Annotated in this window: 49 protein-coding genes and 1 pseudogene (1 of these 50 cut by a window edge); 22 read left to right on the forward strand and 28 right to left on the reverse strand. The window is 70.1% G+C overall.

Annotated features, from left to right (window positions below; all coding sequences use genetic code 11):
- Positions 1-423: 423 nt before the first annotated feature.
- Together ACFWIA_RS19750 and ACFWIA_RS19755 are read left to right on the forward strand one after the other, a co-directional pair.
- Positions 424-1,023 carry a hypothetical protein gene (locus ACFWIA_RS19750; RefSeq protein WP_387006731.1) on the forward strand — a complete coding sequence of 200 codons (600 nt, stop codon included), beginning with the start codon at positions 424-426 and terminating at the stop codon, positions 1,021-1,023.
- Positions 1,024-1,039: 16 nt separating this feature from the next.
- Positions 1,040-3,733, forward strand: coding sequence for a Helicase associated domain protein (locus ACFWIA_RS19755; protein WP_387006733.1), 2,694 nt, complete (start codon positions 1,040-1,042; stop codon positions 3,731-3,733).
- Positions 3,734-3,792: 59 nt separating this feature from the next.
- On the opposite strand, the gene ACFWIA_RS19760 is transcribed toward ACFWIA_RS19755, so the two are convergent.
- Genes ACFWIA_RS19760 through ACFWIA_RS19770 form a run of 3 tightly spaced genes read right to left on the reverse strand, consistent with a single transcriptional unit; the run spans position 3,793 to position 7,383 of the window.
- Positions 3,793-5,730, reverse strand: a complete 1,938-nt coding sequence (locus ACFWIA_RS19760; protein ID WP_387006736.1) for a hypothetical protein — start codon at positions 5,728-5,730, stop codon at positions 3,793-3,795.
- Complete coding sequence (locus tag ACFWIA_RS19765; RefSeq protein WP_387006739.1) at positions 5,727-6,308, reverse strand: hypothetical protein; 582 nt, start codon at positions 6,306-6,308, stop codon at positions 5,727-5,729. Before ACFWIA_RS19765 ends, ACFWIA_RS19760 begins: the two co-directional genes overlap by 4 nt.
- Entirely contained in the window at positions 6,298-7,383 is a 1,086-nt protein-coding gene (locus tag ACFWIA_RS19770; RefSeq protein ID WP_387006742.1) for a dsDNA nuclease domain-containing protein, read from the reverse strand. The genes ACFWIA_RS19765 and ACFWIA_RS19770 overlap by 11 nt, the downstream gene beginning before the upstream one ends.
- Positions 7,384-8,025: 642 nt before the next feature.
- Between ACFWIA_RS19770 and tpg the strand changes: the two genes are divergently transcribed.
- A complete protein-coding gene (gene tpg, locus ACFWIA_RS19775; protein WP_387006745.1) occupies positions 8,026-8,583 on the forward strand; it encodes a telomere-protecting terminal protein Tpg in 558 nt (185 codons plus the stop codon).
- Positions 8,584-8,614: 31 nt separating this feature from the next.
- Here the strand turns inward: tpg and ACFWIA_RS19780 are convergent, their stop codons facing one another.
- The 4 genes from ACFWIA_RS19780 to ACFWIA_RS19795 form a co-directional block, all read right to left on the reverse strand.
- The gene (locus tag ACFWIA_RS19780) at positions 8,615-9,724 is read right to left on the reverse strand and encodes a hypothetical protein (RefSeq protein ID WP_387006748.1); all 1,110 of its coding nucleotides are present in this window, start codon (positions 9,722-9,724) and stop codon (positions 8,615-8,617) included.
- Between the two features lie 11 nt (positions 9,725-9,735).
- Positions 9,736-10,479: an AAA family ATPase gene (locus ACFWIA_RS19785; RefSeq protein WP_387006751.1), complete on the reverse strand. Its 744-nt coding sequence runs from the start codon at positions 10,477-10,479 to the stop codon at positions 9,736-9,738.
- Positions 10,476-12,092, reverse strand: coding sequence for a Mu transposase C-terminal domain-containing protein (locus tag ACFWIA_RS19790; protein ID WP_387006954.1), 1,617 nt, complete (start codon positions 12,090-12,092; stop codon positions 10,476-10,478). The genes ACFWIA_RS19785 and ACFWIA_RS19790 overlap by 4 nt, the downstream gene beginning before the upstream one ends.
- 161 nt (positions 12,093-12,253) lie before the next feature.
- Positions 12,254-13,492, reverse strand: coding sequence for an AAA family ATPase (locus tag ACFWIA_RS19795; RefSeq protein WP_387006754.1), 1,239 nt, complete (start codon positions 13,490-13,492; stop codon positions 12,254-12,256).
- 1,893 nt (positions 13,493-15,385) lie between these two features.
- On the opposite strand from ACFWIA_RS19795, the gene ACFWIA_RS19800 reads away from it, so the two are divergent.
- The 5 genes from ACFWIA_RS19800 (at position 15,386) to ACFWIA_RS19820 (ending at position 20,834) form a co-directional block, all read left to right on the forward strand.
- Positions 15,386-15,805 (forward strand): peptidase inhibitor family I36 protein, encoded by a 420-nt coding sequence (locus tag ACFWIA_RS19800; protein ID WP_387006757.1) that lies wholly within the window; start codon positions 15,386-15,388, stop codon positions 15,803-15,805.
- Between the two features lie 183 nt (positions 15,806-15,988).
- Entirely contained in the window at positions 15,989-16,942 is a 954-nt protein-coding gene (locus ACFWIA_RS19805) for a hypothetical protein (protein ID WP_387006760.1), read from the forward strand.
- 315 nt (positions 16,943-17,257) lie between these two features.
- Positions 17,258-18,802, forward strand: coding sequence for a peptidoglycan-binding protein (locus tag ACFWIA_RS19810; RefSeq protein ID WP_387006763.1), 1,545 nt, complete (start codon positions 17,258-17,260; stop codon positions 18,800-18,802).
- A complete protein-coding gene (locus ACFWIA_RS19815; RefSeq protein WP_387006766.1) occupies positions 18,799-19,515 on the forward strand; it encodes an ABC transporter ATP-binding protein in 717 nt (238 codons plus the stop codon). Before ACFWIA_RS19810 ends, ACFWIA_RS19815 begins: the two co-directional genes overlap by 4 nt.
- Positions 19,512-20,834 (forward strand): ABC transporter permease, encoded by a 1,323-nt coding sequence (locus ACFWIA_RS19820; protein WP_387006769.1) that lies wholly within the window; start codon positions 19,512-19,514, stop codon positions 20,832-20,834. The genes ACFWIA_RS19815 and ACFWIA_RS19820 overlap by 4 nt, the downstream gene beginning before the upstream one ends.
- Before the next feature lie 423 nt (positions 20,835-21,257).
- On the opposite strand, the gene ACFWIA_RS19825 is transcribed toward ACFWIA_RS19820, so the two are convergent.
- Positions 21,258-22,007 (reverse strand): substrate-binding domain-containing protein, encoded by a 750-nt coding sequence (locus tag ACFWIA_RS19825; protein ID WP_387006957.1) that lies wholly within the window; start codon positions 22,005-22,007, stop codon positions 21,258-21,260.
- Between the two features lie 262 nt (positions 22,008-22,269).
- On the opposite strand from ACFWIA_RS19825, the gene ACFWIA_RS19830 reads away from it, so the two are divergent.
- Positions 22,270-22,401 (forward strand): hypothetical protein, encoded by a 132-nt coding sequence (locus tag ACFWIA_RS19830; RefSeq protein ID WP_387006772.1) that lies wholly within the window; start codon positions 22,270-22,272, stop codon positions 22,399-22,401.
- A gap of 1,113 nt (positions 22,402-23,514) precedes the next feature.
- Here ACFWIA_RS19830 and ACFWIA_RS19835 read toward each other — a convergent pair.
- Entirely contained in the window at positions 23,515-23,916 is a 402-nt protein-coding gene (locus tag ACFWIA_RS19835; RefSeq protein ID WP_387006775.1) for a hypothetical protein, read from the reverse strand.
- Positions 23,917-24,097: 181 nt separating this feature from the next.
- On the opposite strand from ACFWIA_RS19835, the gene ACFWIA_RS19840 reads away from it, so the two are divergent.
- Both ACFWIA_RS19840 and ACFWIA_RS19845 read left to right on the forward strand, forming a co-directional pair.
- A complete protein-coding gene (locus ACFWIA_RS19840; RefSeq protein WP_387006778.1) occupies positions 24,098-24,712 on the forward strand; it encodes a YdeI family protein in 615 nt (204 codons plus the stop codon).
- A 284-nt stretch (positions 24,713-24,996) separates the two neighbouring features.
- On the forward strand, positions 24,997-25,464 hold the full coding sequence (locus ACFWIA_RS19845) for a hypothetical protein (RefSeq protein ID WP_387006781.1): 468 nt from the start codon (positions 24,997-24,999) through the stop codon (positions 25,462-25,464).
- 448 nt (positions 25,465-25,912) lie between these two features.
- Here ACFWIA_RS19845 and ACFWIA_RS19850 read toward each other — a convergent pair whose 3' ends face one another.
- Positions 25,913-26,083: a hypothetical protein gene (locus ACFWIA_RS19850; RefSeq protein WP_387006784.1), complete on the reverse strand. Its 171-nt coding sequence runs from the start codon at positions 26,081-26,083 to the stop codon at positions 25,913-25,915.
- A 482-nt stretch (positions 26,084-26,565) separates the two neighbouring features.
- Complete coding sequence (locus ACFWIA_RS19855; RefSeq protein WP_387006787.1) at positions 26,566-26,991, reverse strand: winged helix-turn-helix transcriptional regulator; 426 nt, start codon at positions 26,989-26,991, stop codon at positions 26,566-26,568.
- A gap of 75 nt (positions 26,992-27,066) precedes the next feature.
- Here ACFWIA_RS19855 and ACFWIA_RS19860 point away from each other — a divergent pair, with 75 nt between their 5' ends.
- Positions 27,067-27,987 carry an NADP-dependent oxidoreductase gene (locus ACFWIA_RS19860; protein WP_387006790.1) on the forward strand — a complete coding sequence of 307 codons (921 nt, stop codon included), beginning with the start codon at positions 27,067-27,069 and terminating at the stop codon, positions 27,985-27,987.
- A 534-nt stretch (positions 27,988-28,521) separates the two neighbouring features.
- Here ACFWIA_RS19860 and ACFWIA_RS19865 read toward each other — a convergent pair.
- Entirely contained in the window at positions 28,522-29,067 is a 546-nt protein-coding gene (locus ACFWIA_RS19865; RefSeq protein ID WP_387006793.1) for a TetR/AcrR family transcriptional regulator, read from the reverse strand.
- A gap of 56 nt (positions 29,068-29,123) precedes the next feature.
- On the opposite strand from ACFWIA_RS19865, the gene ACFWIA_RS19870 reads away from it, so the two are divergent.
- Entirely contained in the window at positions 29,124-29,552 is a 429-nt protein-coding gene (locus ACFWIA_RS19870; RefSeq protein ID WP_387006795.1) for a hypothetical protein, read from the forward strand.
- Between the two features lie 576 nt (positions 29,553-30,128).
- A complete protein-coding gene (locus ACFWIA_RS19875; protein WP_387006797.1) occupies positions 30,129-31,289 on the forward strand; it encodes a M20 family metallopeptidase in 1,161 nt (386 codons plus the stop codon).
- Positions 31,290-31,806: 517 nt separating this feature from the next.
- Here the strand turns inward: ACFWIA_RS19875 and ACFWIA_RS19880 are convergent.
- Positions 31,807-32,103, reverse strand: coding sequence for a winged helix-turn-helix transcriptional regulator (locus tag ACFWIA_RS19880; protein WP_387006800.1), 297 nt, complete (start codon positions 32,101-32,103; stop codon positions 31,807-31,809).
- A gap of 139 nt (positions 32,104-32,242) precedes the next feature.
- Here ACFWIA_RS19880 and ACFWIA_RS19885 point away from each other — a divergent pair, with 139 nt between their 5' ends.
- Both ACFWIA_RS19885 and ACFWIA_RS19890 read left to right on the forward strand, forming a co-directional pair.
- Entirely contained in the window at positions 32,243-32,377 is a 135-nt protein-coding gene (locus ACFWIA_RS19885) for a hypothetical protein (protein ID WP_387006803.1), read from the forward strand.
- The gene (locus ACFWIA_RS19890; protein WP_387006806.1) at positions 32,370-32,681 is read left to right on the forward strand and encodes an EthD family reductase; all 312 of its coding nucleotides are present in this window, start codon (positions 32,370-32,372) and stop codon (positions 32,679-32,681) included. The genes ACFWIA_RS19885 and ACFWIA_RS19890 overlap by 8 nt, the downstream gene beginning before the upstream one ends.
- Before the next feature lie 181 nt (positions 32,682-32,862).
- Here the strand turns inward: ACFWIA_RS19890 and ACFWIA_RS19895 are convergent, their stop codons facing one another.
- The 5 genes from ACFWIA_RS19895 to ACFWIA_RS19915 all read right to left on the reverse strand — a co-directional run bounded on the left by ACFWIA_RS19895 (position 32,863) and on the right by ACFWIA_RS19915 (position 40,840).
- Entirely contained in the window at positions 32,863-35,676 is a 2,814-nt protein-coding gene (locus ACFWIA_RS19895) for an ABC transporter substrate-binding protein (RefSeq protein WP_387006809.1), read from the reverse strand.
- Between the two features lie 213 nt (positions 35,677-35,889).
- The gene (locus ACFWIA_RS19900; protein WP_387006812.1) at positions 35,890-37,206 is read right to left on the reverse strand and encodes a cytochrome P450; all 1,317 of its coding nucleotides are present in this window, start codon (positions 37,204-37,206) and stop codon (positions 35,890-35,892) included.
- A gap of 97 nt (positions 37,207-37,303) precedes the next feature.
- Positions 37,304-37,663, reverse strand: coding sequence for a hypothetical protein (locus ACFWIA_RS19905; RefSeq protein WP_387006815.1), 360 nt, complete (start codon positions 37,661-37,663; stop codon positions 37,304-37,306).
- Positions 37,664-37,821: 158 nt separating this feature from the next.
- Positions 37,822-39,264, reverse strand: coding sequence for a polysaccharide lyase 6 family protein (locus ACFWIA_RS19910; protein WP_387006818.1), 1,443 nt, complete (start codon positions 39,262-39,264; stop codon positions 37,822-37,824).
- A gap of 352 nt (positions 39,265-39,616) precedes the next feature.
- The gene (locus ACFWIA_RS19915) at positions 39,617-40,840 is read right to left on the reverse strand and encodes an MFS transporter (protein WP_387006821.1); all 1,224 of its coding nucleotides are present in this window, start codon (positions 40,838-40,840) and stop codon (positions 39,617-39,619) included.
- 101 nt (positions 40,841-40,941) lie between these two features.
- On the opposite strand from ACFWIA_RS19915, the gene ACFWIA_RS19920 reads away from it, so the two are divergent.
- Complete coding sequence (locus ACFWIA_RS19920; RefSeq protein WP_387006824.1) at positions 40,942-41,292, forward strand: zinc ribbon domain-containing protein YjdM; 351 nt, start codon at positions 40,942-40,944, stop codon at positions 41,290-41,292.
- Between the two features lie 130 nt (positions 41,293-41,422).
- Here ACFWIA_RS19920 and ACFWIA_RS19925 read toward each other — a convergent pair whose 3' ends face one another.
- Positions 41,423-41,839 (reverse strand): ATP-binding protein, encoded by a 417-nt coding sequence (locus tag ACFWIA_RS19925; RefSeq protein ID WP_387006827.1) that lies wholly within the window; start codon positions 41,837-41,839, stop codon positions 41,423-41,425.
- A 56-nt stretch (positions 41,840-41,895) separates the two neighbouring features.
- A pseudogene (locus ACFWIA_RS19930) lies at positions 41,896-42,015 on the reverse strand (transcriptional regulator); the annotation flags it as partial.
- Between the two features lie 459 nt (positions 42,016-42,474).
- Between ACFWIA_RS19930 and ACFWIA_RS19935 the strand changes: the two are divergent.
- Both ACFWIA_RS19935 and ACFWIA_RS19940 read left to right on the forward strand, forming a co-directional pair.
- The gene (locus ACFWIA_RS19935) at positions 42,475-42,915 is read left to right on the forward strand and encodes a DUF4259 domain-containing protein (protein ID WP_387006830.1); all 441 of its coding nucleotides are present in this window, start codon (positions 42,475-42,477) and stop codon (positions 42,913-42,915) included.
- A 52-nt stretch (positions 42,916-42,967) separates the two neighbouring features.
- Complete coding sequence (locus ACFWIA_RS19940; protein ID WP_387006833.1) at positions 42,968-44,911, forward strand: SMI1/KNR4 family protein; 1,944 nt, start codon at positions 42,968-42,970, stop codon at positions 44,909-44,911.
- Positions 44,912-45,139: 228 nt separating this feature from the next.
- Here ACFWIA_RS19940 and ACFWIA_RS19945 read toward each other — a convergent pair whose 3' ends face one another.
- The 3 genes from ACFWIA_RS19945 to ACFWIA_RS19955 all read right to left on the reverse strand — a co-directional run bounded on the left by ACFWIA_RS19945 (position 45,140) and on the right by ACFWIA_RS19955 (position 47,449).
- Positions 45,140-45,478, reverse strand: coding sequence for a hypothetical protein (locus tag ACFWIA_RS19945; RefSeq protein ID WP_385495078.1), 339 nt, complete (start codon positions 45,476-45,478; stop codon positions 45,140-45,142).
- Between the two features lie 333 nt (positions 45,479-45,811).
- Positions 45,812-46,411: a choice-of-anchor C family protein gene (locus ACFWIA_RS19950; protein WP_387006836.1), complete on the reverse strand. Its 600-nt coding sequence runs from the start codon at positions 46,409-46,411 to the stop codon at positions 45,812-45,814.
- 216 nt (positions 46,412-46,627) lie between these two features.
- A complete protein-coding gene (locus tag ACFWIA_RS19955; RefSeq protein ID WP_387006839.1) occupies positions 46,628-47,449 on the reverse strand; it encodes an SDR family NAD(P)-dependent oxidoreductase in 822 nt (273 codons plus the stop codon).
- Between the two features lie 88 nt (positions 47,450-47,537).
- On the opposite strand from ACFWIA_RS19955, the gene ACFWIA_RS19960 reads away from it, so the two are divergent.
- On the forward strand, positions 47,538-48,098 hold the full coding sequence (locus tag ACFWIA_RS19960; protein ID WP_387006841.1) for a TetR/AcrR family transcriptional regulator: 561 nt from the start codon (positions 47,538-47,540) through the stop codon (positions 48,096-48,098).
- Between the two features lie 76 nt (positions 48,099-48,174).
- On the opposite strand, the gene ACFWIA_RS19965 is transcribed toward ACFWIA_RS19960, so the two are convergent.
- The 3 genes from ACFWIA_RS19965 to ACFWIA_RS19975 all read right to left on the reverse strand — a co-directional run bounded on the left by ACFWIA_RS19965 (position 48,175) and on the right by ACFWIA_RS19975 (position 52,186).
- The gene (locus ACFWIA_RS19965; protein WP_387006844.1) at positions 48,175-49,371 is read right to left on the reverse strand and encodes an acyl-CoA dehydrogenase family protein; all 1,197 of its coding nucleotides are present in this window, start codon (positions 49,369-49,371) and stop codon (positions 48,175-48,177) included.
- Between the two features lie 80 nt (positions 49,372-49,451).
- Positions 49,452-50,615 (reverse strand): CaiB/BaiF CoA transferase family protein, encoded by a 1,164-nt coding sequence (locus ACFWIA_RS19970; RefSeq protein ID WP_387006847.1) that lies wholly within the window; start codon positions 50,613-50,615, stop codon positions 49,452-49,454.
- Positions 50,612-52,186, reverse strand: a complete 1,575-nt coding sequence (locus tag ACFWIA_RS19975) for an aldehyde dehydrogenase family protein (protein WP_387006849.1) — start codon at positions 52,184-52,186, stop codon at positions 50,612-50,614. Before ACFWIA_RS19975 ends, ACFWIA_RS19970 begins: the two co-directional genes overlap by 4 nt.
- 136 nt (positions 52,187-52,322) lie before the next feature.
- Here ACFWIA_RS19975 and ACFWIA_RS19980 point away from each other — a divergent pair, with 136 nt between their 5' ends.
- Both ACFWIA_RS19980 and ACFWIA_RS19985 read left to right on the forward strand, forming a co-directional pair.
- Positions 52,323-53,786, forward strand: a complete 1,464-nt coding sequence (locus tag ACFWIA_RS19980) for a PucR family transcriptional regulator (protein ID WP_387006852.1) — start codon at positions 52,323-52,325, stop codon at positions 53,784-53,786.
- Between the two features lie 721 nt (positions 53,787-54,507).
- On the forward strand, positions 54,508-54,744 hold the full coding sequence (locus ACFWIA_RS19985; protein ID WP_387006855.1) for a hypothetical protein: 237 nt from the start codon (positions 54,508-54,510) through the stop codon (positions 54,742-54,744).
- Positions 54,745-54,771: 27 nt separating this feature from the next.
- On the opposite strand, the gene ACFWIA_RS19990 is transcribed toward ACFWIA_RS19985, so the two are convergent.
- Positions 54,772-56,628, reverse strand: a complete 1,857-nt coding sequence (locus ACFWIA_RS19990; protein ID WP_387006858.1) for an MOSC domain-containing protein — start codon at positions 56,626-56,628, stop codon at positions 54,772-54,774.
- On the reverse strand, positions 56,625-56,728 hold the 3' end of the coding sequence (locus ACFWIA_RS19995; RefSeq protein ID WP_387006861.1) for a C45 family autoproteolytic acyltransferase/hydolase. It continues 1,039 nt past the right edge of the window; 104 of the gene's 1,143 nt are visible here — the last part of the coding sequence; its start codon lies off the right edge, out of view — the gene reads right to left on this strand; its stop codon occupies positions 56,625-56,627. Before ACFWIA_RS19995 ends, ACFWIA_RS19990 begins: the two co-directional genes overlap by 4 nt.

A 56,728-nucleotide genomic window follows, 5' to 3' on the forward strand; every position in this document is an offset into this window, starting at 1 on the left:
CCAACCCCCCCAACCGCGCCGGCCGCTACTTTTTTTTAAACCCCCCCGGCCCCGGGTGGTGGCCCCCCCGCCCGGGGGGCGGGCGGGCTGCCCGCGGCGCGAGCACCACCACCCTGACGCAGTCAGGGTGGTGACGGCCCGTCCGCTGCGCTCCCGGGCCGGATTTGGGTTCCGCCTTGGTTTTGGGCGGGCTTACGCTTCGCTTTCAGCCCGAGGGACGGGTCCGCTGCGCTCCCCCGCCCAACGGTCCTTCCGGCTGCGCCTCCAGAACCCTTGAGGCCCGCTGACGCGGGCCAGGCTGGCTGCGAGGGGGAGGGGTTGCTCATTCGTGTCGGGTTCTTGTGTAGCGGTGCATCGGGTTGATGCACCATGTACCGTTGGCGGAAACACAGGACACCCCGAACGATCCTGAAGGAGGACTGAGTGCCCGTGGATGAAAAAGGTTCCATTTCGTCCTGCCACCCAGCATGGGACATGCTCATCCCGGCTCACACAGAATATCTGTCGGCTATCTCGCCTCACTATGACGAGGTCTTCTGGGACGTCGCGCAGCGCGTCGAGCGTGCGGGGTGTCTCGGCAAGACAGACATCGCTGCCTTGGTCGTGTGGAAACGCATGTCTGCACGAACGTCTTGGGCAGCGGCACTCATGTCTCTGTCGGACAGTCACGTTCGAGCTATCACCGAGCGGGCCGTCACATCGGTTCAGGACCAAAATCTCTCTCGTTCCAAAGCGGCTCGGGCAGGACGCGGCGCCATCTCGAAGCTGCCAGGTTTCGTCAAGGGTGACGCTCTCGCGTCGGCCATTCTGACGGCGGCCGCCCCCAAGCGAATGGGCGTCTACGACGCACGCGTCCAGCGGGCCCTCGAACGTCTCGGACTCACCCTCACGGACGATTCGGGCCGCTATGGCCGCTACATGGAAATAATCGACATGCTCCTCGCACACAGAGGAGGGCGCGCGAGTGGTTGGACCGCGCGCGATGTCGACACTGCCTTGTATTGGTTCGGGAAGAAGAGCTAGAGGGGGATCTCGGCAAATGTTGATTAATCTCAAGGAACATCAGGTAGACCAGCGGTCCGCGTTTCGTAGGTGGGTCGGATTCCCTGCAAGGTCATCTGTGCCCCCGCAGGGTGCCCGGGGCACCATCGTGTCAGCGACCGGCTCGGGCAAGACGATCACCGCTGCCGCGTGCGCGCTGGAGTCCTTCGCGGACGGCCGGATCCTCGTCACCGTGCCCACCCTGGACCTGCTCGCCCAGACCGCCCAGGCGTGGCGCCTGGTGGGCCACCGAGCCCCGATGATCGCCGTGTGCTCGCTGGAGAACGACCCGGTGCTTAAGGAGCTGGGCGTGCGGACCACCACGAACCCGATCCAGCTCGCCCTGTGGGCCGAGGCCGGGCCGGTCGTCGTGTTCGCCACGTACGCCTCCCTGGTGGACCGCGAGGACCCGGAGGACCCGACGGGCCAGCGGAAGGTTCGCGGACCGCTGGAGGCCGCTCTGGCGGGCGGGGAGCGCCTCTATGGGCAGCAGATGGCGGGCTTCGACCTCGCGATCGTCGACGAGGCGCACGGAACCGCCGGCGACCTCGGCCGCCCGTGGGCGGCGATCCACGACAACACCCGGATCCCGGCCGACTTCCGTCTCTACCTCACCGCCACCCCGCGGATCCTGGCCGCGGCCCGGCCGCAGAAGGGGGCCGGGGGCGAGGAGGCGGAGATCGCGAGCATGGCCGACGACCCGAACGGCACCTACGGCGCCTGGCTCGCCGAGCTGGGCCTGAGCGAAAGCATCGAGCGGGGGATCCTCGCCGGGTTCGAGATCGACGTCCTCGAGATCCGCGACCCCTCCCCCGTCCTCGGCGAGTCCGAAGAGGCGCAGCGGGGCCGGCGTCTGGCGCTGCTGCAGGCTGCCCTCCTAGAGCACGCCGCGGCGTACAACCTGCGTACGGTCATGACCTTCCACCAGAAGGTGGAGGAGGCCGCCGCGTTCGCGGAGAAGCTGCCCGAGACCGCCGCCGAGTTGTACGTCACCGACGCCTCCGACGCCGATCTGACAGCCGCGGAGAAGCTGCCGAAGTCCTCGATCGACGCCGAGTTCTACGAGCTGGAGGCAGGCCGCCACGTCCCGCCGGACCGCGTCTGGTCGGCCTGGCTGTGCGGGGACCACCTCGTCACCGAGCGCCGGGAGGTCCTGCGGCAGTTCGCCAACGGCATCGACGCCACCGGACACCGCGTGCACCGGGCGTTCCTCGCCTCCGTACGCGTCCTCGGCGAAGGCGTCGATATCACCGGCGAGCGCGGCGTCGAGGCGATCTGCTTCGCCGACACCCGCGGCTCCCAGGTCGAGATCGTCCAGAACATCGGCCGGGCGCTCCGCCTCAACAAGGACGGGTCCACGAAGATCGCCCGCATCATCGTGCCGGTCTTCCTGGAGCCAGGCGAGGACCCCACCGACATGGTCGCCTCCGCGAGCTTCCGCCCTCTTGTGGCCGTCCTCCAAGGCCTGCGCTCGCATGACGACCGTCTCGTCGAGCAGCTCGCTTCCTGCGCCCTCACCAGTGGCAAGCGCAAGACCCACCTGCGCCGCGACGAGGACGGGCAGATCGTCGGCACCGGCGGCGAGGGTGACGAGGACCAGGAGGACGGTGCCGACGCGGCGGCCGAGTCGGCGCTGCTGCACTTCTCCAGCCCGCGCGACGCGGCCACGATCGCGGCGTTCCTGCGGACCCGGGTCTACCGGCCCGAGTCCCTGGTGTGGCTGGAGGGCTACCAGGCCCTCATCCGCTGGCGGACGGAGAACGGCATCACCGGCGTCCACGCCGTCCCGTACGACACCGAGACCGAGGTCGGCGTCACCAAGGCGTTCCCCCTCGGACGGTGGGTGCACCAGCAGCGCAAGGCGCTGCGGGCCGGGGAGCTGGAAGACCGGCGCAAGGCGCTGCGGGCCGGGGAGCTGGAAGACCGGCGCAAGGCCCTCCTGGACGCTCCGGAGGCCGGGATGGTCTGGGAGCCGGGCGAGGAGGCATGGGAGGCCAAGCTCGCCGCCCTGCGGTCGTACCGGAGGGCCACCGGGCACCTCGCGCCCCGGCAGGACGCCATGTGGGGCGAGGACGACGAGATGGTGCCCATCGGGCAGCACATGGCCAACCTCCGCAGGAAGAACGGCCTGGGCAAGGACCCGGAACGGGCCGCCGCACGCGCGGCGCAGCTCACCGCGGTCGACCCCGACTGGAACTGCGAGTGGCCGCTGAACTGGCAGCGCCACTACCGGGTGCTCGCCGACCTGGTCGACGCCGACGGTCACCTCCCCCACATCGCCGCCGGCGTCATGTTCGACGGCGACGACATCGGCACCTGGCGCTGGCGTCACCAGAACCCCGGCACCTGGGCCCAACTCCTCCCCGAACAGCAGGAACGCCTGACCGCGCTGGGCGTGCAGCCCGACCAGGCGCCCGCTCCCGCCCCTGCGGAAAGCCGCGGGGCGAAGGGACCGAGCAAGGCGCAGCAGGCATTCCAGCGGGGCCTGGAAGCCCTCACACAGTGGGTAGAGCGGGAAGGCACCCACCGGCCGGTCCCCCGCGCCCACGGCGAGGAGATCGCGGTCGAGGGCGAGACGGAGCCGGTGGTCGTGAAGCTGGGCGTATGGGTCTCCAACACCCGGGTCAGACGCGACAAGCTCACCGAAGAGCAGTTGGACGCGCTCCGGACGCTGGGCATTGAATGGGTGTAAGACCACTGGCAGGTCGTGGAGCGTCAGGCGGCCTGCCCCTCCCTGCCCAGGTGTGGCCGTCAGCTCTCGGGTTCGCCGATGTAGGTGTTCGGCATAGTGATCTGTTCGATGCCAGGGGAGAGACGTGGTACTGGTACGGCCTGCGTGGAGATCACCTGTGCGCCGACGGCTTGGGCGGCATCGGCAATGTCACGGAGAACTTCGTGAACGACGTCACTTGCGATTCCCTGCTGGAAGGGGTTGTCGAGCATGAGGAGTCCCGGGTACGGGCAGTCGTCTCCTAGGTCCCTGGCCAGGAATAGTAGGGCCCTGCTATAGGCGAGGAAGAACAACACTCGGGCCTCGGCTCCGAGAACTTGGCTCCAGGGGCGGGTCCCGACGTAGAAGGTCAGGTCGTCCGCGCTGATCGCCACATTCCCTGCCACCCAGACATCATCGCGGTGGCGGTTGAGGAATTCGTTCATCCGGTCAGCGAACAGGGCGCAGCGGTCGATGGGCGTTCTCCCTGTGGTGGGGGTTTCATCATGTTGCTGCTTCAGTCGGTTCAGTCTGTCTTGGGCCGCTTGACTCGTCTGCGTGGCGGCAGTCTTGCGGGTGAGCATCTGCTCGATGGCGGGCAGCGCCATGAGTTTTTGTTCCAGGGCGGCGGTCTGGGCGGCCATCTCTTCGAGTCTGGCCATGAACGGGGCGAGGCGGGCGGCCCGGTCGACGTTCAGCTGCCTGGCGATGTCTTGATGGGTGCTCTGGGCGTGCCGGTGGTCGGTTTTTGCTTGGTCGAGGTCGTGGCTGGTTCGTGCGATGACTTCCTGGAGGTCGTCGGCCTCTGCGGTCAGGGACCGCTTCTCTAGTTCTCCGCGTCGTCTGCGCTGGTCCTCGGTCACTGACTGGGTGCAGACGTAGCAGGTACCTTCGGGGTGATCGCGATGGATGTCGATCTTCTGCTCGCAGGCAGGACACAGGCGCACCGGCAGGCTGTCGAAGATGTCGACGGAGGCGAGAAGGCGTTCCATGCGGGCGATCTCTGCCCGGACCGTGTTGTGAGACTGCATGTGGGCAGTCAGGACCTGCTCGAGGCCGGCGACGGTCTCGGCGGTACTCGTGAGGTCTTGGGTCGCCTCCTCGTACTGCTGCGACAGGGTGGCGTCGTAGCCATGGCTCACTGCCCCGGCATCGCCTTCTTGGCGTCGTTCGGCAACAAGCTGCTCCACTTCGCGGGTTAGCTGGGAACGTTGCCTGACAACCGCGTCGAGCTCGGCCCGCAAGTCGGTTCTGATGGAGTTGACCTGCTGCTCGCTCCTGGGTGTTGGCAAATGCAGGTTCTCGCAGACAGCTGCGACGGCTCGGTCTGTGCTGTCATGTACCTCTCGTTCGGCCGCCTGCGCCTGCGCGAGTCGGCGCTGTGCTGCCGCAAGCTCGAAGTCGTGGTTACTGTACCTGGCCGGGGCGAAACCCAAGAGGTAGCTGATGACGGCTCGCCTCAGGAACTCTTGTTCCTTGTCAGCGAACTGAGTCCACGAGTCCTCGTTGCGGTAGATGTGGCGCAGCAAGCTGCGGAACGTCAGAGGTGTGAGCTCGGTGGCAGTGGCGGCCTGGATGCCTTTGGGAATGCTAAGGATCGGCCAGCCAAGCTTGTGCAGGATCCGGTCGGAGAACTCGCTGACAGGGAATTCGTCGCCGTTCAGTACGACCTTGCTCTGGCGCCCGTACTGGAGGCTGCGCCGGATTTCCGTTGGAGTGCCGTTCAGGGTCAGTTCGATGCTGACCTCTACGTACTCGTCGGCGACGGCCGCCTTCAGGGCCTCGGTCGGGCTGTCCCGGTTGCCGAGACAGTAGTCGATGGCCTTGAGCGTGGTGGTCTTCGAGCTGTTCCTGACGCCAGACAGAATGCTGAGGCCGGTGGTATTGAACGCGTACGTATCCATCTCGCCAGACGTGTGCACCATCGTGACCGACTCGACTCGTAGCCCTTTGCGGGAGGGTGTCGGGGGCGTCGTCATGGCCTGATCTCCTGGTTGTAGGCGAGATCCGCCACTTCCTCGGGGAAGAGTTGGTAGACAAGGTTCTTCAGGTCGGTCCCGGACCACTGCGCCAGGTTGTTCCTCATGGCGCGGCATCGAGTGACGATGGGCTGGAATTCGTCCATGTCCGCCAGCGCTGCGGCCGCTCGCTTTCCGGCCGAGGTCAATCGGACGCGCTCTGGTCTGTGGCTGGTGGTGATCGTGATGAGACCGCGGGCCATGAGGAAGGCCAGAAACTGGCGGTAGCGGGGGTCCCAGGGACCGAACCGGTACCGGATCATCGGGGCCTCTACTTCCTCGGGCATCGATGCGCGAAAGGCGCCCTGTCCGCTCAGGGTGTCGGCAAGTTCGCTGTGCGCGCGCTCGAGGAAGACCGGGTAGCGGAGGAAGAAGTCGAGCTTCGCGAGCTTGGTTCGGCCGGCGATATGAGGACCGGGGTCGCTGCCGCACTCGGCAACCAGGAGCAGTAGCCGGGAGGCGTGGAAGTCTGGCGAGTCGTCGGGGTCCCATGGCCGGTGGGGTGGCGGGATGGCGCTCGCGCCGATGTTATGAAGCATCGGCGTACCGGTTCTGGCAGCGAGCGGTGATGTCCGCAAGTACGGCGTGAGCTCGAGCGAGGGACACCGTGCCGCTACTCACTGCGGGGAGGCCTTCTACGCGGGTCAGGGTCTCGAAGTATGCGTCTGAGCCGGCGGGGATGCGTCCGGCGCGTCGTTCAGCCATGACGCGTGAGCAGATGGCGTGGACTTCGTCGGCGAAGGCGTCCATCGCCTCGCGGGCTGGACCGAGGCTGGCACGCCAGGCACGACGGTACTTCAGCGCGTTGTCGAGATGCCCTGCCGCCTCGTCTGCCGGGACTCCGGCAACCGCAAGCTTGTCAGTGAGTTTCGTGAGAGGCGCAGTGCTTCCGTCCGGCCTTCGCCCGGTGGCCCGTGTGATCGCTTCATGGAGCATGTCTTGGAAGTCACGGGTGCCCACCTGGCGTGGCACTGGGGCAAGCGCATCGCGTGCGATGCGAACTCCGAGCCAGACCAGGACGTCTTCGATGTCAGTGGTCAAGGGCGGCTGCCCCAAGATCTTCGTCACGATCGGTCCGAGCCGACGTAGGGCCCTGTCCTCAACCTGCTCGATGGTGCGGCCCTCAACAAGGACCTCTAGACGGTCGACGCACCAGCCGATGTCGCGGCCTTGAGGAAGGTCCACGCCTTTGAGCCGGACAATGATGTCATCCCGAATCGGCGACGGGACGGGACCACGCTGCTGTCCGCGATCGACGACGAACGCATGGAAGTCGGCCTGCGGACTCTCGTTGACGATGAAGGTGAACCGAGTCTCGGCTGGGAGAGGTTTCCCGAGGAACAGCTTTCCCAGGTAGCTCGTCTCTGGCTTCTTCGGAATGTCCGGTGTACACACTTTGGCGACACTGTGCCGCTTACCGGCTTCCTCGATGGTCTTCACCTGGCGGTATGCGGGCGCGTCACCGTTTCTGCAGACGATGTCTTCCAGGTCCTCCCAAGAGACCTGAGTCCACATGCCCTCATGCATGTCCAAGCAGTCAAGAAGCGTCACCGCGTCTTGGTAGGCGAAGCCGCGCCGACTTCGGCGTCCGCCGTCAGCCGGCGCTGCAGACATCGGCACCCCGATGAGTCAGGCGCCGGTAAGGCGACACGGAACTGGCTGACAATCCTGTGGCTCGCACCCACACCCCCTAGAACATCCAAGCGGCCAAGTACAACACTGGGTAACAGAGTGTGGCAATACGCATAACGATCAGCGATAAAGTTGCCCGTCCCTTGACGGTCGTTGCCAGCGGTCGGTTCAGGAGTCCCGAACCAGGGGTTCCAATTTTGGACGCAGCACACGGCTCCGTGGCCGGTTGCAATATGCGCCGCGTGACGGCTGCCAGCGATGCGGGAGACCACCCGAGCCAGCGCCAGTACGACGCCATTCATCGGCCCGCGGTACACCGGAACCTGCTGGCCCAGTCGGTGTCACTGGCCTTAGCCGGCATCCGGCTCACGGAGCGCCGGGGTCTCAGCACACGACCGGCGAGCGGGCCACCCACCGGGAGAACAGCACCGGGGTGCCGGCGACGTCCATCCTGACCCGCGCCGCCGACTTGTCGCTGGTGCTCCCCCAGGCTCGTAGCCTGCGTCAGCCGACGCTGTCCCGAGAATGCAGAAACTTAGCAAGCAGGGGCGGACGATGCGAGAGAACTGACGCTACGGACTACAAGGTGCCGGCCCTGCCGACTGGCCGCTTGGAGAGGCAAGCATGGGACAGATCGGGCAGGGGCTGGAGCGTGCGTTACGCACCCGGCCCATTCCCTCAAGTACCGGGGCCCGCCTGCGATTTCTGTTGGCGACGCACCGAGGTTCCACCAGGAAGGTGGCCACGGTGCTCGGAGTTTCGCAACGCACCGTGCAGCGATGGGTGACGAAAAGGCCAGGAGCGCGTCGTCCTCCGGGGCCGACGCAGGTGCGGGCGATCGAGGAAGCGGTACTGGCTCGGTGGCAGCCGCGCGTACGGGCCCGTCGGCGTGCCCAGGCCGAGGCGGAGGGCTTCGTCTTCCATACCAGGGCGCGGTTCGGTTTCACCGCACCGGCGGGGTCCTCGGACGATCCGCGGGTGCGGTGGATCACCCAGGATCTGCCGGGAGAGGTAGCCCGGGAGCTGTTCGCCGCCCGGGATGCCGGCGCGGGCGAGCAGCAGCAGACGGTGATCCTCGCCCGTGCGCTCGGGCACGCCTACTTTCGCGAGTGGGGACGCCGGGCCCATGGTCTGCACATTGCGTTCAGCGATGTTGAGTTCGCCGACTTCTCGATCGGCTGAGCCTGCCCTTTGAGCAACCGCGACAGGGTGTTCAGCGTTGCGAGGGTCGGACGCGGCTGGACGGCGCTTCGTACTGCTCGGCTTCCTGCCGCTCGCGCCAGTCCCACTCCACACGGCCGACCGGGCCTTTGCGGCGGGCTGCGGGCGGCTGGGGCGGGCACAGTCTGGCCGTCTCCGCCACGCGTAGCAGGTGCGCACGGTCACCTGGCGCGGCGAGCAGTTCCTGGTTCTCGCCGGAGGCGAGCCGGGTGAAGTAGGCCGCTGCTCGCAGGAAGACGCTGGCCCAGGGTGGTACGGGGTGGGCGGCGCAGCCGTCGGTGTAGCGGGCGCGGTCGTGGAGGGCGAGCGTGGCCGCGGCGGTGTCGTAGTCGTGGGGGCGTGCGGTGGCGAGTTGCTGGAGGGAGGCGCCGGTGAAGAGCGCGGCGGCGACGGCCGCGGCCAGGCGCGGATGTGCGGTCGCTGCGTGGAGGCAGTGGGCGACTTTCTGGGCGGTGTGCGCGGTGAGAGGCACGGGCGGTGGGCGGTGCCGCCAGATGATCGGGGGCGGGGTGCACGGGTCGGTGCAGGGGCGGGGGCTGTCGTAGGAGATGAGGCGTTCCAGTGCGGGCAGGGTGAGCCACGAACCGGTCGACCCGGCGGGCTCGTCTGCGAGTGGGGGTTCGGTGACCGGTGTGCCGTAGTAGTGGCGGCGGGCTGCGTCGAGGTCGGTGGTGAGGGAGTAGTCGGCCGTCTGCAGGGCCTGGTGCAGGGCGGCGGGAAGGTGGGGGCGGTGGCAGACCAGGGTCAGGTGGATACCGGTGAGGGCACGCAGCTCCAGGAGGCGCATTGTGCGGCGGGCGGTGAGGCGGTGGGCGCGCAGGACGGTCAGCCGGGTGACGGGCAGGGCGGTCATCCAGGCCGTGGCGGCTTCCCAGGCGGGCTGACGGCCGCCAGGAAAGCCGCCCGGGAGCAGGGGCGGCTTACCCAGGGCGGCGAGAAGGTCGTGGGCGAGGCCGGTCTCGCTGGTGGTGCCAGGGCCGGGGTGCAGGGTGATCCGGCCGGACGGCGGATGGTGGGCGGCCAGGGCGGTGTGCGTGTGCAGCACGTCGTCGTGGCGGTCGAGAACCACGGTGACGGACGGCAGCGGCGGGACAGGAGGCATGGACGGTGTGGTCAGGCGAGGCGGCTGAAGGCCCAGCGCAGCAGCTCCTGGTCGACGCGGGCACGTCCCGTACGGGCCAGGGCGGTGCGGGTGTGTGCGGTCAGCTGGGCCCAGGCGCGGAAGTTGCCGTGCGCGGCGTGGCTGTCGGCGAAGGCGATGTCGTCGGGGTCGGCGTCAGCCCAGACCGGGTGGAACAGCGGGATCACCTCGAGGACCTCGTCGGGTGTGAGGCGGGTGAACTGCTGCCAGATGAAGACACGGGAGGAGAGCATCGGTTCGCGGCGCAGCACGGTGTGGCAGCCCTCACCGCCGACGAAGATGATCGCGAGCTGGGTGGAGGGTTCGTCCCACAGGTAGCGGAAGTATTCGAATGCCTCCCCGTTGAGCCACTGTGCTTCGTCGACGAGGAAGGTGCGGGGGCGTTCGGCCAGAGCGGTCTTCAGCAGACGGTCGAATTCGCTGGGGTGGCGTGGTGGCTCGCCGGCCAGGTCGAGGGCGGTGAACAGTTCGTAGCGCACCGCGCGGGCAGTGGGCCGGGCCCGGAAGGTGATCTTGCGGATGTCTTCGCCGGGTTCGAGTGCGCGCAGGCAGGTGTTGACGGCGAGGGTCTTGCCGAAGCCGGCGCCGCCGTGGATACACATCATCGCGCGGGCAGCGACCGTGTCGGTGATGTTCTCCCGTGCGGTGAGCAGGGCGCGGGTGGTGACCACGGAGGCATCGGGCAGGTCGACGTACTGATAGGTCGCTGCGGTCACGAGGCGTCTCTGTCTTCGTCGGGGGTGAAAGGTGCGCCCCGCCCTGCCGGGGCGTCCGGGACTGAAGGGGCGGAGTCACTGCTGGACGGAAGCGGGGCGGGCCGGGCCGCCGTGGTCAGCGCAGCCAGGGAAGCAGGGGTGCGCCAGTCGGCCGGGGGTGCGGCAGGCGGGATGACGTCCGGCAGCGCAAGCTGCGACAGGCTGGTGCCGGCACTCCGGGCGAGTTCGGCGTCGGCCTGTGCACCGGTCAGTGCGCCGAGCCGTCGAGGGGGCTCGGCCTGGGTGGCAGCGGCGTAGCGCTCGTGCTGGGAAGCTTCGAGGTCCTTCTTCAGGCGGCGGCTGCGGGCGGCCCTGGCCCGCCGTACCGCGCTGATCTGTTCCTCGGTGGCCTGGTCGGCCAGGTCCGCCGGACCCAGGTAGCGGCCGGTGGCCGCATGGTAGACCTCGATCCGGTGATCGTGGTGGGGCATGAAACGGACCCGGACCTGGATCCCGGACTGACCGGTCATCCACGGCCCCACGTAGTCACGTTTCCTGAATCGGATACCGCGGGTCGTCAGCATGCGGGTGCCGGCGTCCTCCAGGGTGAACGTCCACAGATCCGCGGCCGGCACGTCTCGTAGCGGGGTGGGATCGTCCTGCCACGCCTCAAGCGGGGTCCTGCCCCGCAAGGGCGCGGGCTGGTGTTCGGTGTTCCACCACAGCGTCCAGGCGAGTAGACGGGCGGTGAAGTCCTCGAAGCCGAGCAGCACCTCGTCCTTCGGGCTAGAAGCCCGTTTGCCAGGGCGCGGCTGGCGGGCGTAGCCGGGCAGCGCGGCCAAGAACATGCTCTCCACCGCCCTGTTGAGGCCCTCCACGGTGCCCTTGAGATGGGGGGTGTAGGCGGGCAGGTCCTCCACCGTCACGTCGAGGAGATCGAACGCGGCGGTCACCGTCCTCGACAGGAAGTCCTTGCCACGGTCCACACGCACCTTCTCGGGCAGGCCGCCGAACGGGCCGTAGGGGTCCTCGCGCAGGACCGCGGAGCGCAGCGCGGCCAGCACCGACTCCCGCGACGGATGCACTGGCGTGACCGCGACGCCGGTGATCGCGTTCGTCGCGCAGTCGGTGAACCAGGTGATCCACGGTCTGCGGGCCCTGCCGTCGACCTCGATGAGCACGGGGGCCTGCATGTGGTCGGTCTCCCACACCTGGTTGCGCCAGCCCCGCGGCCGGGCCAGGAACACATCATGCTTGCGCGCCGCCCGCTCCCCACCCGCAAGCCCGGCCCGCTCCCCCGGCGTCAGATCCCGGCGGATCGCCCGGTGCAGCGTCGTCAGCGACGGTGCGTTGGCAGGAGGAGATTGCCTGGCAGCACGCAGGACCAGTTCGCGGTGGACCGCCCGCACGTTCCCCTTCCACAGCACCAACAGTCCACGGACCTCGGGCGTGACCGTGAATCTTGCATCGACCCGGGAGCGTGCGCCGGGGTTGGCAGCCGCAGTCTCATCGCTCTGAGCGGTGGCCAGCCAGCGCCACACCGTGCGCTCCGACACTCCTAGCGCGTCCGCGGCCACCCGTACATGGACTGCTGTCAGCTTCTTGGCTGCCCGCAGTGCGAGCAGCCGCCGCACGGCCGGACCGCGCAGCGCCGTCCTCGACGCCGCAGGCAGTCCGCTGTCTGGACGGACGGTGTCGCCGTCCTTCATGTCAGCTCCCCTCGGGGCGTCGTGTGCTTGCCGGTGGCCGGGAGCATGCGACCGCCGCCCTCCCGTCTCTTGCAGGAGCGCTCCGTTCACAGTGGCGGCGCCACCCGCTTGAACAGTCGCCTCAGCAAGGCCCGGTCGATGGATGCATCAGCGGTGATGAGCAGCGCGTTCTGCAGGTGCGCGGTCAAAGCGGCCCACGTGCGGAACGTGCCGTGCGCGCACGACCGGTCGATCCACGTCAGGTCCGGGGCCGGGACGGTGCGCCACAGCGGGTGGAAGCCGGTCACCACGGTCGCCACTTCCGCTCCGGTCAAGCGTGGAACCTCCTGCCATGCGCCGATACGTGAGGCCAGCTGCGGCAGCCGGGCCAGCGCCCGCTCGCTGCCCGCCCCGACCAGCACCAGCGTGATCCGCGTGCCAGGGTGGTCCCACAGGCTCTGCAGGTACTCCAGGCACGACACAGACAGGCGTTGTGCCTCGTCGACCACCAGCACCCGCGCCTCACCCAAAGCTTCCGCAACCGCGGCGTCGGCCAACGCCGACGTGTGCGGGAAGCGGCCCTCCAGCCCCAGAGCGTCGAACACCGCCCGCCTCATGCCGGCCACCGACGGGCGCACCGGTACCGGCACCCACGTCACCTTCCAGCCCAGAGGCACTTCGCCAAGCGCCATCCGCACGGCCGCGGTCTTGCCCCGGCCCGGGTCGCCGAACACGCACACCGCACCCTGCGTCGCCATCGCCTGCCTGACCGCCTCGGCCACCGCCCGCACCGACGACGTCCGTACCAGCCGGGCGCCCGTCGGCAACGCCACACCTGTCAGCGCACCGCTCTCCCCCACCAGCAAGAACCCGGTCGTCTCTGGTGCGAGACGCGGCAGCCGGCGCGCAGCCACTTTCGCCGCGCCTGCCTCACCCGGTCCGGCCAGGGCAAGGTCAGCCAGTGCCTGCCGCGTTTGCTGCTCCTCCCGCTCCCGCCGCACCACCGCGCGGTCCGGCAGGACCCTGCCGGCCTGAAGGTCCCGGCGCACCACCCGGTGCAACGACGCCAGCGAGGGCACCTCGCCCCCGGCCGCCTTCAGATGCCGGTGCAGCGCCGCAACGTTCCCGCCCGCCTGCGCCAGCACCTTCCACATCTGGTCGGACAACTCCAGCCGGGCCCGCGGCCTGCGCTCGACCCGGCCCTCGGTCCGCGCCGCATCCAGCCAGCGCCACACCGTGCGCACATTCACCCCGCCGACCTGGGCACCCGCACGCACATGCGCTGTGGTCAACGCCTCGGCCGCATCCAGCTCCAGCAGCCGCGCAACCAGCACCGACCTGGACACCCTCAGCCCCGCCGTGACCTCATCCCACGCGCCCGGCTCCCCCACCCCACACCCTTCCGCCCGCGCAAAACCGACACCGACCACCGTGCCACCGCACAGCCCTCGGAAGGATCAGAAGTGCCGTTCTCAAGACAGTGGAGCGGAGTGGGGTGTACCGCGCCATAACAGCCGCACCGCTACAGAAACCGCTCCATGGCAGTGACCACGCCCTTCCTCAACACCCGACCAGTGGAAACACCCTGGCCTGACAGGCCGTCACTGACACCCACCCACCGACACCAAACCGGCACATCGCACACGGCAGGAGGGGCTCGGTGACCGCGCGGCGCAATGCCCGGCCATCGGTGAAAGTCGGGGCGCAGGTCCGGTTCCGCGGTGTGAAGTGGCAGGTGGTCGCCCTGTCCGGGCAGGTGATCCACCTCGTCGGCCCGGACGGTGGTGGCGAGGCGGTGCTCGCCGGGTACCTGTTCGCCGATCCCGGCTTCAGCGTCATCGGGGCCGACGTGCCGCAGGCGGCCCCGCAGTGGGGGCTGTTCGAGACCGCCCCCGCCGCGGCGCGAGAGAAGGCCCTGGCCTGGCAGCGGCACGTGAGAGAAGTCGAATGCGGCCTTGCCGACGGGCCCGGCATCGGTGGAGGGGTGCGGGAGCAGTTCGACCCAGCACGGCACACGCTGGCCGAGCGGGAGCAGGCCAAAGCTGAGGAGCTGACCGCCCTGGATTCGGGAGGGTGTCGCGCACCACGGTGCAGCGCATGCGCCTGGCCTACCGCAAACAGGGCCCGTGGGGGCTCCTCGACTACCGCACCACCCGTACTTCCAGCCCCACCGGGCGTTCCGACGAGCGGGTCGTCGCCGCGGTCCGTGAGGCGCTGCGCCGCCGGCGCGGGCGTTCCAAGGGCACCATCAGCGGCCTGTTCCCGCTGATCAACCAGATCCTTCGGGACCGGCACGGTCCCGGTACGGTGCCCGTGCCTCCCAGGCCACGCTGTACCGGCTCGTCACCACGCTCGCCCGGCGCAAGGTCCGAACCCGGAAGGTCCTCACTCGTTCAAGAACACCCCGCCTTGGAACCGTCACCAACCTTCCATGGACAGAACACCCAGGGCGGGCGTGCCCGGCACGAGCAACCCGTGGAGGAAGCACAGACCACCGGCTCCCCCGAGAGCGTGGGACACACATGGCGGGCACGGGCCGTGTCTCGCCCCGTGGTGCCGCGCCCGCCGGTGAACCAGCGACGGGAATCCGCCCGGGGCTACTGGACGAAGGCGGATCTCAGGTTCACCCGCTTCCCGTCCGCAAAAAAGAGTTGACAGTCACTCACCGGATGTTCTGGTCGTCGAAACGTTCCGGTAGCAGCCATGAGGCACGCGAAATCCCCGCCCTTGGACGGGGAAGAGATCAGCCAACCTTCGCACCACGACACACGACTTTCCCTTCGGTCACGACGGGCGGAACCAAGGCGTCCGCGCTGAGGGGCCCTTTTCCGCTAAGCCGGATTCCCTCGATGTCACCCCCTCTTTCGGCATCCGCTTCCGGCAACGATCCGTCGCGACCCGGGTCGGGATGGTGAGCATTGTCGGGGAATATGTGACCGTTACATGTCGATTGTGCGCTGGCCTCACACCCTGAGACAACGCGCCTTCGGGATACGCCATGACGATCACGCGTGGGAGCCGTGAAAGCGGCGAGCGATCGACAGGCCCCTACGAGAAGCGAGAGGGAATGGTTCAGGCCACCCAAATAGACCCTGTTGTTCCGAGATGAACGGGCACTTAGGTTCGGCCAGGACACCGCCGGGGATGATCACGGAAGCGAGACCCTGGCGAGTCAACTACCCATTCCCGAAAGGTGGTTGCATATGCGAATGCCACCTTTCCCATCGGAAGGATGTGTCATGCGTATCAGAAAGACAGTGCTGGCGGGTGCCGTCGCCCTCGCGGGCCTGGGTACCGCATTGTCCACCACCGGTACGGCGCACGCCGGCAGCTCGGGGAGCGCCGCCGTGGAGTGCGCCTCGGGCTATGCGTGCCTGTACTACAACAGCAACTTCTCCGGCGCCATCTTCCGGCAGAACGCCGCCGTCGCCAACTACGCCGGTTACACCTTCGTTGCCAGCTCCAAGGGCAGCGCCGGCGCCGGTTCGTCGGTGAAGAACAACGCAGCGTCGGTGGACAACTGGGACTTCACCTATGACTTCACCGTCTTCTACAACAGCAACTACGGCGGTGTTTTCCAGACGATCGGCGCCGGAGGAACGGCCAACCTGAACTCCACCCTGAAGAACCAGAACGCGTCGGGCCACTTCCACCTCTAGCCGACCCCGCTTCACCCGTGCGACCTGAACCAGATCCGCACGGATGAGACCTGAACCAGGTCTGTTCCACCTCGGAACGGGGTGTGCTGCCCAATGCAGCTGGGCAGCACACCCCTCCGCGCAGTCTAGCCAGTGGCTGTTCCGCCAGAGAGACCCCACGGCACCTCAAGGATGAACATCACCATGCGCAGGCGTCACCTTTCCCTGTCCCTGATCGCCTCCGGTTGCGTCGCCACGGTGCTGGCCGTGACCGGCTGCGACTCCTCCTCCGGCGCGAACGGGTCCGACGGCTCCGGGAGCGAGTCGGTGCCCAGCGCCGCCGCCGCGCCCGAACTGACCTCCTCGACGGACCAGTCGCTGCCCGTCGAGGCGTACATGTACACCAAGGACCAGTCCGACCGGCTGTCCAGCGCACGGACGACACTCCGCACCCAGTGCATGCGGCGCTTCGGATTCACCTACGAGGCCCCGAAGGCCGCGGAGTCGTTCCAGCCCAAGAGCATCGCGCAGTTCCGGTACGGCGTGACCGACGCGGGCGACGCCGCCGTGCACGGCTACAAGCCGGCCGGATCCGAACGCAAGGCCGTCAAGCCCAGTCCGGTACCGCTGGCGCCCGCCGCGAACACCGCGCTCACCGGCACCACCGACACGAACACCAAGCCGGGCTCGGCCGACGCCAAGGGCGGTCAGGACATCAACGGCCAGAGGGTTCCGGCCGGAGGGTGCATCGGTGAGGCCGATCGCAAGCTCGGGGCCGCCTCCGGGCAGGACTTCGCGGACGCGCCGAGCGTGGTGAAGGTCAACAGCGACAGTTGGGCCAAGTCGTACGACGACGAGCGGGTCCGGGCGGTGTTCACCGAGTGGTCGGCCTGCATGAAGGAGAAGGGCTACACCTACGCCGACCCGATGAAGGCCAACGACGACCCCCAGTGGCAGCAGTCCGCCACCGCCACGCGGAGGGAGCAGCAGGTCGCCGCCGCCGACGTCGCCTGCAAGCACAAGTACAACGTCCTCGGTGTCTGGTACTCCGTCGACGTCGCCTACCAGAAGCAGATGATCGAGCAGAACGCCGAGGCGCTGACCGAGGTGAAGAAGCAGATCGACAAGCGTCTGAAACTGGCGGCCGATCTCGCGTAACGCGACGGTCGCTCCGCGGCGTCGAGCGAGAGTGACGGACCGGAGCGCACCCGACCGGCAGGTGGACGTCACCGGCAGGTGGCGACGGCCGAACAGAGCCTATGTGTAAGGGACTTGGCTGTACGGACCCTCGCCGTACAGACACGCGGGCGACAGCAGTCCGGGCATCGGGTCGGCCGCACGGGCCCGCTCGGCCGACCGGCGATCGCCCGGTCACGCGGATCCGCCCCACCCCGCCCCAGCCAGTGCAACCGTTCCACCGCTCCACCGCCCTGAGACGACAAGTGCCGGGCGTCACCGACCTGGAGAGACCTGATGATCGAATCCGATGCCCTCGGCAGGCGCGGCGACCCCGAGGAGTACGCCGGTGCCGAGGGGGCCGGCGAGGGCGAGGGGGCCGGCGATCGGACCCCGCGCGGGAGACGCGGCGGGCGACGGCGGGGCGGGACCGGGGGCGGCGACCGGCGGGACGGGGCCCCCGGGTTGGGGCGGCGGCGCCGGGTCGTGGCCCTGGTCGCGGGCGGTGCGCTGGTGCTGACCGGGGCCGGCGTCGCCGCCTCCGTGGTGGTCAAGTCCCCCGCCCAGGTGGCGGCCGAGGCCGACGCACCCGAGCAGGGTGTGCTGACCGCGCCGGTGGAGAAGCGGGTGCTGAAGGAATCGGTCGTACTGCGCGGCACGGTGGTCGCCGGGCAGTCCGTGGACGTCACGGTGTCGGCTGCGGGCACCACGGGCGTGAGCCGTGCCGTCGTCACCAAGGCGCCCGAGCCGGTCGGCGCCAAGGTCACGGCGGGGCAGGTGATCGCCGAGGTATCCGGGCGTCCGGTGTTCGCACTCAAAGGACGGGTGCCGGTGTACCGCGACCTGAAGTCCGGGACGAGTGGCGACGACGTGAAGCAACTCCAGGACGCCTTGGACAAGTTGGGGCACGCCTCCAGCCCCGACACGCGCGGCGTGTTCGGCGCCGGTACCCGCCGCGCCCTGGCCGCCTTCTACGCCTCCATCGGCTACGACCCGGTCTCCTCGCAGCCCGACGGAGCCACCGCCGTGCAGGACGCGCAGGACGCCGTGACCGCCGCGGAGCGGACGGTGCAGGACGCCGAGGACGCCCTCGACGCGCGTGCGACGCCGGAGACCCGGCGGGCCGCGGAGCGCGCGGATCAGGACCTGGAGCGGGCCCGCACCCGGCTGAGCGAGGCGCAGGCGGAGGCAGGCCCGATGCTCCCGGCCTCGGAGGTGGTGTACCTGTCGGCGTTCCCTGCGCGGGTGGACAGCGTGTCCGCGGTGCTGGGCTCGACCGTCACGGGCACGGTGATGACGGTTTCCGCGGGGCGCCTCGCCGTGGACGGCTATCTCCAGGAGGGCCAGAAGGGCCTGGTGAGGGCGGAGCAGCGGGCGGAGATCCTCCAGGAGCAGACCGGCAAGGTGACCCGGGCGCGGGTGCGGTCGGTGGCGAGCGCTCCCGCGGCGGCCGGGCAGCCCGCCGACGCCGCGTCGGGCGGCGCCGAGGGCGACGCCCCGGCCTCCGGGCAGCAGCCCGCGGCGCAGGGCTACCGGATGGTCGTGGTGCCCGACACCCCGCTCGCCTCGGGCACGGTGGGCCAGGACGTACGGCTCACCGTCGAGGCGGCGTCCACCGACGGCAAGGCACTCGTCGTCCCGGTCGCCGCCGTCTCCGCCGCGTCGGACGGCGGCACGGTCGTCACCGTCGTCGGTGCCGGCGGCAAGCAGCGCAGGGTCCCGGTCCGCACCGGTACCACGGGCGACGGCCATGTGGAGGTCACGGCGGTGGGCGGCGCGGCCCTCGCCGAGGGCGACCAGGTCGTCACCGGTGTCCGGGCCGGTGCGGGGGACGCCGCGTGAGCGGCGGCGAAGGTGTGGCACGGCCACCCGTCATCGAGTTCCGGCAGGTCGCCCTCACCTATCCGGGGCCGCCGCCGGTATCCGCCCTGCTTCCCTGCGAACTTCGCATCGAACAAGGAGAGTTCGTGACCGTGGTCGGCCCGTCGGGGTCCGGCAAGTCGACGTTCCTGAACATTGCGGGACTACTCGACGCGCCGACCGGGGGACGGTACCTGCTCGACGGCATCGACACCGCGGCACTGCGCGACGGCGACCGCACCGCGCTGCGCGGACGCCGCATCGGCTTCGTCTTCCAGTCCTTCCATCTGCTGCCGCACCGCAGCGCACGGGAGAACGTCGAACTGGCCATGGTCTACAACGACACCCCGCGCGCCGCACGCGCGGACCGTGCCCGCCAGGCACTGGAGCAGGTGGGGCTCGGCCACCGCCTGGACGCGGTGCCGACCCGGTTGTCCGGTGGCGAACGCCAGCGGGTGGCCATCGCCCGTGCTCTGGTGTCGCGGCCCTCGCTGCTGCTGTGCGACGAACCGACCGGAAACCTCGACAGCAGGAACGCGGAGTCGGTACTCGTCCTCCTGGAGGAGCTGCACCGCTCGGGGATGACGGTCCTCGTCATCACCCACGACCCGGCGGTGGCCGCGCGCGGCGCCCGTACGGTGACCATCCGCGACGGCGTCCTCGACGAACGGCGGGACGAGCAGGTGACGGTATGAGCCGGCATCGCGACACCGGTACCGGCGGACGCCCGGCCAGGCTGCGCCGGGTCCTGCGGCGTGCCGTTCCTCGGTGGCCAGGTCGGGGCCGCCGAGGAACGGCCGTCGAGCCTTCCGTGCTCACCGCCCGGGATCTGCTCGGCGAGTCCCTGGCCGGGGTGCTCCAGCGCCCGGCCCGCTCCGTCCTCACCGCGCTCGGCACCGTTCTCGGAGTCGGTACGTTCGTGGCGATCCTCGGCCTCACGGCAACGACGTCCTCGCAGATCGACTCCCGGTTCAACGCGCTGACCGCGACCGAGGTCAACATCGAGGACGTGGCCCTTGAACAGAACGAGTTCGTCCGCCTCGCCTTCCCCGACGACGCCGACGCGCGGGTGGAACGGCTCGCCGGAGTCGAACACGCAGGCGTGTACTGGACGGTGGACACCCGCGGCACCGACGCCACCGTCCGCTCCTCGCCGGTCGGCGACGCGGCGGACGGGGAACGGGCGGGCATCACCGCCGCCTCACCGGGGGCCATCGAGGCGGCGGTGCCGCACATGGCCGAGGGCCGAATCTACGACGCGTACGCGGAGCGCACCGCCCAGCCCGTCGTCCTGATCGGCGCCGGAATGGCCCGGCGGCTCGGCATCACCACCCTGGAGACCAGGCCCGCGCTGTTCATCGGCGACCAGCCGTTCACCGTCGTCGGCATCATCGACGACGTCGAGCGCAAGGCGGACCTGCTGCTCTCGGTCGTCGTCCCACTCTCCACCGCGCTGAAGACCTGGGGCGAGCCGAAGTCCGGCGGCGCCAGGATGCTCGTCGCCACGGAGATGGGCGCGGCCCGCCAGGTCGCCCGCCTCGCCGCGACGGCCCTGCGCCCCGACCACCCCGAGTACTTCAAGTCGGTCCCACCGCCCGATCCGCGTACTCTACGCGGGAACGTGACCGGCGACCTCCAACAACTGTTCCTGCTGCTCGCCGCGATCTGCCTGGTCATCGGCGCCGTGGGCATCGCCAACACCACCCTGGTGGCGGTGCTGGAGCGCACCGGGGAAATCGGGCTGCGCCGTGCGCTCGGAGCCCGCGGCGGGCACATCACGGCGCAGTTCCTCGCCGAGTCCGGGGCGATGGGGGCGCTGGGCGGGCTCATCGGAACGAGTCTCGGCACCCTGACCGTAGTAGGGGTCGCCATCGCCCGGGACTGGACGCCCGTACTGCACACCTCGACCGTGGCGGCGGCGCCGCTCATCGGTCTGGCGACCGGAGTGGTGGCGGGCCTGTACCCGGCGTGGCGGGCGGCTCGTATCCAGCCCGCGGAGGCGCTGCGCCGCTGAACCCGCACCGGACGGCAACCCTCGCACTCGGGGCCCTCGGACCAGCCGCGGTCCCAAAGCCCCGAGTGCGTCCGCGTACGCCAGGCGTCGGACGACCGTGGCCGGTGGTGACTGACGGACGTCACGGTCAGCGGTCGATCGGGAACACCTGGTCCAGGCCAGTCTCGCGAAGAACCTGCTGGACGGTGTCGTCGAGGGTACTGGCCGCATCGACTCCGTCCCCAGCGTGTCAGGCAGCAGGTCCTTCTTCCGGAACCAGTCGCTGCGACGGTCGGGAGTAACGTGCTGGAGATACTCGGAATCGGCTCTCCTCGCATACCGGCACCGTCCCCGCGTACGGCACAGAGCCGATCAGGCCGACGTTGGCGCCGCCGGGACGGTTGTGTGATGAGCTGTGCGGCAATCCGAGTTCGCTCTTCGTGCTCACGCCGTGCTGTTCGTCTTTGCACAACTTGCAGCGACCGCGTCTGCGAAGCTCCGAGCCAGCGGGGAAAGGGCATCCCAACGGCGTACGGCCCAACCCACTGACAGCGACGGCAGCGCCGGAACCAGGATCAGACGCAGAGAGGTGGCGTCACCGGGTGCAGGGAGACCCGGTACCGCTGGGACGACGGCGTGGCCCAGGCCGAGTTCGGCGAGGAGCAGGGCCATGTCCCAGTCAGCGACGCTTGTGTCCGAGCCGGGCCGGATCCCCAGTTCGGCGAAGGCGGTGTCCAAATGGGCGCCGGAGGTGGAGTTCGGCGGGAGTCGGATGAGGCGGATGCCCGTGAGGTCGGGGGCGTCGATGTGCAGCCGGGCTGCGAGCGGATCATCGGCCCGCACGGCCACGACCCAGGGCAGATCGGCGACGGGGCGCCGCTCGATGCCGCGGACGGGGGCACCGACGGTGACCCACGCAAGGTCAAGGTCACTGGCCAGGAAGGCGTCGAAGCATCCGCAGCTGGAGGTCTCGGTCTGGAACTCCAGGCTCACCTTCGGGTAGAGCTGGCGGAAGGAGACGATCGCTTCGGCCATGCAATGCCGGACGGTCGTTCCGCCGGTCGTGATCCGCACAGAACCGCTTTCGCCGTCCATGAGGCCTTCCAGGCCGCGCAGCGCACGATCGAGCCCGGCGACCCCGTCGGCGGCGGTGCTCGCTGCTCCTGCCTCCCAACCGACGGACCAACACGTCAGTTCTGGCTTGTCAGCGTGGAAAGCTGACACACCAACGACACGACCGTGACCGAGGCCGACCAGCCCGGCGAAGCCACCCGACACCGGCACGGCAAGACCGATGCGATCGACGCCGAGGCCACAGCCCGCGCTGTGCTGACCGGACGAGCAGCCGCCTCGGCGAAGACCGGCGACGGTCCAGCCGAGATGCTCCGGCTGTTCAAGCTGGCAAAAGGGGTCCGCGATCAAGTCCAGGACCCAGACGATCAACCAACTCAAGAGCGTGCTGGTCTCAGCTGACTCCACCCTCCGCGAGTCGCTGGCCGGGCTGAACAACCCGTGCGTGTTCAAGCGGTGCGCCGACCTCGACAGCCAGCACTGGAGTGAGCCGGCCGGGGCCGCCGTCACACCTTGAGGCTGCTCGCACGCCGCATCAGGCACCCACACCGGGGCTGCTGGAAGTCCCCAGCGTCGGCCCCGACAATGCCTCTGCCCTACTCATCTCGGCAGACGACAACCCCAAGCGACTCGTCAGCGAGGCGTCCTTCGCAGCCTTAAACGGCACCAGCACGGCCGCGGTCATCGTGACGGCGGCGGCGTGTTCGTCGAAGCCCTCGCCGTCGACCGGCTCCCCGTCGTCGGACCGTCGCCCGCACCTGACTCCTCCAGAGCCAGGGCAAGCCCGATGGCGCATCCGACGAGATGCCATCCGGCCAGCACCGGCGCCTTCTAGCGCACGTGGGACGAACTCGACGCTGCCCCAACGCTGGGCCCGAAACTCCGGCCGAACGACCCCAAACGTGACGACACCATGCCGCGCCTGGGAGTTCTCCTCGCCAAGACCGAACTCCATACCGCGGCATGTACCGACCCCTCCCGGAGCCCCGTATGGCCTGCCCCAGCCCCTGACTCGATACCGCTCAGCGATCTCCTCACCCAACGGCGAACCCCGCCTCCACCTCCTGTGCACTGCCGTCGAAGCCACCCTCGCTGCCGCCACCCTCATCGACGCCGACCGACTCCACCGCACCGGCAACAACCGGCCGAACGCTGGTGAACAGCCCGCACCATGCCCCTCGTCGAGTAGGTATCCGCACAAGCAGTCACTCCGCGGTCAAACGAAGCGCACCACCAGGCCCCAGACGGGAACGCCTGGGCCTGGTCATTCACTGATTCGTCACGGTGTGCTGCTCTGAGGACTGGGTCAGGGCATCGAGGGTGAAGGGGGAGCAGCTCTCACGGAGATATCCCCGCAACCCCTGACACCCACCCAGCAGACCGCCTCCCTCCACGGCCTGACCAGCGCCCTGCAACTACCCCGCCTCGCACCCGCCGACCACGACCTGCTCTGGCAACGCCTGACCACCGGCTGAACCAACACCCACCCTTTGCCGCCCCAGCCCTCACAAAGCCGACCAGCACCGATACCCACAGGCGGGGTAGCCACCCCACCCACGGAACAGACCTACCACTCACTACAACTGAGCAGCACCAGGCCACAACCAAGATCGACAAGCACACGCGCCGGCTACGCCACAGCCTTCTTGAAGATCTCAACCAGGCTGGTGACACTGTCCTCGGACCGGCCGTCCACGACGCCCCGCTGGAAGATCTCCAGGACCTTGGCGGGCAGCGAGGTGTCAACGCCGGAGTCCCTAGCGGTCTCCACGACATGGTCGATACTGGCCACCGCCATCGACAAGCGCTCAATGTCACCGGCGTAGTTGCCCACGTCGATCCGGCCCGAGTAGTAGCCGATGAAGACGGGCATCTGGGCCAGCTGGGGCGAGACATAGGGAAGGAAGCCCTCAGCCTTGATACCGTTAGCATCGGCCACCGCCAGGGCGTGCAGCCACGAGGTCACCGTGGTCCAGAAAACATCCAACTGAAGCTGGTAGTACAAGGCGGCAACACCCGGGTCCTCACCCATACAGCCGGTCCTGGAAAGAACCCGCAAAACCTCCTGCACCAACTCGAAGGCGGCTGAAGGCCCAGCACAGCAGTTCCTGGTCGGCGCGGGGGCGGCCGGTGCGAGCCAGGCCGACGCCGATGCTGCCGGGTTCAGCGAGCACCCCGGCAGGTCGAACACCAGGTTGCGGCACTAACCTGCGGTGGTGACCGGAACCGAACTGGATGAGTTGATCGTTGCTGACGGCGCGGCGCTGCGCGCGTGGCTGTTGGACAACCACACCACCTCTCCTGGCGTGTGGCTCGCCCTGACCAGGAAGGGCGGCTCTGTTACCACGCTGACCTGGCAGCAGGCAGTCGACGAGGCACTGTGTTTCGGCTGGATCGACGGGCAGGCCCGCAAGCGCGACGAGGGGAGTTCCTGGAGGCGGTTCACCCCGCGCCGGCCACACAGCGTCTGGTCCCAACGCAACGTCGCCAACGTGGCCCGGTTGGAGGCGGCCGGCCTGATGCTACCCGCCGGCCGCGCGGCGGTGGACGCCGCGAAGACCGACGGGCGGTGGGCGGCCGCCTACGCACCGTCATCGGAAGCGGAGGTGCCGGCCGACCTGCGAGCCGCGATCGCCGCCGACCCAGCGGCGCAGGCGATGTTCGAGGTACTCACCAAAACCAACCGCTTCGCCCTCATCAGCCGGGTCAATGCCGTCAAACGGGCCGAGACGCGCACCCGGAAGATCGCCGAGTTCGTGGCGATGCTGGCCCGGCACGAGACGTTCCGCCCGCAGCGAGCCAAGCCGACGGACCCGCCGACGTCGTGACCGCCCGACCACCCGCGCCGTACATCGGGCGCAGGCACGCGGGCGGCTCCTGCGCCCACCCAACCCCTCGCCGAACTCGCCCGGCACCTGTTCGAAGAACCCGGCGACGATGTCCTACTTCCCCACTAGCACATCACCGAACGCATCCACGCCACCGACGGACATTCGAGCGGGCGAAGTGCTCCATCCGTGACTACGTCACGCATCGGTGGCCACGGCATCCTCAGCGGGCCTTGAGTACACGTACTCATGACATGCCGAAGGCCCGGTGGTCGTATGGACGTATGGGAACCAACGCGAAGAACTCACTGGCGGGCGTGGCTCTGGTCACCGGGGCGCCGCTCGTCCTGTGGGGTCTGATGGGGCAGCAGAACGAGCCAGGGTCTGTGCAGTCCGAACTCACACACGTCATGGAGCCGATCAGGGCTCTGGAGGGCTGGGCAACCGGGCTCGGCCTGGTGGCGCTGGTGGTCACCGGCGCCTGCGCCCTGCACCTGCTGCGCGCCACCCTGAGCGGCGCTTGGGACCCGCGCCGCTGGTACGTCCTGCTGCCGCTGGCAGCGGCCGGACTGGTCGTCGCGTGGAGTCACCGTGTACTGACCGCCGGGACGGTCGACGCGAACATCGGAGCCGGGCTCGCGGTCTTCTTCGGCGCCCCGGCGGTGACTGGGCTGTTGTTCTGGGCGTTGGTGCAGGCGATCCGCCTCCGCGGCGGGCACGGCACCGCGCGCACGGAACCGGCCTGCTGCTGACCGTTCTGGTCACCGCCGTCGGCGTTCAGGACTCTCTACTGAGGCGCGGTACATCTTCATTGGACTTCCCACCCAGGCGCACTGGCCGGGGGTGACGTGCAGGTGTTCGCGTAGGCGGCCGTGCGGAAGACCAGCGCGCGTCCGGCGGCCTGGAACTCGCTGTCCGACGGGTTCAGGGGGCGCCGGTCGATGAGAATCGGCGGGCGCAGCAGCCATGTCCCCCGTGCCCTTCCCAGCGCAAGCCCGATGCCCGGGGGCGGACCGTGCCGCAGTGCGCCGGGTTCCCACAGGCCGAAGGCAGGCGTAGGCAGAGGTGTCGACCGGCGTCAGGGTGTGTCGCCGGAGCAGGGGAAGCGGCACACCACACCTTGGCAAGCCCGGTGGGCGCGGTTACCCAGCTCACGTCGTCGTCGATCTCCTCTGGCTGGCAGTGCGGGGGCGCCTATTGTCAGGCGGCGTTCCAGCGGTGCGCGTCTGCGCCCCGCCACCCCACCCGCACGGGGTCGTCCAGGATCGGTTCCGAGTCGGTGGTGCCCGCGGCCTCCAGAAAGACCACAAGATCGTGGTCGGAGAACGTCAGGCCCAGGATCTCGTCCCGCCCATGCCGGTGCATACTCACACCCATCACCCCTGGCAACCGTCAGGGGCTTCGTCGCGCTGCCCGGAGTACCCGTGCCCACGTGCGAGACGTCATCCCGATTCACCATCGATCTCCGCCACCTCACGCCCGTACAGTGCCGACGATTCAGCCGCATCGTGCGCTTCGCCTTCGTTCACGGCTGCCGTGCCGGAATCGGGTTCCGCCCGCGGATCGGCACCCACGGCATCCTCACCGGCCCCTGATCGACCAGAACCGGCGTTCAGTGCGCCACAAGAGCCGGAACGGCTGCGATGCCCTGGCCCCGGTACGACGGAAACGTCCGTATCGGCCCGGTCCGCGAGCAACTGCACCGCTCTTCCAACGAGGTTGCCAGCCGCCCACGTCACCGCAATGTGCATCGTTGCCCCGTCGCCTCGCCACCAGTCGCACAACCGTAGGCAGAACGGGCGCGGCCAATCGGTCGGCAGCGCGGCGTTCGTCGTCCAAGTAGGCCAGGAGGCTCATGGAGCGGGTGTGGACGAGTGCACGGCCACGCCCTGGTCGTAGTCGATACGGGCGGTTTGGACTTCTTCGATGTGGCACTCGGCCCACGCCTTGATCGCGGCCATCAACGGCAGGAGGCTGTGGCCGAGCGGGGTGAGCTGGTAATCGACCCGGACGGGCACCGACGGGGTCACCGTGCGGGTGAGCAGGCCGTCGCGTTCCAGGGCACGCAGCGTCTGGGTGAGCATCTTCTGGCTGACCCCAGCGATGATCCGGTTCAGGTCGCGATACCGCAACGGCCCGGCGGCCAATGCGTTCAGCACCAGACTCACCCACTTGTCGCTGATCCGGTCCAGCAACTGTCGGGCTGGGCAGGTGGCGAGGTAGGCGTCGTAGGCAGCCCGCTCGTCGGAACGGCGCTGAGCGGCGGTGCGGGTCGCCATGGCACTCCCGGGTCGGTTACGCACTCCAAAGTGCGTACTTCCTGATGGAGAGTAACGCCCTTTAGGTTCGTGGACATGAGAACTGTGATCATTCGTTCGTTCGGCGGCCCTGAAGTTCTTGAGGTGGCGGAGGTCCCGGTGCCGGAACCGGGACCGGGCCAGATGCGGATTCGGGTCGCCGCCGCGGCTGTCAACCCGGTGGACCTCCAGACCCGCTCCGGCGCACTCAACGCGGCGGGTCTGCTGCCGGAGCGGGAGGCCATCGGCATCGGCTGGGACGTCTCCGGCACCGTCGACACGCTCGGGCCCGACGCCATCGGCTTCCGACCCGGCGACGCGGTGATCGGACTGTCCGACCGGCTGTCGCTGCCCTCCAAGGCGCAGGCCGAGTACGTGGTGCTGGACACGGACGCGGTCACCGCGGTACCGACCGGCACCGACCTGGTGGCTGCGGCGACCCTCCCCTTGGGCGGGCTCACCGCTGTTCAAGCGCTCGACATCGCTGGAGCCAAGCCCGGCGACACGCTGCTGGTCACCGGAGCGGCGGGGGCGGTGGGCGGGTACACGGTGCAACTCGCCGCGCGGGCCGGTCTGCGGGTGGTCGCCGTCGCGAACGCCGGCGACGAGGAGTTGTTGCGCGATCTCGGCACGGAGTTCTTCGTGCCGCGGACCGCGGACCTGCCCGCCGCCGTGCGCGCCCTAGTGCCCGGCGGTGTACACGCCGCGGTTGACGCGGCATCCGTGGGCACGCTCGCGCTGGACGCGGTGCGCGGTGGGGGTTCGCTGGTCAGCGTACGGGGCAACGCACCGACGCCGCTGCGTGGCATCCGGGTGAGCAACGTGTGGATCCGCGCGGACGGCACCCGCCTCGCCGAGGTCGCCGCCGCCGGACTGCGTCCGCGGGTCGCAGACGTCCTGCCGCTGGACGAGGTCGCCGAGGCGCACCGCAGGCTGGAGGCGGGCGGACTACGCGGTCGCCTGGTGCTGGTGCCGTGAAACGAGGAACGCTCCTCCGCTCAGGTCAGGCCGCATTCGCTGGTTGAGGAGCAGGGCAGCGGAGGTCTTCACGGGCACGTTCGTCTACTTCGACAGCGGGGCATTTCTCGAACTGGTCACCCACCAGCGTCCCGCAACCAGAAGGGGTGCACCAGGACCGGGCGTAGGTCCTGGTGCACGAACGGGATCGGTGTCCGCCTCACCCGCCCGTCACACCAACGCCCGCGAGCGCGCGTCGAACGCCCGGCCACGGAGCAGATCGATCCCTAACGGCAGCTCCGCTCCGGTTCTTCTCGCGGCTACGGCTCGCTTCGCCCCAACTCCCTTGACGCACACCGGCTGATAGCTTCGTCCGTCCCCACGGCTTTCCCGAAACTTCCGGAATGTGCGTGACGCTGCCGGGCCGGGTCGAGGGCGGGAGAGCGCGTGATGCGGCGGATACGAGATCGTCCTGAGTGCAGCGCCGTCCGCAGCCAACTGCTCCTCTGACGCCCCTTGCCTCGGCGTCAGATCAGCCGCACAGCGCAGGTGGGTTCAGTCGGACAGACGGTCCAGTTGGCGGGCCAGCAAATCCACGACCTCTTCTGCCCCGCTCCGATCTCCGTCGATGCTCAACTGCAGCAGCAGACCGTCCAGGGTGGCGGAGGTGAGACGAGCGGCCTTCGGGGCGATGGCGGGGGGCACACCCGTTTCGACGAGCCACTGCTCCGCGGTCTGGAGGTAGGCCGCCGTCGCCGGTGCCAGCTGCTCGCTCCACAGCTGGCTCGTGCCGGCCAACGAGGCCGCTTCCAGGTACAGGCGCATGGCCACGCGGACCCCGGGCTCCTCGAAGGCGTGCCACAACGCGCGCACCAGATCGGACGGCTTGGCGACCGGCTGGCCGCGCCACACGACGGCGAGGTCGGCGAAGGCCCGGTCCAAGAGAGCCACCACCAGCCCCTCGCGACTACCGAAGTGATACACGAGCATACGGTCGCTGGTGCCCAACGCGGCAGCAAGAGGCCGCAGAGTGAGCGCCGCGAGGCTGTGCTGCCCCACGTACCCCATGGCCGCGGTCAGCAGCTCCTCACGACGGGACACGCGCTTCCTCCTCGAACACCCTGTAGCCTATGTAGCGATCGCTACATACTAGCGGAATGGCGAGGTGCGACATGATGGGTGCGCAACGGCTGGTGCGCGTATGGCCCGAGACCACCGGAGCTTCGGTGATCTGGGTGGTGGCCACGGCGGGAGTCATCGCCCTGGCACCGACACTCGCGGACACCCCGGCCACCCTGACCGCAGGAGCAGTCGCCGCCGTCTTCACGGGCATCGGCGTCCTGGTCGGGCGGCTCCTCCCGGCCGGGTACGGCACCCGTCTCGGTATCGCCGTTGTGATCATCGGCCAACTCCTCGACGTCGTCCTCGTCCTAGCGGCTGGCGGGCTCTACCCACGGACCGACGAGGGCGGCAGCGGGCGCATCCTGCTGCTCCTGCTGGGCGGGTACGCGGCATTCCTGTTGGGCGCACTTGCAGGCGACCGTTCCTGCCGGGTGGGAACCGTCGCATCGGCCTCCCGTACGTGATTCCGGCGGGAGGTCGCCCGCCTGTGGCCCAGAGTTCGGTCACCGCTCCCGCAGACCCGGGCGCCGGGTGGCAGCAAGGGGCAGGGCCGCAACGTCGTCGTCGAGCGCCGTCGGCACCTCGGAGGGCGGGTCCCGGAACTCGCAGGGGGTGACAGTGCCCGGCGAGCACTTCGGCCCGACCGGTTCCCGGTCCGGGTCGTGCGCAAGGAGGCGTACCGTGGCTCGTTCCCGGAAGGGGCCGCCGTCGCGGGCGTGGCCAACGCGGTGGCCGAGCAGAAGGCATGGTGCGGCCGACCCCGTAGCACCACGGGCCCCTACGGTCGTACGTCCCGTGGTGTGGTTACCCCCACCGACGAAGGGTGGCTCACCGGATGGGCACGGGCATGCGGGTGCGGCGATCGTGTGTCCCGGAAGACGACTTGAGTCGAAGGGGCAACAGTGGATCAACCCGAGGAGCAGGGACCCGCGCGCCGCACGTTACTGGCAGGCACTGCGGCAGCCGGTGCGGGAATGGTGTGGGCGGGTGCGGGGAAGGCCGCCGCAGGTGGGCGCAATGGTGCGGTGGGGCAGGCCTCGGTGGCTACCGAGGCGGCGCGTCTGGAGCGGGCACTGATCGAGCTGCGGCGTGACCTCCATCGGCATCCTGAGGCGCCGGGGCGGGAGCAGCGCACGGCCGCGGTGGTAGCCCGGGAACTGCGGGCGGCGGGGCTGGCCGTCACTACCGGGGTGGGCGGGCACGGCGTCGTCGGGGTCCTGAAGGGCTCGGGTCCGGGCCGGACCGTTGCCTACCGGGCGGACATGGACGCGGTCCCGCCCACGGACATCGTCGGGGGAGGTTCCGCACCGGCCCATCTCTGCGGACACGACGTCCACACCACGGTGGGCGTCGGCGTCGCGCAGGTCCTGGCGCGGTTACGGCATCGGCTGAAGGGAACAGTGGTCTTTCTGTTCCAGCCCGCCGAGGAGACGTTGTCCGGCGCCCGTGCACTGATCGAATCCGGTGTGCTGGAGCGTGAGAGCGTCGCCGAGGTCCATGCGCTGCACTGCGGGCCCTTTCCTGTGGGCCAGTTCGCCGTGACTCCGGGTTACGGGATGCCGGGGCAGGACAAGGCTGAGGTGACGGTGTCCGGGCCGGACGCGTTCGATTCCGCGCGGCGCCTGGCGGTCGAGCTCGGCGCGCTCGCGACCGTGGCTCTGCCACAGACCCCGGCGGACCTGGAGCAGATCGTCGCCGAGGCGCAGACGCCCGACGGGCCGCTGGCCCGGTTCGTAGCGGTCCGGGCAACGGCCCGGGGCGACCAGGTGAACGTGTCGTATCGCTGCTGGCCGCAGGAGCGGCACGTGGAAGTGCGGGCGAACATCCGTCGACTGGCCAGGTCGTACACGGGAGCCGAGGTGCGCTTCCCCGCTGAGCCGTTCCCGGCCATGGTGTGTTCGGAGCGTGATGCCCGCCCGCTCGCCCGGTACCTGCGGAGTGCCGTCGGCCGGAACACGGTCACCGAGTTGCACGCTGCTTTCCCGCCCTTCAGTGGTGAGGACTTCGCCCTCTTCTTGGAGCGGCTCCCCAGTACGTACACGTTCCTCGGTGTCCGCGCACCCGGCACGCCTGTCACGGCGAGCTATCCGCACTACCCCGACTTCGCTCCTGATGAACGCGCCATCGGTATCGGTGTGCGGGCGATGGCGGGCTGGATCGCGGAGCGCACCCGCAGGGCGCAGGACCTCACAGGGGTGTGACCCAGACACGCTCCCAAAGGGCCATGGGATGATCTTGGTGGCGTGAGGGGGCGCCACCGTCACCTGTTCGGCCCAGCGTCACTGAGGGTGCCGTTGGGCTGTCGTCCGGGGCCGGGATCCGTGACCTTGATTGAGCGGACCGCGTATCCGCGGTTCAAACAGTTGATCAGTGCGCATGAGCTGCACTTGTTCTTCGCGCCGAGTCGCGAGGAGGCGGCCTGGGCCGCGCGCGGCGGCACAGGCTCGCCCGGGGCTTCATCCCCGACACCTTTACGGAGGGCAAGGAGATCGACGTCTCCTTCGCGACGAAGAACTGGCAAGGCCGCCCGGATGCCGGAGCGCACGCTGCCGGGGATCACCGCGCCGTACCTGACCGAGCACATCCGGCGCTTCGGCGAGTGCGCCACCCACGAGCTCGGCGACGAGCCAGCGACCGAGGGTTTCTCGCAGGCCGCGTGTGCCCGTGTCCCGAGCCTGCGGCCGTCACCTCACCGCTCCACCTGGTCGGACGTGACCTTCACGTCTCCGTGGGCTCCTGAGCGTTGTGTTCTTGCTCCTGTGCCCAGGCGATCGCCCATTCGTCGAGCGGGCGAAGGGCATCACGGAGCGCTGTCCCCAGCGGAGTGAGCTCGTAGCCATCGGCCGAGGGTGCGATGATCCCGCTCGATGCGAGTTCGCGGAGCCGCTGGTAGAGGACGCTGGATGACAGCCCTTCGCACCGTGCCAGCAGCGCGCGGGCACCGAGCGGACCCGCTCGCAGCTCCCAGAGAATGCGCAGCGCCCACCGACGGCCGAACAGGTCCATCGCGGCCATGACGGGACGGCCGGTCGTCGATCCACGAACCGGTTTTCCTGGGCGTGGTGTCGGCATGGCCCTCCTTGCGTTTCTTTATTCGAAACACTAGCATCCATCCGATGTTTCTGATTTCGAAACGAACTCGGAGGGAGAGCCGATGTCGCGGATAGCCCTGCTGGAACCGCCGTGCACCGACCAGGTCGGCGCGCTGCTCGCGCGCACGATGCGCGGGTGGGGTCGCTACGAGTTGGACAGCCAGGCGACGCCCCTGGCCGGAGGTCGTCATGCATAGGTCGTTGGTCCTGTACTACGAGCCCGCCGACCCTGACCACTTCCGCGACTACTACGTGAACGACCACCTCCCGCTGGTCGCGAGTTGGCCCGGCCTGCTTGCGTGGCGCTACAGCTTCGACGTGGCGGCGACCGAGGGAGAAGCGCCGTATTTCGCGGTCTTCGAGGCCGACTTCGCTGACGCCGCCGCCCTGACCGCGGCGCGGGCGTCGCCGCACGGCCAGCGGGTGGCCGCCGATGTCGTCAACTACGCCACCGGCGGTTTGGTCGTCATCGACTATCCGGTGCAGGACGGCACCGGCTGAGGCCACCGGCAGGAACCCGTCCGTCGCCTCGCTCCACGGCGCGCTCGTCGAGGCCGAGTAGACCAAGGTCATCCCCTGGCCCGTTCGGGTCGCATCCGGGTCACACCCCTCACAGGCGCAGCGTCCCGTACCGTGCGGGCAGCCGGGTGGGGGCATCAGCGGTGATGCCCGTGTCACCTTCTCAAACAGGGGAGTTGATCGTGCACTCCCGTTGGGTGAGCGGCTTGGCGTCGCCGGCGACCCTGCTACAGATCAACCGTGTCCGTGGGGTGCCGTCCGCCGAGCTTCGCACCTGTTTGAGTGCCACGCTGTGTCCGCTGCGGTCGCCGTAGAGCGGCGCTCCGGTGAAGTCGATGGTGCCCGTGGCCATTCCGCTGAGCTTGACGGTACGGAGGTTCACCCAGGTCGCCGCGCGGCTCTGCGGGTCACTGCCGCGGGTTGCGGCCCAGTACAGCGCCCGCGTCCCATCATGGTTCAACGCTGTCTGACCGCTGGAGAAGACACCGGTTTCGTGCGTCGGCTGTTTGTCCTCCTGATCCAGTAGGTGTTCTTTCGCGTCCTTGTAGAAGGTGGTCGATGAGGCCGCTTTCTCCAGCTCTGCCAGGGCCGCGTGGTAAAGCGTGACCTTGGGTGCCACTCCGTCCTTTCCCTGGGTGAACTTGGCCTTGGAGAGGTCGTCACCGGTGAGGATGGAGATGTTGCGCTGTGCGCAGCCCGGTTCGGTGCCGAGCTGCGCCATCAAGGGGCCGATGTCCTCTGCCCGTCCCGCGAAGTAGATCACGGAGGGGACCTTGGAGCTCTGACAGATCTTCTCCGTGTGCACGCGCAGTTCGGGCTTTCCGCCTGCGAGGAGATAGCGGCGCTGCCGCAAGGTGGAGAAGCCCTGGCGTTTCAGCATCCGTTGGCCGTACTTGGCTTGCTCGTCGGTGTAGAGGTCATCCGACTCGCTGGTGTCGCGGGCCAGGACCAAGGCGTGTTGCTTCTCACCCGGTGTACGCAATTGTGCTGCCAGCAGGCCGAGTTGCTTGGCCTGCCATTCATCGGGGGCGGCGAGGCTGAACCAGTTGGCGAACGTGCGGGGCAGGTGGGTGGCCGAGTTGGTTCCGGAGACCACCGGGAGCCCCGCGTCCTGCAACGTTTCGGTGGTCTTCTCGCTCGACTTCAGGTCGCGGCCGGTGCCGACCACACCGACCACGGTGGGATCGTCGGCAGCGTACGCGGCGATGCTCTCGGCCATGTCCTGTTGATGGTGGAGGTCCACACCGCCGTTGGCGACCAGTACCCGCAGCTTGACCGGGTAGGTGTCGTTGATGACCGCCTGCGCCAGGTAGACGCCGGCCAGCTCCTCGATGCCCTTCACGGGGGACGTGCCCTTGTCGGGGTCGTAGCTGAGCGGTCCGGCGTAGATGACGGTCACGTACTGGTCGCCGTACTTGTCGAGGACCTCTCGGTTCCGGCTGGCGATGCGGTCCTCCAGCCAGGGCACCGACCACGAGGTGTCGTCCCCGGCGGAGGCCTTCCCGTTGTCGGGGAGCCACGTCGCGAAGCGGACGTCGCCGGTGGCGACTCCTATGCACTCGGTCCGCTCATCGGGTCCGGGTTTGCGTACGGTGTCGCGGTTGGCCGTGAGGATCGACGCCGAACAGTACTCGTCCTGGAGGTTGTCGGCCCGCGCCCAGATGCCCGCGGCGATCAGCAGCAGCACCATGGTCAGGGCGTGCACGGACCAGACGACCCGGGCCGTGGTGGGCCGCGAGTTGGCGCGCACGCAGAGAAGTTGTCCGTCCGCGAGCGGGCTCAGGCGGTCACTGGGCAGGGGGACCTTCAACACCCACGGCAGTTCGGCCAGTTCGCGACTGGGTGACTGGCCCGCGCGGAGGTTGCGTGCCCATTCCTGGTACCAGATCCACAGGGTGCCGCCGGGTTCTTGGATCACCGTGCGCTGGAGTCGGTGCAACTCGGAGCCCGGTACCGCGGCGACGATCAGGAGCGGGTCCAGTTCGCTGCGGCGGCTGCGTACGTCGCTGACCGCCTTGATCAGCTCGACGCCGCCGTTGTCCACGCCCACGTGGGGCAGGAAGAGCATGGGGGGCCGATGCCGTTTGAGGCCACGGAGGTCCCAGCTCCAGCGACGGTGGTTGTCGCGTAGGTCTTCGAACAGCGCCAGCACATAGAGTTGCAGTTGGAAGTCGTCTCCCTCTTGGAGCGCCTCGGCCACGTCGTACGCACGGGCCGCGATGGCCTTCCAGGAGCCGACCGGACGGAAGAGCGAGACGTCGGTGGGGCGTCCGCGCGATGCGGCCCGGAGGAAGGTCGTGGTCATGAACCACCGGCTCTCGCGGCGCAACCAGAGGAAGATCGGCGCCCGTCCGGGCAGGACGTTGTCCAGCAGTAACAGGAGGAGGAGGAACCCCACCCCGGACGCCAACGCCACCGACCAGTGGCTCCTGGCGAGCAGGGCCGCGAGGCCGGCGACGAGGCTGGCCGGGAGTATGTGGGCCATGTCGAGCTGGGCGGGCCCCGGGTTCCAGCGTCTGGTGTCCTTCGGCCGCCAGCGCTGCTTGGCGAGTTGGTCCAGCAGGCGTAGGGCGGGGTCGGGTCGGCCGGCTGAGGTGGATGCCGGTTGGGGCCAGTCGGCGTCCAGTTCCCCGACGGCGTCCTCGATGGCCTGCACCAGGCGCAGCCGGGGAAAGGCGTAGCGCCGGTAGACCGAGCGCTGTCCGTCCCACCGTTGGGCATCGGCGAGATCGCGTACCAGCGCGGCGGCCCGCCGCACTTCGGTGGTGCCCTCCTGCCGGGCCGGGGCGACGGCACACCGGGTGCCGTGCGCGTCCTGCCCACGGTGCAACTCTTCTACGAGATCGACGACGCGGTCGTCATCGGCGCTGTCCTCCGCGTGGAGTACGGCGACGGGCATCGGAGGATCGCTGGTGCGGAAGTCCCGGATCAGGACCTCCAGTCGTTTCTGTACTTCGACGCCGGCGCTGGTCGACATTCCGAGATGTCCACCGGGGCACTTCGGCGGTGGTTCACGATCACCATTCGACACGGTCTACTACCCCCGTACATGGTCCGAGCTATGAACCTAGTGGGCACGGTCTCGCTGCGGAGTGCTTACCGAGGTTGTCCCGTAACTGGTCTACGCGCCGGCTCGGGGGGCGTGGACCGCGGTGGGGAAGAGTCGGTGTCCGTGCAGAGGAGGAGGCGTTCATTCGGTGTGCTCGCCGTTCATCTCCAGTACGCAGTGCCGCAGTTCGTAGCTGTCTATGGCTTCCAGGAAGCCGATCGTCGGCGGATTCACCATGCGCACTCCGGGTAAGGCGAACAGGCGGCTGAGGAAGATGTCCGTCTCCAGGAGAGCGATGTGCAGTCCCGGGCACTTGTGCGGGCCGTCACCGAAGGCCAGTCCCGGCGCTCCGGCGTCCTTCATGGCCCGTCCCGGGCGAAGGCAGTTCGGTCGGGCCCCGACCGTCCGTTCGTCGACGTTGACGTGGTCGAGCAGGATGTCGATGCGGTCGCCGGCCGGGACGGTCAGTGCTCCGCCGTGGGCGCCGGGCAGGTCGAGCGGTGCGGTGGTACGGCGGCTGAGACGGCCCAGGACCGGTTCGAGTCGCAGGATCTCCGCGAGTAGGGCGAGCCTGTCCGGCTCCTCCGCTCCCCGGTAGTGCGCCAGCAGCTCGGTGTCGGAGAACAGGTGCCAGGCCGCCGCGCTGATGAACTCACGGGTGGTGACCATGCCCGCTGCCGCGAAGGTGAGGCACTCGCCGAGGATTTCCGTGTTCGAGCAGCCGTCGTCGATGAGGTGGGAGATGAGATCGTCGCGCCGGGTCCGGCGGCGCGCCCGCACTGCGGGCCGCACATCGCCGACGTAGACCCGCAGCCAGTTGGTGTTCTGCCGCAGCATCCAGTAGATGCCGTGCGGACTCGTCAGTCCCGGCGTGCCGAATCGCTCCGGGAAGAAGCGTTCCAGTCGTTCCTTGATGCCGGGCCTGCTGTCCGTCAGGCCGATGACCGCGCAGGCCACCTCGATCGCGAGGTCGAAGCTGAGGTCGGACAGTCGTGCCCGGCGGTCGGCCCGGAGCCGGTCGATCTGGGTCTGAGTGACGCGGACCATGACGTCGCGGTAGTGCTGGTCGACGCGGCGCGGGGTGAAGAACCGTGCGGTTTGCCGACGGTGCTCGCGGTGCTCGGGGCCGTCCCGGTAGAGCACCGGGCGCCGGATGCGTTTCGGTAGCTTCGCGGCGGTCTCGACCCCGAGCCCGGCCTGCACGGTCGACGTACTGCGCAGCACGGCACGCGCCTCGTCGTACCCGCTCACCTCCCAGACCCCGTCGCTTCCTCGGGCGACGGGGCATTCCGGCACCGTTCCCCCGCGCTCGATCTTGCGGGACCCGAATTCCTGGTCCGATCCGGGTTCGACCGCGTTGCCCACGTCACCGGACGCTCCGTCCATGAGCGGGACCTCCCTCTCCTCGAAGACCTTGCCGAACGTCCGCGCCCGGTCCGGCCGTCCTGGCTGTGGCACGCTCCCGTGGAGCAGGGGGTGCCGCAGTGGACGGTGCTGGGTGGTTCCTTCCCGGTGGACGTGCAGGGGAAGCGGGTGTCCCGGCTCGACGCCGCGATCAGAGGCCCGCGTCGCGCATCCCGGGCAGGGCGTACCCGTCGGCCTCGTCCCAGGGAACGTCGAGGTCGTCCAGGTGCACGTGCCACTCGGCGTCCGGCACGGCCCGGCGCAACTCCGTCACGGAATCCAGCACATGGACGATCACCGGCACCACCCGCTCGGGGTCGACGGGCATCTTGGTGGAACCGGCGACGACCTCCCGCGGCTCGGCCGTGCCCCGGTCGTGCAGGTACAGGCTTTCCTCGTCGTCGTACGGGAACGAGGCCGTGCGCTCGGTGACCACGCGTGCCACCAGGGCCGACTCGCTCTCGTTCAAGGGTGTCGTGCGGTGCGCGCCGTAGTAGAGGGAAACACTCATGCTCGAAGCCTACGGAGGGGGTGTGACAGTGGGGGCGACGGTCGCGGGGGGGGACTCCCCGGCTCGATCCGCGCGGCGGCTCCGGTCTCTGGGGGAATCGGGCTCGGAGGGTGCTCCGGTACGGGTCCGTGGCGCGGTGACCCGTACCGGAGCGGGGCTCACGCCGCGTTCGGGCCCACGTCCGCGGTGGTCAGCGGGGAGCGCAGGGGCGCCGCCGTCGTGTGCTGGTCCGCGCCGATGTCACGGCTGCTGCCGCGCGGGTGACCGTCGACGTCGTCGTTCACGGCATGGGTCGTCGGCACGGCCGCGCCGATGGCCGGGCTGTTCGACAGGAGACGGAACACGCCGTCGGCGCCCTGCTGGAGGCGGGGATCGGTGCGGACGAAGCCGCCGGAGGGGATGGTGCCGTTGGCGGCCTGGCCCCACAGCAGGTTGCCCTGCCAGGTGAAGCCGGTGTGCTGCCCCAGCTCGACCAGGCTGCCCGCGTTGGCGACCAGGATGTTGTTGCTGAGGACGACGTCCCGGGGCTCGTGGGCGCGGTTCTCGCCCACGAGGGTGCGGGCGTTGTGGGCCAGGGTGTTGTGGGTGATCAGCGCCCGGTCACAGGCGTCGTTGCCCCGTTGCAGTGTCTTGGACTCGCCGGGGAGGTGGTCGCGGGCCGAGCCGCTGCCGATCACGAAGGCGCGCCCGGACAGCCCGGTCAGGTGGTTGTTGAACACCGTGTGGTCGTTGCCGTAGAGCCGGATGCCCTCGGTGCCGCCGACGAGGTGGTTGCCGTGCACGAGCGTGCCGTTGCCGTGGCGCAGCACGATGCCTCCGGCGCAGTCGCGGAGGGTGTTGTAGCGGATGAAGTTGTGCGAGGACTTCACCGAGATGGCCTCGGGGTCCCCGTTGCACTGCTCGAAGAGGTTGTACTCGACCACGGCCCCGGCGTTGTCGAGCGCCCGGTGGCTGACGCCGAGCCGGATGGACTCGCCGCCGTTGGTCCCGCCGTAGGTGTGACGGGCGAAGTGGTTGCGGAGGATGGTGAGGCCCTTGACCATCGTCTCCTTGTTCGGGTCGACGGGGGCGTCGGGGCCGTCGGCGACGAGGAACACGCCCTCGGTGGAACGGTCGTGGAAGTAGTTGCGGTCGACCTTGACCCCGTCCGCCTTCACCACGACCCAGTCGACGCCCGCGGTGTCGACGAGCTTGAAGTCGTTGCGGGTGAGCCGGATGTCGGAGCAGTCCGCCGGGATCACCAGGGTCTGACGCTGGCGGAAGGCGAAGCCGCTGATGGTGATGCCGCTGGAGTTGCTGAGGACGAAGCTCCGATCGCCCTGGAGCACCGCGCCGCCCCGGCTCTGGGAGACGATAGTGATGTGCGTGCCGATGCCGTGCCTGCCCGAGATCCGGATGCCGGCGGCGGGAACGTGGTAGGTGCCGTTGGCCAGGACGATCCGGTCGCCGGGCGCGGCGCGGTCGATCTCCCGCTGGAGGTCGGCGATGGAGCTGACGGTTACCGTGGCGGCGGACGCGCTGGTGGTGGTCAGGGCGGAGATCGGTGCGGTGGCGAAGGCCGCGCCGAGCAGGGTGCCGGTGAGAAAGGTACGTCGCTGCATGATGCCTCTCCTGCAGGGGGAGCCTCGTCGGCTTCCCGTGACCTCGGGCTCTCTGTCGGAGCCCGCTTCGCGGGCCCTTGTCGGTGGCCCGCCATGCGGAAGGAGGGGATGGGGACGGTTCCCGTTCCATGGCTGTTGCATGAACTCGGGCTGCGGCCGGGGAATCCTCCGCCCCCACCCGTGCGATATGCAGACATGTCCTCGGACGGGTCGGCGGGTTGGGATCGCGGCCGTGCCGGGGTCCGGCTCGACGGTCCCGTGGAGCGTGGGCGGGCTCGTGCTTCCGTGGGGTCCGCTCCGGGGGCGTACGTCTGGTGACGTGGGACGGTGTCGTCGGTGCCGGCCGTGGGGGTCATCGGTGCTCGCTTGGGGTGTTGTCCGCCTCGTCGCCGGGTTCGGTCACCCGGTGCGGTTGCGCGGGTGGCAGCATCCGCTCGGTGAGCAGCGCCGTGAACGCCGCGCAGGTCAGCAGTCCGCCCGCGAGGAACGTGGCCCGCACGCCCAGGGACGGGAGGACGAGGCCGCCGAGCAGCGCACCGGCTGCGACTCCCGCGTTGTAGGCACCGGAGTTGGCCGCGAGCGCGATCTCGGTTCGGCCGGGAGCGCAGCGCAGCATCTGGTTCTGCGTCGCCATGAACACCGGGCCGAGCGAACCGCCCAGCAGCGCCAGACACACGACCGCTCCCGCCCGGGCGGTGCCCGTCGCGTACAGGCCCAGCATGCCGATGGTTTGGGTGGCGACCGGGACGAGCAGCGTGCCGCGGGGGTAGCGGTCCAGGAGGGGGCCCGCGATCGTCACGCCGATCACTCCGGCGATTCCGGAGACCATCAGCAGGGCGCTGATCGAGGTGTCGGAGAAGTCGCTCACGTCCCCCAGGAACGTGACGACGTACGTGTAGCCCGCGAAGGCGCCGGTGACGGAGAGGGCCGTGGTCACCAGGACGATCCCGAACCGGCGCCTGTCCGGTGCCGAGCCGAAGGCGGCGTGTCCCTCCCCGGGGTGGGACGTGGGGAGGAGGACGGCGATCGTGACGAGGGAGAGCAGGCCCAGCCCGGCGAGCACGACGAGGGGTGCCTGCCACGCGCTGCGCTGACCCAGCCAGGTGCCGACGGGGACCCCGAGTACCAGCGCCAGTGAACCTGCCACCGACAGCACTCCGATGACCCGCCCCCGGACTTCCGGCGGGAACAGGCCGACCGCGACGGGGCCCATCACCGCCCAGAACAGCGCCTGAGCGAGCGCGGTCACCAGTCGGGCGACCATGAGCAGCCAGTAGCTGGAGCCCAGCGCCGCCACCAGGGTGGAGAGGACGAGCGCGGCCAGTAGCACGGTGAGCACATGGCGGCGCGGCACGGACCGGGTGGCGTGCGCGATCGGCAGGGAGACCACAGCGACGGTCAGTCCGTAGCCGGTGACCAGGTAGCCCACCGCGGAGAGGGACACGTGGAGGTCGACCGAGATGAGCTCAAGCAGCCCGATCGGCAGGTTCTCGGTGGTGTTGAAGGTGAACGCGGCCACCATCAGGGCTGCGAGCAGGGCCACCCGGTGCCCACGCGCCGGCGGTGCCGTTGTCATGCGACTTCTCCCCCGTGCGGACGTCGATCGCTCCGGGGCAACGTACCCACACGTGCGCTGCCTCGGACACGGCTCGTTCCTGTCTGAAATAGACTGTTGTGGTGAGTGAGAATCTTCCGTCCTGCCCCGAGTGTTCAAGCGTCCACACCTACGAGATGGGTGCGCTCCTGGTTTGCCCGGAGTGCGGCCACGAGTGGTCTCCGGGTTCGGAAACGGATCAGGAGGGTACGGCCGGAGTGGTCCGCGACGCGGTCGGCAACGTCCTTGTCGACGGGGACACCGTGACGGTGATCAAGACCCTGAAGGTCAAGGGCAGCCCGACCGGAATCAAGTCCGGCACCAAGGTCCGCAACATCCGCATCGTCGACGGCGCCGACGGCCACGACATCGACTGCAAGATCGACGGGTTCGGTGCGATGCAGCTCAAGTCCAGCGTGGTGAAGAAGGCCTGACGCCGCAAGGGGAGCGGGAGTTCGGGTGGTCGCCCCGGAAGCAGCGTGCTCCCGCTCCGCCCGGCACGCCGCTCCCGCCAGCGGTGCGCCGGGCTCTGCCGCTGTTCCCGGAGGCGCCTTCCTCCGGTGGTCAGAGGGGCAGGGTGACCCAGATGGTCTTGCCGTGACCGTCGGCGTCTGCCCGGATCTCGGCGGTGCCGCCGAGGTCCAGGGTGAGTTCGGTGACGGTGGCGAGGCCCCGGCCGGGGGCAGCTGCGTGGAGGGACGGTTGGTGGGGGTGACGGTCGTGGACGGCGAAGGCGAACGTGTCACGGCTGGCGGCGAACAGGACCGTCAGGTCCTCGCACAGGATGGCGGCGTGCCGGACGCTGTTGGTCACGAGTTCGGAGACGATCAGCAGGGCCGGGCCCACGCTCGGGTGGCTCGGGGAGATCCCCCATTGCCTCACCACTTGTTCGGCGGTCTCCCGGGCGGTGCGTACGGCCTTCCCGGTGGTGGGCAGGACCAGGACGAGTTGGAGGGGCAGCGCCTCTATCCCGGGGAACATCACAGGGACCGCCCACAGCGGTGGGGGCGGCCGACAACGGCCTGGGGGCGGGGACCAGCGACCGGGTCGCGCACCGGCAACGGACCGTCCCGGAACGGTTCCCGCACCCGGATGCGCACGGGATGCCCGAGCGTACGGACATACTCGGCCTGCGCCTGATCCAGCGGAACCCGCATCGCCCGCACTGCTCCCTCGTCTTCGACTGCTCGCGCCGGTCCTCCGCCCTTGCCGGCCGCCATCCGCGACACGGCACGAGATGACGACAGCCACGACCGGCAGCGGAGCGCCCTGTCGTGCCCGCACCGCACCGGCAGGCGGGCCGGACCACGCTCCACGAAGGAGTCCCGCGCCATGATGTATGGAGTTGCAGAACTTTGCAATTCGCCATGTAGTGGCAGTCGGCTTGGATGCTTGAGCGGTCAGGGCGGGACGCCCCGAACCCCGGGTCACGCCACAGCACCACCGTGCGACGGGTCGAGGTCGGGCACCGGGCCGGGAGCGGGCCCGTCTCCCCGGCCCGCGGTATCGCAAGGATCTCCCGCCCGTGCTCCAAAGAACGGGTACTGCATGCCTCGCAGCCTCATTGTCAGTGGTCGATGCGAACATCCTGAGACAACACATGAGGAGAACAGCACATGGGCACCTGGGACGTCGGACCCTTCGACAACGACACCGCCGCCGACTTCGGAGGTGGCCTGGACGATGCGGCGTTGAACGAACGTGAAGCCATGATCCGCCGCGCGCTCGAAAGCGCTGTCGGTCCCACGGACTACCTCGACGCGTACTACGGCGAGCGAGCCGTGGCGGCAGCCGCCCTGCTTGCCGCACAGCAACTCGACGGCGAGCCTGCGTGTGCGAACTACGGTCCGTCGAAGCAGCTGCCGGATCTGCCCGCGGACCTTCGCGTGCTCGCCGTCAGCGCCCTGACCCAAGTGCTCTCCGAAGGGTCCGAGCTCGCCGAACTCTGGAACGAATCCGCGGACGGACCGCAGTGGCGACAGGACGTCATCCGGCTCCGTGACGCCCTTGACCCGTCCGTCCCGTCACGAGGGGACGTCACCTCCGCCGGGATCTGACCGACACCGCACGCCGCGGCCACTGTCAGTGGCGGATGGCAGCATCGGGCGCATGACGGACAGCACGGGGTTCGACTGGCCGCCCTTCCTCCTCAAGTGGAGCGGGGAGTGGGCGGATTGCGCACCGGACGACGAGACGCGGAGCGAGCGGGACGCGGCAGCGCAGCGGGCTCGATGGTTGGGATTCCCGCCCGCGTCCGAGGAGCGGATCGTCGCCATGGAGGCGCGCCTCGGCCGGCGGATGCCACCGTCGTACCGGGAGTTCCTCAAGGTCAGCGATGGCTGGCAGCACGCGGGCGGGTTCGTGTGGCTGCTGGCCGGGACGGCGGAAGCGCGTTGGCACGACGACGAGTACGGTCTCGCGGACACGTTCGAGGAGTACGTGGACGAGGACGCCGAGCCGGAGGAGCGGCGGGGCGCTGAGGTGTGGCGGCACGGGCTGCAACTGGACGTCGAGTCCGATGCCACTCACCTGGTCATGGATCCCGAGGGGGTGGGTGAGGACGGCGAGTGGGCCGTGTACAGCTGGGCGAGCTGGCGGGCCGAGCCGCCCCGGCACTACCCGAGCTTCTTCGCGTTCATGCAGGACATGCACCGGGAGTTCCACTCCTTGCGGGCGGGTCCGCACCATGAGGGGCCGGTGTTCGTCAATGACACGACGCGGGAGCAGGACGCGTGGGTGGACGAGGCTCGGTGGGAAGCCCTGCGGGGTGGGTGGGGGCGTGCCCAAGCGCTGTTGGACGGGGCTGCGGGGTACGGCAGGCCGCGGGCTGCCGGGTTGGGCGACCAGATCCGTCGCTTGCGGGGACACCGCGAGGCGTCCTTCGAGGGCCTGGTGACGGATCCGCGGTACGCGCCGGAGTTGCTGCCGGTGCTGGTGGCCGGGCAGGCGACGCACCCGTACCGGGAGGACTCCACGCTGCCGTTCGTCCTGCGCGGCGCCGACGACGAGGTGATGGCCCTGGCCCGGGCGACGGTGGAGCAGGTGCGCAGCGGCGAGTACCGGTACGCGCCGGGCGGCCCGTTCGGGGAGGCGGTCGAGCGGGCGCGGGAGCTGGCCCGGTGGGGAGACACCGACGAGGCCTGGCAGACGCTGCGGGCGGCGTTGCCGCTGTGGGAGCCACTGGGGCCGGATCATCTGGCACCGCTGGGGTGGGTCGCCGATCCCGTGCTCGGGCCGTTGCTGACCTCGGAGCGGGGCCGTGAGCTGTTGTCCACTCCGAGGGGCGGGCAGGTGGGTGGGGTTCCGGAGCCGACTGCCGGGCTCGACCCGGGCGGCCTTGCCTGGCTCGCCGACCCGGGTTCGTTCGCTAGCCGCACCTGCTACCGGTTCGTGCTGGTGGAGGGGGTGGAGCCGGCGGAGTTGCCCGGACGCCTCGCGGACGGGGCCGCGGAGCTGGGTCGGCCCCGGTCCTTCTGGGAGGCCTGCCAGTCGGCGCCGCGGCACCGGAGGGAGTTCCCGTACGAGGATGACGAGGCCCGCGTGGTGGTCGGCCGGGCCGGCACCGGCTGGAGTTTCGCCTTCGACGGTACTCCCGCCCGGTTCGACCGGCACCAGTTCGTCTCCCCCGCCCCGGCTGCCTCCACCGGCACCCGCGCGGTGGTGGTGTGGTGCGGGTGGAGAGCAGGGGTCCACGGGGCCTTCTTCCACCTCTCCGTGGCGCGGGACGGTGCCGAACAGTACGCGTTCACGTACGTGGACGGAGAGGTGTGCACCCGTGGGGAGGTACCGCGGGCCTTGGACCCGAGCCGGTTCTTCGATGGCCAGGGGGACGGCGTCGAGGTGGAACGTTCGCTGCTGGAAGCGGTGGCCGGGGAGTTCGGCGCCCGTCTACCGCGTCACGCGATCGAGGCCGGTCGGCTGCACTCCTTCACCACCCGCTCCTGGACGGCGCCGGAGGACGCGGGGTCCCGCCCGAGGCTGCGGAGCTACTGGACGACCGCCCGTCCGGAAGACGGGCAGCCGGAGGAAGGCGAGATGCGACGCCTGAGGTAGGCCGGCTGGGCCCGAGGGTGTCTGCCTCGCCCGCGCGACGGTGCTGCCGAGCCGGTGCTGAGCATCACTCGGCAGCGGGCCGTCGCATGGGTGGGGGAAGCGAAGGTGAACGGTGCGTACCGCGAAGGCGCATGCGGCCGGCCGATGCCATCGGCTGCGGGGCAGGTCGCCACCGAGAGCGCCTGGAACCGTTGCCCGGTCGGCCGCCGTCCTCAGCTGGGTGGTGGGTTAGTTGAGGACGACGATGTCCGTGCGGATCCGGAGGCCGCTGCCCCAGGCGACGTTGATCTTGACGGTGACGAGCCCGGCGGCGGGGACGATGTTCGCCACGGTGATGGGCGCAGCCCCCAGGAACCGCACGTTGTTGCCGTCGATCTCGCTGGCCGCGACGAGAACCGTCGAGTTCGCGTTGATGACGTTCCAGGTGATGGGGTAGTTGACCCAGTTGTTGTACGGGCCCCAGTTGACCCAGCCACGCCACACGTCGACAACGTTGCCGCCGGCGACGGCGCCCGCGATCTGCTCGGCGGTTTCGATGGGGGTTTCCGGTGCGGTGATGACGGACACAGTGGTCCCCTCTCCACGCGAGCACGACCCCTACACCGACCGGCTGATCCAGCCGAGGGCCCGTGCTCCACTACGTTCAGTGTCCGACCCCTCACGCTTCGCAGCAACGCCCCGAAAGGGTGAATCGGGCCGACACGCACGCACCTGGACGATCGTGACTTCCGCGCCATGGTACGGACCGGCAGGTCAGACGGCCTCCACCCGTGCCCGGCAAGTCGGCCGCGCTCTCGGTGACTTGCCGGGCCAGGCTCCGGTCAAGGGAGCGCGCGACCCGGCCCGCTGCCCGGCGGAACGGCTGCCGGACAGCGGGCCGCGGTCAGGACGACCGGACGGTCACGGGGTGCAGGAACACGGGGAGCCGGCGGTCACGCGGACGTCGTCGATGACGGGCCCGTAGGCGCCGGAGACGGTGCTGGCGAACCCGAGGGTCGTCGTCGGCGCGTTGGCCACGAAGGTCACCTGCCGTTGGACGTAGCCCATGGCCGCGCGGGTCTTGCCCGTGGAGTCGAACGAGAAGTCCTGGAAGTTCTGTCCGTCGATCAGGACCTTGCCCGTCTTCACCGCCGGACTGCCCTCGGGGTTGGCGGCCAGCGCATAGGTGACCGTGTACGTCCGCCCCACGATCGTGGAGAAGCTCTGTGCGACGGAGCCCGTCTGACCGGCGTTCAGATCGACGGACTGGTCGCCTTCGGCCGCCTGCCAGAACCCGGCGCCGATCAGGTCCACTCCCCCGGACGTGACCTGCCACGGTCCGATCGACTGTCCACTGGTGAGGGTGGTGAACGAGTTCGCCGGCGCGGTGGGGTACTCGAAACTGCCGTCGTCGAACCTGCTCACGGCCGCCGCGGACGGGGCGGCCCACGCCGCACCCGGACCGGCCGTGAGGAGTCCCGCCGCGATTACGGCGACGGCCAAGGAACGCGCAACTGCCATGTGTACCTCCTGAAGGGGGGTGAGTGCACTGTCCTGCCCCGTCAGCCTTTCGGCACGCAGGAGGGGGTGAGAAGGCGTGCGCCGGGGTGTGCAGGAGTGATCAAGCAGAGCGCAGGGACCGTGCACACGCCGGAACGCTCCGACGAGCCGGTCCGGTCCGGTGTGAACGATCCACCGCGGCCACCAAGGGTCCGTTTCGTGGGGGGCCGTCCCGAGTCAGAGGTGTTCCTCGACCATAGCGACCAGACGCACGGCTTCGTCCTCGTCGTGGTCGCCGACGGTGAGGGAGCGCTCTGCGGCGCCGCGGTAGGCGGCCCGTCCGGGGGTCGGGTCGTCGACGAGGTGGACGAGCGGGCGGACCGCACGCTCCGGACGTTGGCCGAGCAGGGGCGCGAGCACGACGGCGGCGACTTTCATGGCCGTCCCGACCTCACCCGCGAAGCTGGAGCGCACCAGCCGGGCCGGGCCCCAGGTCACGTAGGCGAGGTTCGGGTTGTCGGTGGTGGCGACGATGCCGAGGAGTTCGTTGGCGCGCCGCTGCTGGGCGTTGGACCGCCTGAAGGTGAACCCGTCCGCCATCCCGGGGTCGTCGAACGCGATGGCGTCCGCGGGCGCGCCGGGCACGGCGGTGTTGATGACGACGGGGCGCCCGGCCGCCCGGAGCAGCGGGGCGAGCCCGGTGACGAGCAGGTACTTGCTCAGGAAGAACAGCACCCAGGACGCCTCGTGCCCCTCGGTCGTGACCTGGCGGCGTTGCCGGATGTAGGAAGCGGCGAGGATCAGTGCGTCGATGTGCTGGTGGTGCGTCGCCAGGTGGTCGACCACGCGGCGGCCGTCACCCAGGGAGGACAGGTCGGCCGCGAGGAACTCGGCCCGCGTCGTGGCCGACGGGTCCCCGCCGGCCACGCCCGAGACCAGTGCCTCGAACTTTCCGCGGCTGCGCCCGACGACTACGACGCGGTCGCCCGCGGTGAGGAAGTGACGCGCCAGCGCGGCGCCCATTCCGTCGGTGCCTCCCGTGATCACGATCGTCTTCATGCCGGCCCACCCCTCCGTAACGGAACACGTGTTCCGGAACACCGTAGCAGCAAGCGGAACAGCTGTTCCGAATCGCTATAGTGAGGGGATGACAGGGGAACGGAGACAACGGCGGGACGCGGCGGCCAACAGGGAGCGCATCCTCATCGCTGCGCAGGACGCCTTCCGTAGCAGCGGCATGACCGTGGACATGCGGGCCGTCGCCGCGGCGGCCGGTGTCGGCATCGGGACCCTGTACCGGCACTTCCCCACCCGCGAGGACCTCGTACGGGCCGTCACCGGCACCGACCTCGCCGCACTCGCCGGGGGTGCGCTGCCCCCGCACGTCTCCGCGATCGACGGTCTGCACGCCTTCTTCGGAACGGCGATCGTCCACCTCGCCACCAACAAGGCGCTGGTCGACCTCCTCACGGACGGATCGCCGTCGGATGAGGACCTCGAACGCTGCCTCCTCCATCTGACCGCGATCGGCCAGGACGCCGTGGACCGTTCCCGCGCTGATCACACCCTCGCGGCTGACGTGACCGCCCACGACATCGCCTACCGCCTCCTGGCTCTCATCCGCATCGTGCAACTGATGCCCGACGCCGGGCCGGAGGCGATCGAGCACCAAGTGGGCCTCACCCTGCGCGGCTTGGCCTCGCACTGAGGCTCCGGCGACGGCCCGGTGCGGTGCGGTGGGCAGCGCGGGTGCGCACCGGGCCGCTCGCCCTCGGCTGCGTTCCCTACCGGAAGGCGGACAGGCCCGTCATGGCCTGACCGATGACGAGCTTGTGCATCTCGGGGGTGCCCTCGTACGTCAGCACGGATTCGAGGTTGGCCATGTGCCGGATCACCGGGTACTCCAGGGAGATCCCGTTGGCGCCCAGGACGGTGCGCGCGGTGCGGCAGATGTCCAGGGCCTTGTTCACGTTGTTGAGCTTGCCCATGCTGACCTGTTCGGGCCGCAGCCCCGGACCGTCCTTGCGCCGGCCCAGGTGCAGGGCGAGCAGGGTGCCGCAGGTCAGCTCCACCGCCATCTCGGCCAACTTCTCCTGCGTGAGCTGGAAGCCCGCGATCGGCTTGCCGAACTGCGCACGCTGCCCCGCGTACTCCAGGGCCGCGTGGAGGGAACTGCGGGCGGCTCCCATCGCGCCCCAGACGATGCCGTAGCGCGCCTCGTTCAGACAGGACAGCGGGCCGCGCAGCCCCCGTACCTCGGGCAGCACCGCGTCGGCCGGCAACCGGACCCCGTCCAGGACGAGTTCGCTGGTGACCGATGCCCGCAGCGACAGCTTGTGCTTGATCAGCGGGGCGGAGAACCCGGGGCTGTCGGTCGGCACCACGAAGCCGCGCACGCCCTCCTCGGTCCGGGCCCACACCACCGCCACGTCGGCGACGGAACCGTTGGTGATCCACATCTTGCGGCCGTCGAGGACCCAGTCGCCGCCGTCCCGTACGGCACGGGTGCGCATGCCGGCCGGGTCGGAGCCGTGGTCGGGCTCGGTCAGGCCGAAGCACCCGATGGCCTCGCCCGCGGCCATCGACGGCAGCCACCGCTGCTTCTGCTCCTCGCTGCCGTGCTTCCAGATCGCGTACATCGCCAACGAGCCCTGGACGCTGACCAGTGAGCGGATGCCCGAGTCGCTGGCCTCCAGCTCCAGACAGGCGAGGCCGTAGTCGACGGCGCTCATCCCCGCACAGCCGTAACCCTCCAGGTGCATGCCGAGCAGGCCGAGGCCACCGAACTCCTTGGCCAGCTCACGGATGGCGGGCAGTTCGCCCTTCTCGAACCATTCGGCGACGTAGGGGTCAACGGCGGAGTCGCAGACCTGCCGGACGGCCGCCCGGACCGCCTTCTCCTCGGGACTGAGCAGATCGTCGATGCCGGCCAGGTCGAGCGGATCGCTCGTGACGCGTGCGGGGTCGGATGCGGTGGACATGGGTCCTGCCTTTCGGATGCGGGGCTGGGGCTACTCGTCGTCCGGGGACGAGGGGTACGCGGGGCCGGCGGCCCGACCGGTCAGCTGCCGGTGGGAAGTGGCTCGTCGTCCGGCCCGGAGAGCCAGGCGCGGACCGCCGTGCCGTGCTCGTCCAACCGAGGCGGTGGCGAAGCCTCCTGGACCAGGCCGGTGGAGTACGTGACCGGGTGCCGGGGCGCGGGTGTCCCCCCGCCGGCCGGAGTCACGGTGGGCGACAGCTCCAGTTCCTCGGCGAGTGCGAACCCGTCGGCGACCGTGCCGACCTTCCCCGCCGGGACCCCCGCCTCGGTGAGCCGCGCCTGCCAGTCGGAACCGTCCCCGTGCGCCAGACGCCGCTCCAGGGCCACCACCAGGTGCTCACGGTGGGCGACCCGCCCGGCGTTGGTGGCGAACCGCTCGTCCTGCGCCAGCTCCGCGGCGCCGAGCGCGGCGGCCAGCCGGGCGAACTGGCCGTCGTTGCCGCAGGCTACCGCCAGCAACCCGTCACGACAGCGGAGCATCTCGTAGGGGGCGATGGAGGGATGACGATTGCCCATCCGCCCGGGCGGCAGGCCGGTCTCCAGGTAGCCCTGGGCCTGGTTCACCAGGGAGCCCAACAGGCTGGACAGCAGAGTGACCTCCACCCGGCAGCCGCGTCCGGTCCGGGCCCGCGCCGCCAGCGCGGCCAACACGCCGATCACGGCGTCCTTGCCGGTCAGCACGTCGACCAGGGCGACCCCGACCTTCGTCGGTTCGCCGTCGGTCCCGCCGGTGATGCTCATCAGACCGCCGACGGCCTGGACGACGAAGTCGTAGCCCGGCAGTCCGGCCCCCGCGCCACCGCCGAACCCGGTGATCGAGCAGTACACGACGCCGGGGTTGACGGCGGACACCTGCTCGTAGCCGAGGCCCAGGCGCTCCAGGGAGCCGGTGCGGAAGTTCTCCACCACGACGTCCGCACGGTGGGCCAACTCCTGCCCGAGGGCGCGGTCGGCGTCGTCGGTCAGGTCGAGGGCGACGCCCAGCTTGGAACGGTTGACGCTCTCGAAGTACGTCGTGGACGTCGCCGACCAGGGCGGTCCCCAGGACCGGGTGTCGTCCCCGGAACCGGGCCGCTCCACCTTGACGACGGTCGCACCCAGATCGGCCAGGGTCATGGTGCACAGCGGCCCGGCCAGCACCCGGCTGAAGTCCGCGACCAACACACCGTCCAGAGGTCCGTTCATGCGCCGCCTCCCCTGGTTGCGGCGGACGCGGAACGCGGTACGCCGTCCAACCGTCGGACCACGCCCCAGGGGTTGTCGTCGCGCAGCGCCTCGGGCAGCGCGGCCCGAGGCGCGTTCTGGTAGGTGACCGGACGGGTGAAGCGGTCCAGCGCGCCCGCACCGACGCTGGTGGCGTCCGGCCTGCTGGTCGCGGGCCAGGGACCACCGTGCTGCTGCGCCCAGGAGGTCGCCACCCCGGTCGGCCAGCCGTCGACGACCACCCGCCCGGACCGTCCCGCCAGCCGCTCCACGAGCCACGGCAGGTCGGGATCGGCCGGTCCTGCCGAGATCACCGAAGCGGCCAGGGACGGCTGGAGTGCGGCCAGCGCCTCCCGTAGACCGGCCACGCCGTGGTACTCCACGACCAGGGCCACCGGGCCGAAGCACTCCTCCAGTAGCCGGGAGCCGGCGCGTAGGGCCCGCGCGGGTGCGGTGAGTACCGTCGGCGCGGCGGTGAACCCCTCTGCGGACGGTGGTACGGAGGCCAACGGCTCGGCCCCCGCGGTCACCAGGTCGGCGATCCCCCGCCGACAGGCCGCCGCGATCTCCGCGGTCAACAGCCAACCGGGCCGCACGCCGTTCAGGGCCGTGGCGACCGCGGTCGCGGCGCCGCTGCCCGCGGGGGCCAGCAGCAGACCGGGCTTGGTGCAGAACTGGCCCTGCCCCAGGGTGAAGGACTCGGTGAAGCCCTGCGCCGCGGCGGTCAGCCGGGCCGGGTCCGCAGCGGTGGCGGGCGTGAGGACCGCCGGGTTGACGGTCCCCATCTCGGCGAAGACGGGCACGGGCACCGGGCGGCGGGCAGCTCGTTCGACCAATGCCATGCCACCGCGCTGCGATCCGGTGAAGGCCACGGCCGTCACCTCGGGCGCGTCCACGAGGGCGAGTCCCGCGTCGAAGCCGGTGACCAGTGCCCAGGCCCCCGCCGGTGCGCCGGCGGCGCGCAACGCGTCCGAGACCAGCGCACCGAGTCGGGCACTCAGCCGGGGATGCGCGGGATGCGCCTTGACCAGGACGGGGCACCCGGCGGCCAGGGCGGACGCGGTGTCGTGCCCGACGACCCCGAACGCGAACGGGAAGTTGCTGGCGCCGAAGACCGCCACCGGGCCGAGCGGCCGGTTGACGCGCCGCAACTCCACCGAGCCGGTCGTGGGCGGCCCGTCGATCCGGATGCCGAGCCAGCCGCCCTCCACGGCGACCGATCCGTAGCAGCGCAGCTGTGCGGCCGTGCGACCCACCTCACCGTGCAACCGGTCCGGGCCCAGCGCGGTTTCGGCGTCGGCGAGCGCGGTCAACTCGTCGGCGTGCTCCACCAGGGAGTCCGCGACGGCGCCGAGCCATGCCGCCCGTACCGCGGGGGCGCGGGAGGCGACCTCGTCCGCGTCCCGCGCGGCGGTGGCGAGGAGGGCGGACAGCTCCGCGGGCGTGGTGGCCGACGGCCCGACGGTCGCGGCGCCGGTGCGCGGGTCACGGCTCGCCTCGGCCCCGGGTTCCGCGGCGGGCCGCGTCTCGGCAGGGGGGACAGCTGCGGACATCGGGGACGTCCTTCCGTCGGCGGGTCGCTGGTCCTTCGCAAGCTATGCGCGACCGGGTCTGGAAGTCCTTGTACGTTTCATCCGACAATGGTCGGACCCTGTGCGAACCGCACGTCCTTCGACACCGGGAGGGCCCGTGCCCGCGCTCGACGACCTCGTACGGCTGCTGGGCGCCGACCTCGCACCGGTCACCCCGGCGGTTCCGCCTCCGCTGGACATCACCGGCGTCCACGTCAGCGAGCTGACCGACCCGACGCCGTATCTCGCCGGCGGGGAGCTCCTGCTCACCACCGGTATGGGGCTCACCAACCAGACGGCGCAGGCCCGGGCGTACACCGCGCGGCTGGTGGCCCGCGGGGTCGCCGCGCTCGGCATCGGTCTCGGGCCCGTGCACGCCCGCGTCCCCGAGACCCTCGTCCGGGCGTGCGAGGCGGTCGGGCTCCCGCTGTGCGCCGTCCCCGCGCCCACTCCCTTCCTCACCATCGCGCGCACCTACTGGTCGCTGACCGCCGCTGCCGGGCAGGAGGAACTCACCGCCGCCCTCGGCGCCCACCGTGAACTCGTCCGCTCAGCCGCCGGGCCGGACCCCGTGCGCGCCGTGGTGCGCACCCTGGCCGCCGCCGTGGAGGGCTGGGCCGCCCAGCTCACCCCGCAGGGCGAGGTGCGGGCGGTCTGGCCGCGCGAGTACCGTTCGAGCGCCCGGCGGATCGCGGCGGAGGTCGCTCGGCTGCGCGTGGCGGGCCCGCACTCCTCCGCGACGTTCCCGCTGGGCGACGACGACGTCGTACTCCATCCGCTGACCGGCCGCGGACCGCTGAGCGGCTTCGTCGCCACCGGCTGCCCCCGGCCGATGACGGCCCCCGACCGGCAGCTCGTCCTGACCGCGTGCGCGCTGCTCGCCCTCCAGGGCGAACAGCGGCGGCGGGGTGTGGCGGCGGCCCGTACCGCGCGGGCCTGTGTGGCCCGACTGGTACTGAGCGGTCACCTCGACGCCGCCCGGTCCCTGGGCGCCGACCTCGGTCTGCCGGCGATCGCCCCCCGGGTCCGGTTGTTCGCCGTGGCGGGGCTGACCGACGGTACCGACGAGGCGCTCGACGCACTCGAACCGGCGGTCGGCGGCGGCCACCAGCTGCTGGCCGTCGCCGAACCGGACGCGGTCTGGGCCCTGGCCGAACCTCATGACGCGGAGGCGGTACGGGGGGCGCTACAGCGGTTGACGGCGGAACGGTTCCCCGGTGCCCGAGCCGTTCTCGGCGCCCCGGCTTCCGTGGCCGAACTGCACCGGCAACTGCCGGCGCTCAGCCGAACCCTGGCCACGGTCCCGCCGGGCGTCCTGCGCGACCTGGCTGCTAACGGAACGCCCACGGCCCCTTCGCTGGACCCGATCCTCGGCTACCGGCGTGCCGATCTGGTGGGTGCCGTCGCCGCCTATCTGCGGCACCGGGGCCACTGGGAGCGTGCCGCAGCCGACCTCGGAGTGCACCGCAACACCCTGCGGCACCGCATCGCGACCGCGACCCGGCTGATGGGCGCGGACCTCGACGACCCGGACACGGCGAGCCGGATCTGGCTGCGTCTGCGGGAGAACGGCCTGGCCTGACCGGCCGAGCCGGGGACCGACGCCGGTGGCGCACCCGGCCGACGGAACCGCTCCACCGGCTGCACGCTGGGGAGTGGGTATCCGGCCCGGTGGTAGACAGGACCCGAGACGCCCGTCCGGCCCGCACCGCGGTCGGTGGACGTCAGGCGGACGGGGCCGGGACTGATGGAGCTGCCCTGGAATTGCTGTTCAAGGGTTTCTTGGGAGTCCATCTCATGCAGCGAAATGATTCTTCCCGAACCATCGTGGTGGCGGGCGGGACCGACGGAACGGCTCGGGGCGGCGGACCGCTTCGCCTTCGTCCGGGCCGATCTCAGTTCGATCGCGGCGGTGCGCAAGGTGATCCGGTACGTCTGTGCAGCGCACCCCGTCATCGACGCCCTGGTGCTCACGGCGAACCGTCAGAACCTCACGCGCGCGGAGTTCGCGGAGGGCATCGAGTCCACCCTCTCCCTGTACTACCTGAGCCGTTACCTGCTCGGCCACGGGTTCGCCGAGCAGTTCGACGCCGCGGCCGACCTGGTGATCATCAACGTGGCCGGTCCCGGCATCAAGGCGGGTTCGGTCGTGTGGGACGACATCCAGCTCAGCGGCAGGTACTCCACCCTGCGTGCCCAACTCCAGGCAGGGCGGGCCAACGACCTCCTCGCGGTGGCGTTCGCGGAGAACCCTTCGAGCAAGGCCACGTACGTGCTCTACCACCCGGGTTTCACCCGGACGGATGCGATCAACCAGTTCAACCAGCCCGTGCGCGCTCGTGAAGGCGTACGCCAAGGTGGGCGCCAAGTCGGTCGCCGAATCCGCCGCGCCGATGATCAAGTGGATCGAGAACCCTCCGGCCAAGCGCCTCACCGTGGACGACCGGGGCGAACCGGTGGACCTCAGCCTCAAGGCGTTCGACAAGGGCGACGCGTCCCGACTCGTCGGGGTCACCGAGGAACTGCTCAGGGGCCGGTGAATGCCCGTCGCACCCCTAGCGGCCCGGTCAGGCGTCCACCGTGAGCGGGCCCGTCGGAACCGCGCAGCAGAGCAGGGCGTGGCCAGGGGGGACCGGCAGCCCCGGGGGGATCAGATGGGCACGGTCGCCGTCGACGGGTTGCAGGCAGGTGCCGCAGGCTCCGGCCCGGCAGGCGGAGGGAAGGCGGACTCCGGCGGACTCCCCCAGGTCCAAGAGGGTGCCGTCGTCGGCCGTCCAGGTCGACTCCACCCCGCTAGCCGCGAAGCGGACGGTGAACGGCCCCGGCGCCGGGGGCGGTTGGTCGGTCAGCGGTACGTCCACCGGTGAGAAGAAGTGCTCGTCGGTGATGGCACCGGCCGCGAGCCCCGCGGCGAGCAGGCCGGCGCGGGCCGCCTTCACGAACGCGGCGGGTCCGCACAGGTACGCCTCCCCTTCGGGGTCGGCGGCGAGTTCCGCGTAGTCGGCCTCGGTGGGGCGGCCGTGCCGGGCGTCGGGCGGCAACGGGCCGTGGGCGGTGACGTGGAGCCGCCCGGTGCCGCGGGTCAATCGGCCGAGGAGGACGCGCACGTGCGCCCACAGGGGTGCGTCATCGGCCGTACGGACCACGTTGAGCACGGTGACCGGTCGGTCGGGAGCGGTCGCCGCCAGCCAGCGCAGGATCGACGGCACGGGGGTGACGCCCACGCCCGCCACCGCCAGGAACAGCGGTCTGGACGGGTCCGTCGACACCAGCGGGGAGCCGTACGGTCCGGAGATCCGCAGGGGCGCGCCGACCCGGAGGGCGTGGACGAGCGGGGAGATGCGGCCGTCGGGCACGCGCTTCACGCTGATGGCGGGTGCGCCCGGGTCGGTGCCGGTGAGGGTGTAGCTGCGCCAGGCCGGGCCCCGTTCGTCGGCGAGGTGGATGCGCAGGTGCTGGCCGGGGGCGGCGCCCAGACCGGCGGGGTCGTGCAGCCGCACGGTGGTGACCGTGGGGCTTTCCGTCCGTAGCTCGGTCACGGTGGCGTAGCGGGGCCAGTCGGGTTGGGGGGCGGGCAGGGTACGGGGGTCGGCGGGGGCGTCGAGCACGGTGAGGACGTCGTCCTCGGCGACCGGGCCGCCCTTGACGACCCGTGCGTAGACCCCGCAGTACAGGTGTCCGAACCGGGAGGCGAGCAGCACCGGAACGTTGAGGTCCCGTAGGCCGGTGTCCGGGTTGACGGTGGTGGCACGGCAGCGGTCGGTCGCCTGGATGATCTCCAGTTCCGCTCCGCCCAGGGCGACGCGTCGCCCCACGAGGGCGAACTCCTGCCAGGGGCCGAGCCCTTCGAGGTAGAGGTTGGCCCGGAACCTGCGGTGGTCGACCGGGACACCGGCCGATGCGCTCAGGGCGCGGACGGTGTCCAGGTTGATGAGCGAGATCGCCGCTGACGGCCAGTCCCACAGGGAGACTCCCGGGGCGTCGGTGGCGACCGGACCGTTCGGGCCGTCGGGGAACCAGGTGCGCAGGGTGGCGTCGGCCCGCTCGATGTCGTGGGGCCGGGGCAGCCCGTCGTGGAGCCGGAGGGTGATGTCGTCGCCGGCGGGTGCGGTGATGCGCAGCACGGAGGTGCCTTGGGTGCCTTCGGTGAGGGTGAGGGCGTAGCGGGCGAGGGAGGCGTTCTTGAGGAGGCGGAGGAACGCGGTGCTGTCGGTCCAGCCGGAGTGCTTGCGCACCGTGAGGGTTCCGTTGCGCAGGCCGATCACGCGGTCCAGGGGCAGCCCCTGCCCCGGGGTGAGGAGCACCCGGGGCAGGGGACGGCCGGCCATGGCCTTCACGGGGTAGCGGACGATGCCGGCCAGGCGTGCCGTGAGTCCCCGGTACGGGGCGGGTGGGCCCTGCGGCGGTGTCGGTGGTGCGGTCACAGGTGGATCCAGGTGTCGGGTGTCGCGGTGCAGGGCCCGCCGGGGTGGAGCCGTAGACGGGCGGACGCGACGTCGATGCTGACCGTGAGCAGGGTGCGCC

The sequence above is a fragment of the Streptomyces sp. NPDC127068 genome, assembly GCF_042724695.1.
GTDB lineage: Bacteria > Actinomycetota > Actinomycetes > Streptomycetales > Streptomycetaceae > Streptomyces.

Excerpts from the sequence above, each read along its gene's own strand:
- ACFWIA_RS19950 (WP_387006836.1), bottom strand. The coding sequence starts at position 46,411 with ATGGCAGTTGCGCGTTCCTTGGCCGTCGCCGTAATCGCGGCGGGACTC.
- ACFWIA_RS19805 (WP_387006760.1), top strand. The coding sequence starts at position 15,989 with ATGCGCAGGCGTCACCTTTCCCTGTCCCTGATCGCCTCCGGTTGCGTC.
- ACFWIA_RS19780 (WP_387006748.1), bottom strand. The coding sequence starts at position 9,724 with ATGCCTCCTGTCCCGCCGCTGCCGTCCGTCACCGTGGTTCTCGACCGC.
- ACFWIA_RS19935 (WP_387006830.1), top strand. The coding sequence starts at position 42,475 with ATGGGCACCTGGGACGTCGGACCCTTCGACAACGACACCGCCGCCGAC.
- ACFWIA_RS19820 (WP_387006769.1), top strand. The coding sequence starts at position 19,512 with ATGAGCCGGCATCGCGACACCGGTACCGGCGGACGCCCGGCCAGGCTG.
- ACFWIA_RS19955 (WP_387006839.1), bottom strand. The coding sequence starts at position 47,449 with ATGAAGACGATCGTGATCACGGGAGGCACCGACGGAATGGGCGCCGCG.
- ACFWIA_RS19770 (WP_387006742.1), bottom strand. The coding sequence starts at position 7,383 with ATGTCTGCAGCGCCGGCTGACGGCGGACGCCGAAGTCGGCGCGGCTTC.
- ACFWIA_RS19940 (WP_387006833.1), top strand. The coding sequence starts at position 42,968 with ATGACGGACAGCACGGGGTTCGACTGGCCGCCCTTCCTCCTCAAGTGG.
- ACFWIA_RS19890 (WP_387006806.1), top strand. The coding sequence starts at position 32,370 with ATGCATAGGTCGTTGGTCCTGTACTACGAGCCCGCCGACCCTGACCAC.
- ACFWIA_RS19960 (WP_387006841.1), top strand. The coding sequence starts at position 47,538 with ATGACAGGGGAACGGAGACAACGGCGGGACGCGGCGGCCAACAGGGAG.
- ACFWIA_RS19760 (WP_387006736.1), bottom strand. The coding sequence starts at position 5,730 with ATGACGACGCCCCCGACACCCTCCCGCAAAGGGCTACGAGTCGAGTCG.
- ACFWIA_RS19755 (WP_387006733.1), top strand. The coding sequence starts at position 1,040 with ATGTTGATTAATCTCAAGGAACATCAGGTAGACCAGCGGTCCGCGTTT.
- ACFWIA_RS19835 (WP_387006775.1), bottom strand. The coding sequence starts at position 23,916 with ATGGGTGAGGACCCGGGTGTTGCCGCCTTGTACTACCAGCTTCAGTTG.
- ACFWIA_RS19880 (WP_387006800.1), bottom strand. The coding sequence starts at position 32,103 with ATGGCCGCGATGGACCTGTTCGGCCGTCGGTGGGCGCTGCGCATTCTC.
- ACFWIA_RS19915 (WP_387006821.1), bottom strand. The coding sequence starts at position 40,840 with ATGACAACGGCACCGCCGGCGCGTGGGCACCGGGTGGCCCTGCTCGCA.
- ACFWIA_RS19910 (WP_387006818.1), bottom strand. The coding sequence starts at position 39,264 with ATGCAGCGACGTACCTTTCTCACCGGCACCCTGCTCGGCGCGGCCTTC.
- ACFWIA_RS19765 (WP_387006739.1), bottom strand. The coding sequence starts at position 6,308 with ATGCTTCATAACATCGGCGCGAGCGCCATCCCGCCACCCCACCGGCCA.
- ACFWIA_RS19870 (WP_387006795.1), top strand. The coding sequence starts at position 29,124 with ATGGCGAGGTGCGACATGATGGGTGCGCAACGGCTGGTGCGCGTATGG.
- ACFWIA_RS19975 (WP_387006849.1), bottom strand. The coding sequence starts at position 52,186 with ATGTCCGCAGCTGTCCCCCCTGCCGAGACGCGGCCCGCCGCGGAACCC.
- ACFWIA_RS19860 (WP_387006790.1), top strand. The coding sequence starts at position 27,067 with ATGAGAACTGTGATCATTCGTTCGTTCGGCGGCCCTGAAGTTCTTGAG.
- ACFWIA_RS19925 (WP_387006827.1), bottom strand. The coding sequence starts at position 41,839 with ATGTTCCCCGGGATAGAGGCGCTGCCCCTCCAACTCGTCCTGGTCCTG.
- ACFWIA_RS19800 (WP_387006757.1), top strand. The coding sequence starts at position 15,386 with ATGCGTATCAGAAAGACAGTGCTGGCGGGTGCCGTCGCCCTCGCGGGC.
- ACFWIA_RS19965 (WP_387006844.1), bottom strand. The coding sequence starts at position 49,371 with ATGTCCACCGCATCCGACCCCGCACGCGTCACGAGCGATCCGCTCGAC.
- ACFWIA_RS19810 (WP_387006763.1), top strand. The coding sequence starts at position 17,258 with ATGATCGAATCCGATGCCCTCGGCAGGCGCGGCGACCCCGAGGAGTAC.
- ACFWIA_RS19970 (WP_387006847.1), bottom strand. The coding sequence starts at position 50,615 with ATGAACGGACCTCTGGACGGTGTGTTGGTCGCGGACTTCAGCCGGGTG.
- ACFWIA_RS19905 (WP_387006815.1), bottom strand. The coding sequence starts at position 37,663 with ATGAGTGTTTCCCTCTACTACGGCGCGCACCGCACGACACCCTTGAAC.
- tpg (WP_387006745.1), top strand. The coding sequence starts at position 8,026 with ATGGGACAGATCGGGCAGGGGCTGGAGCGTGCGTTACGCACCCGGCCC.
- ACFWIA_RS19845 (WP_387006781.1), top strand. The coding sequence starts at position 24,997 with ATGGGAACCAACGCGAAGAACTCACTGGCGGGCGTGGCTCTGGTCACC.
- ACFWIA_RS19985 (WP_387006855.1), top strand. The coding sequence starts at position 54,508 with ATGCGATCAACCAGTTCAACCAGCCCGTGCGCGCTCGTGAAGGCGTAC.
- ACFWIA_RS19895 (WP_387006809.1), bottom strand. The coding sequence starts at position 35,676 with ATGTCGACCAGCGCCGGCGTCGAAGTACAGAAACGACTGGAGGTCCTG.
- ACFWIA_RS19855 (WP_387006787.1), bottom strand. The coding sequence starts at position 26,991 with ATGGCGACCCGCACCGCCGCTCAGCGCCGTTCCGACGAGCGGGCTGCC.
- ACFWIA_RS19885 (WP_387006803.1), top strand. The coding sequence starts at position 32,243 with ATGTCGCGGATAGCCCTGCTGGAACCGCCGTGCACCGACCAGGTCGGC.